General features: G+C 27.4%; 56 protein-coding genes, 1 pseudogene and 1 riboswitch (1 of these 58 running past the window's edge). Of the genes and pseudogenes, 54 read left to right on the top strand and 3 right to left on the bottom strand.

The window, feature by feature from the left end:
* The 19 genes from rnr to SPM_RS04060 all read left to right on the top strand — a co-directional run.
* Window positions 1-96, top strand: the 3' end of a protein-coding gene (rnr, locus tag SPM_RS04150) for a ribonuclease R (RefSeq protein WP_004028343.1). 2,022 nt of this gene lie to the left of the window's left edge; 96 of the gene's 2,118 nt are visible here — the last part of the coding sequence; its start codon lies off the left edge, out of view; its stop codon occupies window positions 94-96.
* Between the two features lie 13 nt (window positions 97-109).
* Window positions 110-541 (top strand): SsrA-binding protein SmpB, encoded by a 432-nt coding sequence (gene smpB, locus SPM_RS04145; RefSeq protein WP_004028342.1) that lies wholly within the window; start codon window positions 110-112, stop codon window positions 539-541.
* A 117-nt stretch (window positions 542-658) separates the two neighbouring features.
* The gene (locus tag SPM_RS04140) at window positions 659-1,417 is read left to right on the top strand and encodes a hypothetical protein (protein WP_004028341.1); all 759 of its coding nucleotides are present in this window, start codon (window positions 659-661) and stop codon (window positions 1,415-1,417) included.
* 101 nt (window positions 1,418-1,518) lie between these two features.
* Window positions 1,519-2,520: an alcohol dehydrogenase catalytic domain-containing protein gene (locus tag SPM_RS04135; protein WP_004028340.1), complete on the top strand. Its 1,002-nt coding sequence runs from the start codon at window positions 1,519-1,521 to the stop codon at window positions 2,518-2,520.
* 29 nt (window positions 2,521-2,549) lie between these two features.
* Complete coding sequence (gene ftsY, locus SPM_RS04130) at window positions 2,550-3,536, top strand: signal recognition particle-docking protein FtsY (protein WP_004028339.1); 987 nt, start codon at window positions 2,550-2,552, stop codon at window positions 3,534-3,536.
* A complete protein-coding gene (gene ylxM, locus SPM_RS04125; protein ID WP_004028338.1) occupies window positions 3,536-3,856 on the top strand; it encodes a YlxM family DNA-binding protein in 321 nt (106 codons plus the stop codon). The genes ftsY and ylxM overlap by 1 nt, the downstream gene beginning before the upstream one ends.
* Before the next feature lie 12 nt (window positions 3,857-3,868).
* Window positions 3,869-4,669 carry a TIGR00282 family metallophosphoesterase gene (locus tag SPM_RS04120; protein ID WP_004028337.1) on the top strand — a complete coding sequence of 267 codons (801 nt, stop codon included), beginning with the start codon at window positions 3,869-3,871 and terminating at the stop codon, window positions 4,667-4,669.
* Between the two features lie 150 nt (window positions 4,670-4,819).
* Entirely contained in the window at window positions 4,820-5,344 is a 525-nt protein-coding gene (locus tag SPM_RS04115; RefSeq protein ID WP_004028336.1) for a hypothetical protein, read from the top strand.
* Window positions 5,345-5,362: 18 nt separating this feature from the next.
* Window positions 5,363-5,626: a hypothetical protein gene (locus SPM_RS04110; RefSeq protein ID WP_004028335.1), complete on the top strand. Its 264-nt coding sequence runs from the start codon at window positions 5,363-5,365 to the stop codon at window positions 5,624-5,626.
* 51 nt (window positions 5,627-5,677) lie between these two features.
* Window positions 5,678-5,783: riboswitch (SAM riboswitch) on the top strand.
* A 107-nt stretch (window positions 5,784-5,890) separates the two neighbouring features.
* On the top strand, window positions 5,891-7,042 hold the full coding sequence (gene metK, locus SPM_RS04105; RefSeq protein ID WP_004028334.1) for a methionine adenosyltransferase: 1,152 nt from the start codon (window positions 5,891-5,893) through the stop codon (window positions 7,040-7,042).
* A 43-nt stretch (window positions 7,043-7,085) separates the two neighbouring features.
* Entirely contained in the window at window positions 7,086-7,907 is an 822-nt protein-coding gene (locus SPM_RS04100; protein WP_004028333.1) for a Cof-type HAD-IIB family hydrolase, read from the top strand.
* Between the two features lie 115 nt (window positions 7,908-8,022).
* Window positions 8,023-8,556, top strand: a complete 534-nt coding sequence (locus SPM_RS04095) for a helix-turn-helix domain-containing protein (protein WP_004028332.1) — start codon at window positions 8,023-8,025, stop codon at window positions 8,554-8,556.
* Between the two features lie 24 nt (window positions 8,557-8,580).
* Window positions 8,581-9,633 (top strand): spermidine/putrescine ABC transporter ATP-binding protein, encoded by a 1,053-nt coding sequence (gene potA, locus SPM_RS04090; protein ID WP_004028331.1) that lies wholly within the window; start codon window positions 8,581-8,583, stop codon window positions 9,631-9,633.
* Between the two features lie 12 nt (window positions 9,634-9,645).
* On the top strand, window positions 9,646-10,614 hold the full coding sequence (gene potB / locus SPM_RS04085) for a spermidine/putrescine ABC transporter permease (protein ID WP_004028330.1): 969 nt from the start codon (window positions 9,646-9,648) through the stop codon (window positions 10,612-10,614).
* Complete coding sequence (locus SPM_RS04080) at window positions 10,598-13,213, top strand: ABC transporter permease subunit (RefSeq protein WP_004028329.1); 2,616 nt, start codon at window positions 10,598-10,600, stop codon at window positions 13,211-13,213. Before potB ends, SPM_RS04080 begins: the two co-directional genes overlap by 17 nt.
* A 150-nt stretch (window positions 13,214-13,363) precedes the next feature.
* The gene (locus SPM_RS04075) at window positions 13,364-13,897 is read left to right on the top strand and encodes a hypothetical protein (RefSeq protein WP_004028328.1); all 534 of its coding nucleotides are present in this window, start codon (window positions 13,364-13,366) and stop codon (window positions 13,895-13,897) included.
* Entirely contained in the window at window positions 13,887-15,959 is a 2,073-nt protein-coding gene (locus SPM_RS04070) for a ComEC/Rec2 family competence protein (protein WP_004028327.1), read from the top strand. Before SPM_RS04075 ends, SPM_RS04070 begins: the two co-directional genes overlap by 11 nt.
* 78 nt (window positions 15,960-16,037) lie before the next feature.
* Complete coding sequence (gene holA / locus SPM_RS04065) at window positions 16,038-17,003, top strand: DNA polymerase III subunit delta (RefSeq protein ID WP_004028326.1); 966 nt, start codon at window positions 16,038-16,040, stop codon at window positions 17,001-17,003.
* 35 nt (window positions 17,004-17,038) lie between these two features.
* A complete protein-coding gene (locus SPM_RS04060) occupies window positions 17,039-18,529 on the top strand; it encodes a hypothetical protein (protein ID WP_004028325.1) in 1,491 nt (496 codons plus the stop codon).
* A 71-nt stretch (window positions 18,530-18,600) separates the two neighbouring features.
* Here the strand turns inward: SPM_RS04060 and rpsT are convergent, their stop codons facing one another.
* Window positions 18,601-18,852 (bottom strand): 30S ribosomal protein S20, encoded by a 252-nt coding sequence (gene rpsT / locus SPM_RS04055; RefSeq protein WP_004028323.1) that lies wholly within the window; start codon window positions 18,850-18,852, stop codon window positions 18,601-18,603.
* Window positions 18,853-18,996: 144 nt separating this feature from the next.
* Between rpsT and SPM_RS04050 the strand changes: the two genes are divergently transcribed.
* From SPM_RS04050 to SPM_RS04040, 3 genes are all read left to right on the top strand, one after another.
* Complete coding sequence (locus tag SPM_RS04050) at window positions 18,997-19,284, top strand: hypothetical protein (RefSeq protein ID WP_004028322.1); 288 nt, start codon at window positions 18,997-18,999, stop codon at window positions 19,282-19,284.
* A 66-nt stretch (window positions 19,285-19,350) separates the two neighbouring features.
* The gene (gene rpiB, locus SPM_RS04045; protein ID WP_004028321.1) at window positions 19,351-19,782 is read left to right on the top strand and encodes a ribose 5-phosphate isomerase B; all 432 of its coding nucleotides are present in this window, start codon (window positions 19,351-19,353) and stop codon (window positions 19,780-19,782) included.
* A 9-nt stretch (window positions 19,783-19,791) separates the two neighbouring features.
* Window positions 19,792-21,285, top strand: coding sequence for a hypothetical protein (locus tag SPM_RS04040; protein ID WP_004028320.1), 1,494 nt, complete (start codon window positions 19,792-19,794; stop codon window positions 21,283-21,285).
* On the opposite strand, the gene SPM_RS04035 is transcribed toward SPM_RS04040, so the two are convergent.
* Window positions 21,278-21,505, bottom strand: coding sequence for a NifU family protein (locus SPM_RS04035; protein ID WP_004028319.1), 228 nt, complete (start codon window positions 21,503-21,505; stop codon window positions 21,278-21,280). The genes SPM_RS04040 and SPM_RS04035 overlap by 8 nt on opposite strands.
* A 135-nt stretch (window positions 21,506-21,640) precedes the next feature.
* Between SPM_RS04035 and SPM_RS04030 the strand changes: the two genes are divergently transcribed.
* The 12 genes from SPM_RS04030 to SPM_RS03975 all read left to right on the top strand — a co-directional run bounded on the left by SPM_RS04030 (window position 21,641) and on the right by SPM_RS03975 (window position 41,372).
* Window positions 21,641-22,663, top strand: coding sequence for a ribose-phosphate diphosphokinase (locus tag SPM_RS04030; protein ID WP_004028318.1), 1,023 nt, complete (start codon window positions 21,641-21,643; stop codon window positions 22,661-22,663).
* A gap of 406 nt (window positions 22,664-23,069) precedes the next feature.
* Window positions 23,070-26,168: a hypothetical protein gene (locus SPM_RS04025; RefSeq protein WP_004028317.1), complete on the top strand. Its 3,099-nt coding sequence runs from the start codon at window positions 23,070-23,072 to the stop codon at window positions 26,166-26,168.
* An 11-nt stretch (window positions 26,169-26,179) separates the two neighbouring features.
* Complete coding sequence (locus tag SPM_RS04020) at window positions 26,180-28,357, top strand: ABC transporter (RefSeq protein WP_004028316.1); 2,178 nt, start codon at window positions 26,180-26,182, stop codon at window positions 28,355-28,357.
* A gap of 13 nt (window positions 28,358-28,370) precedes the next feature.
* Window positions 28,371-29,879, top strand: a complete 1,509-nt coding sequence (locus SPM_RS04015; RefSeq protein ID WP_004028315.1) for a hypothetical protein — start codon at window positions 28,371-28,373, stop codon at window positions 29,877-29,879.
* 100 nt (window positions 29,880-29,979) lie between these two features.
* Complete coding sequence (uvrB, locus tag SPM_RS04010) at window positions 29,980-31,944, top strand: excinuclease ABC subunit UvrB (protein ID WP_004028313.1); 1,965 nt, start codon at window positions 29,980-29,982, stop codon at window positions 31,942-31,944.
* Window positions 31,945-31,983: 39 nt separating this feature from the next.
* Window positions 31,984-32,907, top strand: coding sequence for an HPr(Ser) kinase/phosphatase (gene hprK / locus SPM_RS04005; RefSeq protein ID WP_004028312.1), 924 nt, complete (start codon window positions 31,984-31,986; stop codon window positions 32,905-32,907).
* A 21-nt stretch (window positions 32,908-32,928) separates the two neighbouring features.
* Window positions 32,929-34,134, top strand: a complete 1,206-nt coding sequence (locus SPM_RS04000) for a prolipoprotein diacylglyceryl transferase (RefSeq protein WP_004028311.1) — start codon at window positions 32,929-32,931, stop codon at window positions 34,132-34,134.
* A complete protein-coding gene (gene trxB, locus SPM_RS03995) occupies window positions 34,118-35,059 on the top strand; it encodes a thioredoxin-disulfide reductase (RefSeq protein WP_004028310.1) in 942 nt (313 codons plus the stop codon). Before SPM_RS04000 ends, trxB begins: the two co-directional genes overlap by 17 nt.
* Before the next feature lie 62 nt (window positions 35,060-35,121).
* Window positions 35,122-36,360, top strand: a complete 1,239-nt coding sequence (locus tag SPM_RS03990; RefSeq protein ID WP_004028309.1) for a phosphoglycerate kinase — start codon at window positions 35,122-35,124, stop codon at window positions 36,358-36,360.
* 132 nt (window positions 36,361-36,492) lie between these two features.
* Window positions 36,493-38,883 (top strand): preprotein translocase subunit SecA, encoded by a 2,391-nt coding sequence (gene secA / locus SPM_RS03985; protein WP_004028308.1) that lies wholly within the window; start codon window positions 36,493-36,495, stop codon window positions 38,881-38,883.
* 67 nt (window positions 38,884-38,950) lie between these two features.
* On the top strand, window positions 38,951-39,886 hold the full coding sequence (gene whiA, locus SPM_RS03980) for a DNA-binding protein WhiA (protein WP_004028307.1): 936 nt from the start codon (window positions 38,951-38,953) through the stop codon (window positions 39,884-39,886).
* Window positions 39,887-39,953: 67 nt separating this feature from the next.
* Window positions 39,954-41,372, top strand: coding sequence for an APC family permease (locus tag SPM_RS03975; protein WP_004028306.1), 1,419 nt, complete (start codon window positions 39,954-39,956; stop codon window positions 41,370-41,372).
* Here the strand turns inward: SPM_RS03975 and SPM_RS03970 are convergent.
* Window positions 41,362-41,718 carry a rhodanese-like domain-containing protein gene (locus SPM_RS03970; protein ID WP_004028305.1) on the bottom strand — a complete coding sequence of 119 codons (357 nt, stop codon included), beginning with the start codon at window positions 41,716-41,718 and terminating at the stop codon, window positions 41,362-41,364. The two genes, SPM_RS03975 and SPM_RS03970, sit on opposite strands and share 11 nt — an antisense overlap.
* Before the next feature lie 110 nt (window positions 41,719-41,828).
* On the opposite strand from SPM_RS03970, the gene tpiA reads away from it, so the two are divergent.
* The 20 genes and pseudogenes from tpiA to SPM_RS03880 all read left to right on the top strand — a co-directional run.
* Window positions 41,829-42,566, top strand: coding sequence for a triose-phosphate isomerase (tpiA, locus tag SPM_RS03965; RefSeq protein ID WP_004028304.1), 738 nt, complete (start codon window positions 41,829-41,831; stop codon window positions 42,564-42,566).
* A gap of 145 nt (window positions 42,567-42,711) precedes the next feature.
* Entirely contained in the window at window positions 42,712-43,068 is a 357-nt protein-coding gene (locus SPM_RS03960; protein WP_004028303.1) for a hypothetical protein, read from the top strand.
* A 261-nt stretch (window positions 43,069-43,329) separates the two neighbouring features.
* Window positions 43,330-44,862 carry an ABC-F family ATP-binding cassette domain-containing protein gene (locus SPM_RS03955; RefSeq protein WP_004028302.1) on the top strand — a complete coding sequence of 511 codons (1,533 nt, stop codon included), beginning with the start codon at window positions 43,330-43,332 and terminating at the stop codon, window positions 44,860-44,862.
* 6 nt (window positions 44,863-44,868) lie between these two features.
* On the top strand, window positions 44,869-45,168 hold the full coding sequence (locus tag SPM_RS03950; RefSeq protein ID WP_004028301.1) for a GIY-YIG nuclease family protein: 300 nt from the start codon (window positions 44,869-44,871) through the stop codon (window positions 45,166-45,168).
* 23 nt (window positions 45,169-45,191) lie between these two features.
* Window positions 45,192-45,833, top strand: coding sequence for a hypothetical protein (locus SPM_RS03945; protein WP_004028300.1), 642 nt, complete (start codon window positions 45,192-45,194; stop codon window positions 45,831-45,833).
* Between the two features lie 55 nt (window positions 45,834-45,888).
* The gene (locus SPM_RS03940; protein WP_004028299.1) at window positions 45,889-46,212 is read left to right on the top strand and encodes a hypothetical protein; all 324 of its coding nucleotides are present in this window, start codon (window positions 45,889-45,891) and stop codon (window positions 46,210-46,212) included.
* A gap of 144 nt (window positions 46,213-46,356) precedes the next feature.
* Window positions 46,357-49,194: an excinuclease ABC subunit UvrA gene (gene uvrA / locus SPM_RS03935; protein WP_004028298.1), complete on the top strand. Its 2,838-nt coding sequence runs from the start codon at window positions 46,357-46,359 to the stop codon at window positions 49,192-49,194.
* Between the two features lie 9 nt (window positions 49,195-49,203).
* Window positions 49,204-50,328 (top strand): bifunctional folylpolyglutamate synthase/dihydrofolate synthase, encoded by a 1,125-nt coding sequence (locus SPM_RS03930; RefSeq protein WP_004028297.1) that lies wholly within the window; start codon window positions 49,204-49,206, stop codon window positions 50,326-50,328.
* A 3-nt stretch (window positions 50,329-50,331) separates the two neighbouring features.
* Window positions 50,332-51,036: a folate family ECF transporter S component gene (locus SPM_RS03925; protein WP_004028296.1), complete on the top strand. Its 705-nt coding sequence runs from the start codon at window positions 50,332-50,334 to the stop codon at window positions 51,034-51,036.
* 165 nt (window positions 51,037-51,201) lie between these two features.
* Window positions 51,202-52,449 (top strand): DnaD domain protein, encoded by a 1,248-nt coding sequence (locus SPM_RS03920; protein ID WP_004028295.1) that lies wholly within the window; start codon window positions 51,202-51,204, stop codon window positions 52,447-52,449.
* Between the two features lie 28 nt (window positions 52,450-52,477).
* Window positions 52,478-53,389 carry an ATP-binding protein gene (locus SPM_RS03915; protein WP_004028294.1) on the top strand — a complete coding sequence of 304 codons (912 nt, stop codon included), beginning with the start codon at window positions 52,478-52,480 and terminating at the stop codon, window positions 53,387-53,389.
* A gap of 119 nt (window positions 53,390-53,508) precedes the next feature.
* Window positions 53,509-53,844 carry a DNA-directed RNA polymerase subunit alpha C-terminal domain-containing protein gene (locus SPM_RS03910; RefSeq protein WP_004028293.1) on the top strand — a complete coding sequence of 112 codons (336 nt, stop codon included), beginning with the start codon at window positions 53,509-53,511 and terminating at the stop codon, window positions 53,842-53,844.
* 382 nt (window positions 53,845-54,226) lie between these two features.
* Complete coding sequence (gene gap / locus SPM_RS03905) at window positions 54,227-55,225, top strand: type I glyceraldehyde-3-phosphate dehydrogenase (RefSeq protein ID WP_004028292.1); 999 nt, start codon at window positions 54,227-54,229, stop codon at window positions 55,223-55,225.
* A 191-nt stretch (window positions 55,226-55,416) separates the two neighbouring features.
* Entirely contained in the window at window positions 55,417-55,680 is a 264-nt protein-coding gene (locus SPM_RS03900) for a hypothetical protein (protein WP_004028291.1), read from the top strand.
* Between the two features lie 16 nt (window positions 55,681-55,696).
* Window positions 55,697-55,846, top strand: a complete 150-nt coding sequence (locus tag SPM_RS06565; RefSeq protein ID WP_155999916.1) for a hypothetical protein — start codon at window positions 55,697-55,699, stop codon at window positions 55,844-55,846.
* Window positions 55,847-55,953: 107 nt separating this feature from the next.
* Window positions 55,954-56,103, top strand: coding sequence for a hypothetical protein (locus SPM_RS06435; protein ID WP_004027793.1), 150 nt, complete (start codon window positions 55,954-55,956; stop codon window positions 56,101-56,103).
* Complete coding sequence (locus SPM_RS03895) at window positions 56,103-56,351, top strand: hypothetical protein (protein WP_004027610.1); 249 nt, start codon at window positions 56,103-56,105, stop codon at window positions 56,349-56,351. The genes SPM_RS06435 and SPM_RS03895 overlap by 1 nt, the downstream gene beginning before the upstream one ends.
* Before the next feature lie 176 nt (window positions 56,352-56,527).
* Window positions 56,528-56,968: a DUF3627 domain-containing protein gene (locus tag SPM_RS03890; RefSeq protein ID WP_004028290.1), complete on the top strand. Its 441-nt coding sequence runs from the start codon at window positions 56,528-56,530 to the stop codon at window positions 56,966-56,968.
* A gap of 153 nt (window positions 56,969-57,121) precedes the next feature.
* Window positions 57,122-57,325 carry a DUF2649 domain-containing protein gene (locus SPM_RS03885; RefSeq protein ID WP_004028288.1) on the top strand — a complete coding sequence of 68 codons (204 nt, stop codon included), beginning with the start codon at window positions 57,122-57,124 and terminating at the stop codon, window positions 57,323-57,325.
* Window positions 57,325-57,671 (top strand): annotated as a pseudogene (locus SPM_RS03880) (hypothetical protein); the annotation flags it as partial. The gene SPM_RS03885 and the pseudogene SPM_RS03880, both read left to right, overlap by 1 nt.

Here is a 57,671-nt window from a genome sequence, read left to right as displayed (position 1 = left end):
AAACGGAAAGAATATTTTTTAGGAAAAAAAGTACGAATTAGAGTAAAGAAAGCAAGTAAAAAACTACGACAAATTGATTTTGAACTAGTTGATTAAGGAGTTGATATTAATGTTGACAATTACAGTTAATAAAAAAGCACGGTATAATTATGAAATTATTGAAACCTATGAAGCTGGCATTGTTTTGACAGGCAGTGAGATTAAGTCAATTCGGAATAATGATGTATCAATTAATGAGGCGTTTGTTATTATTCGTAAAAATGAGGCGTTTGTTATTAATATGATAATTGCTCAATATAAATTTTCAACAGCATACGTGCCAGATGCTGACCGTACTAGAAAATTGCTTTTACATAAAAAAGAAATTAAGAAAATTTTGCAACGAATTAAATTAGAACGTTTAACGTTAGTACCGTTAAAGTTATATCTTAAAAATAATTATGCTAAATTAGAAATTGCTTTAGTTCGTGGGAAAAAGAATTATGATAAACGTGAAACAATTAAACAACGGGATAATGAGCGTTTACGCCGGAAGTATTAATTCTTAAAATATGATATAAATTTTAAATTAATAAGGTTCAACATCATAATCGCCTTTATTTTAAGGCTTTTTATGATATAATTAACTTAATTAATTGATAATAAGGGGTAAACAAATATGAAGTGAGAACCGCAACAAACGATTGAAATATTAAAAGAATATGTTTATAGTAAAAATAGACTTGATGAATATCGTAATCGTGTGGCGTTATCAAATTTACAATTACCACCTTTTTATTTAAAAGAAGATAAAAATCAATCTGTTTCTTCCGTTGTTGTTCGTTTTATTAATGAAAAAGAAATTAAAAAAGCATATGATAAGAATACTTATCAATGAATTATAAATAGTTTAGAAGAAACTATTTTAAGTTCGTTAAAAATGGGTGAAAATGTTATTGGAATTCATCGCCATGAAAATATTTATTTAGCATTATATGAAGATGATGGGGATTTAAATTATTTAATTGAAATTGCTAATTATATTAATACAACTGTTAAAATTATTAATTATACATTATATGAAAAATACCAAGTTGTTCGTGAAGTTAGAATTGGAATTGGAATTGCTAATGATCCATCAATTGAAAAAATTAATGATTTAGAGGATAGTTTTATTGTTCCATTTGATGAAGAAATTAAAGATAGTGTGCAATTAGCAGAAACATATGCGGCAGAAGTTATTATGTTTAATAATTTACCAGTTTGTACTGATGCCTGGGTTTTTATGAATTTAACTGATGAAAATCAAGAACTAATTCGAAAAAATTCACGTCAATATTTTAATTTAAGAACACCTCGTCAACGTTTATTTACAGATTTAGTTGAACCTAATGTTGCGGTGGAACTTGAACGAGGTACATTGCAAGTTGAAGAATAGGATAAAAATAATTAGTTTAAAGTTATTTGGTCTTGTTCTTTTTTTGTTTAACATCATTATTATTTCGGTATAATCATAAGTAGAAAGTGAAGTGGAAGAAAATGCAAGCATTAATTTTTCAAGGAAAAAAGAAGATTGAATGAACCGAAACTAACGAGCCAATTATTAAAAAAGCAACAGATATTATTGTAAAAATTGAGGGGTTTACTTTTTCACATGCGGATTATCGCCCATATTTAGGGTATGATAATAGTGTTGTTCCTAACACAATTATGGGACACGAAGGAGTTGGAATTGTGACAGCAATTGGAGATGATGTTACAAAACTTAAAATCGGCGACCGTGTTGCGATTGGATGTGTTACTCACTGTAATATTTGCCAATGATGTGAACAAAAAGCATTTGCTAATTGTACAAATGGTGGTTTTATTTTGGGAACTAAAATCAATGGAACGCATGCTGAATATGTTCGTGTCCCTTATGGGGAGAATAGTGTTATTAAAATTCCAAAAACAATGAATTTAACTGATGCATTAATGTTAAGCGATGTGTTACCAACAGGATATGAAAATGTTATTAAAAAAATTGATTTAAAACAAATTAATAATGTTGCAATTATTGGTGATGGGCCAATTGGTTTAGGCATTTTATTGTTGTTAAATAAATATAATAAAAAAATTGATATTTATGGTCATCATAATCAAAAATTAAATTATTTTAAAAAAATGGGGGCACATAAAATTTATGATAGTACTTTAACTACTTTTGATATTAAATATGATTTAGTAATTGAATGTGTAGGTAATGACCGAGGTACTTTTGAGCAGGCACAACAAATGATTAATTTTAATGGTACAATTATTACAATTGGTGTTTTCAAAAAACCAGTTGTATTTAACTTACAACAATTATGAAATCAAAATATTACTATTCATACCGGAATTTTAAATTGTTATACTTTAAAAGAACTTGTATTAAAAATTGAAAATAAAGAAATTATTCCAAAGTATTTAGTATCAAAAACTTTTAATAAAAATGAAGTGTTAAAAGCATATGAAACTTTTATGGAAACAGATATTTTTAAAGTTGTTGTCAAATTATAACAAGGAATAGAATAGGGTGAAGGAAAGAAATGGGTTTTTTTCAAAAATTAAAAGCAAAACGTGAAGAAAAGAAACAAATTAAATTAGAAAAGGCGCTACGCAAAACGCGCTTAACTTTTTCTAATGATATTAAAAAATTAGCACATAAGTATAAAGAATATGATGATCAATACTTAGAAGAATTAGAAGAAATTTTAATTGCAAGTGATATGGGAATGAATATGGTTTTACAAATTACTAATCAAATTCGAAAAAAAGTGCGAAAAGGTTGAAGTATTGAAGATACAAATGATTATTTAGTTGAAGTAATTATGGATTTATATAATGATCCAAAAAGTAAACAAAATAAATTAAATATCAAAGACCAACGATTAAATGTTATTTTAATGGTTGGTGTTAACGGTGCAGGTAAGACAACAACTATTGCTAAATTAGCAAAACAATTTCTTGACCAAAAGAAAAGTGTCCTATTAGTTGCTGGTGATACTTTTCGGGCAGGGGCTGTTGAACAGTTAAACCAATGAGCAGAACGTTTGCATGTCAATATTGTTAAACCATTAAAAGAAGGCCAAGATCCAGCTAGTGTTATTTATGATGGATTAGTTAAAGGAAAAAAAGAACAAGTTGATATTATTATCATTGATACAGCTGGGCGTTTACAAAATAAAGTTAATTTAATGAATGAATTAAATAAAATTAATCGTATTATTAAGCGAGAAATTCCTGATGCTCCACATGAAACATTATTAGTAATTGACGGGGTTACTGGTCAAAATGGTATTTCACAAGCAAAGAACTTTTCAGAGGTAACCGATGTTAGCGGTATTGTTTTAACAAAAATGGATGGTACGGCTAAAGGGGGCGTTGTTTTAGCAATTAAAGACCAATTAAATATTCCTGTTAAATTAATTGGTTTAGGTGAGCAACCAGCTGATTTACAAGAATTTGATATTGAACAATATATTTATAATTTGATGAAAGATTTATTTAACAAGAATGAAGTGGAAACAGAATAATGAAAGATTTGGAAAAATCAAATGAGTTAATTCTTTTATATGAATTATATCGGGAATTATTAACAACAAAGCAAAAAGAATATTTTGAGTTATATTTTTTTGATGATTATTCCTTAAGTGAAATTGCTGGTTTAAAAAATGTTTCTCGTAATGCTGTATATGATTCATTGATAAAAATTACAAATGCTTTGCATAAATTTGAAAATAACTTACAATTAGGATATAAGCAGCATCAGCGAGATATTCTTTATCAAGAATTTGAAAATATTAAGGAATGTGCTGGATTAATAAAAAAATTAAAAAAAATTGATAGTGATTAAGGAGAAACTAAAATGAATATTGTAATGATTGGTGATATTTATGCACAAGCCGGACGAATAGCTATTAATAAATATTTGCCACAAATAATAAAAAAATATAAGATTGATTTAATTATTGCAAATGGTGAAAATACTACCCATGGGAAATCGTTATCCAAGCATCATTATAATGAATTAAAAGAATTGGGGATTAATATTATTACTTCCGGGAATCATATTTTTCGTAATCCAGAAGTTTTAAATTATATTGAAGAAGTAAATGATTTATTAAAACCAGCAAATATGAACTCGTTTACGCCAGGAAAAGGAACAGTTGTTGTTAAGATTAATAATAAAAAAATTCGTGTTACTAATTTAATGGGGCGTAGTTTTATGGACCCAGTTGATAATCCTTATACAATTTTTGAAGAGATTATTAATAATGATAATAGTGATCTTCATTTTGTTGATTTTCATGCGGAAGCTAGTGCAGAAAAATTAGCTTTTGCTTGGAACTATGATGGTATTATTACTGGTTTTTTTGGAACACACACCCATGTTCAAACGGCAGATAATCGAATATTGCCAAAAGGAACAGCATATATCACTGATGTTGGGATGTGTGGTAGTTATAATTCAATTATTGGAGCAAATCCAGAGGAAATTATTATTAAAGAAAAAACTGGTTTACCAGTGCGTTTTGAACCAGCAACTGAAAATGATAAATTAATTTTTTCAGCAGTATGATTACAAGTAGATGATAAAACCAATCAAGCAGTGAAAATTGAACGAATTTTAATTCGTCCAGAAAATGAAACTGATTTTTTAGCATAGATAAAGGAGCAACTTAAATGACTAGTTTAATTAAAACGAATGTAATCATTATTGTTATTTGTATTATTCTAGGAATTTTTTTGTGTTGTTATTTTTTTTCTACGTTGTTATCGTCTTTTAAATAAGAAAACAAAACGAGGAGAAATTCAATTGCCCGAATATATTGAAAATAGACACTTTATTACTTCTGATCAATATGAATTATCAACATTAGGAACAATTGATAAAACTGGTCAGGATATTATTTTAGCAGTTCATGATTTATATGGTAGTAAGGAAAATTTTGCTGGTTTAATTAATAATGCGATATGAGCTAAGCATAAAGTTTCAGTAATTGCTTTTAATCAACGAAATATTGGGGATAATGTACCAACTAGGATTAAAAATGTTGGAATTTTAGTTAATGATATTATTGATGTAATTACAGCTTTAAAAAATAAATATGAACAACAAAGAATTGTTTTATTATTAGAAGGATTTTCATGTGGTTTAATTAATTTATTATTAGAACAAAAACCATTAATTGAAAAGGTTATTTTTGTTAATCCAATTACAAATTCAAATGGAATAAGATTTTCAATACTTAGTAAAATTGGGATTGGATTTGGATTTTTATTTAATTTAAACAAAATTCTTAAAATTCATATTGATTATCAACTTTTAAGTCAAAATTAAGCCTATAGTACTTTAAAGATGGAAAAAGAACAAACTTATTTTTTAAATCAAATTTTACAATTCAATTATCTTAATAAAAAGATAGTAAAACAAATTAATAATCTCAAAGTAAAGACTTTAATATTGCAAGCAGAGGCTGACAAATTTTATAATGCAAAACAAGTAGTTTTAATTACTAATCCACTGGTTAAAATAAAAAAAATTGAGACAGCAAAACATTATTTATTTACTAATCAAACTATTAGTGCTGAAATTTTTACTGAAATAATTAATTTAAATTAAAATTAACTAATTTTTAAGTTATAATATATTTGTTGTCAAGTAACAACATAAAACTTATTCAGAAGTGGTTAGTACGCTAAACAATGATCCACTAGCAACCCTATATTTAACTAGAAGGTGCTTTTAGCAGGGCAAAATGATATGCTACCAATAAGATTTATTAGTTATTGAATAGAACTTAACTATTAATTTATATGTAAACATATTGTTATTAATGCCACATTATTCTGATGTGGTTTTATTTATGATTAAGGAGAAGAAAAGATGGGAAAAGAACGAATTTTATTTACATCAGAATCAGTATCAGAAGGACATCCGGATAAGATTTGTGATCAAATTTCAGATGCTGTTTTAGATGCATGTTTAAAAGAAGACCCCTTATCACGAGTGGCATGTGAATGTTTTATTACAACTAATCGGGTTATTATTGGTGGTGAAATTACGACAAAAGCAAAGGTTGATTATGCCAATGTAGCACGGAAAGTGTTAAAAGAAATTGGGTATAATAATGCAGAATGAGGAATTGATTGACAAAATTGTGAAGTTGAAATACTAGTTAAAACACAATCACCAGATATTTCTATTGGTGTTGATAAAGCCGGAGCTGGTGATCAAGGAATTATGTTTGGTTATGCAACAAATGAATCAGATAATTATATGCCGTTAGCAATTTCAATTGCTCATGCCTTAGTAAAGAGAGCAAGTATGCTACGCAAAAAAGGAATGTTTATTGGGGCACGACCAGATATGAAATCACAAGTAACATTAGATTTAACTAATGTTAAACATATTTATATTGATACAATCTTAATGTCAATTCAACATGATGAAGATATTGATGAAGCTAAATTTAAGCATTTTGTTATTACAGAAATTATGGAACCAGTTGTGCAAGAATTTAAAATGAATTTAGATTTTAAAGTTTTAATTAATCCAACTGGTCGATTTGTAATTGGTGGGCCAAAAGGTGATGCTGGATTAACAGGACGAAAAATTATTGTTGATACATATGGTGGATATGCTCGTCATGGTGGTGGTGCTTTTTCGGGGAAAGATGGAACAAAAGTTGATCGTTCAGCAGCATATATGGCGCGTTATGTCGCAAAAAATATTGTTGCAGCAGGACTAACTGAACGATGTGAGATTCAATTATCTTATGCAATTGGTGTGGCTGAACCAATTTCAATTTTTGTTGAAACATTTGGAACTAATTTTGTAACAAATGATATTATTTTGCAGGCAATTAAAGAAAATTTTGATTTTCGTCCCCAAGCAATGATTGAAACATTAGATTTACAAAAACCAATTTATCAACAAACTGCAACTTATGGACATTTTGGTCGTTACCATACTGAACTACCATGAGAAAAATTAGATAAAGTTCAAAGTTTAATAAAATATTTACCAGTTGTTTAATTTTTAGATATAATTAACATAAAGAATAAGAGGAGAAAAACTAATGAAGTATAAGTTAATTGCTCTTGATTTGGATGGTACAACAGCAAGGAGAAATCGAATTTCAAAGCAAAATGTTACAGCCATTAAGTGAGCATTGGCAAATGGAATTAAAGTAATTATTGCAACTGGCCGTAGTATTGGTGCCATTAGAAAAGTAGCAAAAAAATTAGGCATTATTGAAAATAAAATGCCAGTAATTGCTTTTAATGGTGGAGTAATTTATGATTTTGCGAAAGAAAAGATTATTCAACAAAATGTTTTTTCTAATGATGAATTAATTAATGTTTTTTATCTTGCTAATGAATGTAAAATTCAATTATGAGCATATTCAGTTAAAAATGAGCATTTAGCTTATGTTAATACTAAGCATAGTTTGATGATTAAATGAATGAGTTTTCACACAAAACGAAAAAGAATATTAGTGGGTGAACCTACTGCTTTGTATGATCAAGCTTACAAGTTTGTTGTTAGTGGTAAAAAAGAGAATGTGTTAAAATTTAAAGCAAAACTTTTAGTAAAATATGAATTTAATATTTTTGATTGGTCATATTTACCAAACCAAAGTTTAAATTTAGAAATTAGTCCAAAAGGTAGTGACAAAAAAGATGCTTTAGAATATCTTGCTAAAATATATAATATTCAACCAGCAGAAATTATTGCAATGGGGGATGGTTCAAATGATTATGAAATGTTAAAATGAGCTGGTGTTGGAATTGCAATGGGGAATGCCAAAGCGGATATTAAAACTATTTCTGATGATACAACTGCCCATTATCGTCGCTCAGGAGTAGCAAAAGCAATTAATAAATATTTTAAAAAATAAAAAATATCATCAAAACTATTGATATTTTTTTTGTTTTTTTTATAATTAATGTGGTCGTAATTTAAAAACAAAAAGTTTAGTATAACTAAACAAAATTACTAAAGGAGGGGTGTCTATGCTACTAGGAGAAAAAATTAAACTATTACGTCAAAAAAATAATTTAACAATTGAAGAATTAGCAAATCGTTGTGAATTAACGAAAGGATTTATTAGTCAACTTGAACGCGATATTTCTTCTCCGAGTATTGAAACACTAGAAAGTATTTTAGAAGTTTTAGGCACCAACTTAGCAGATTTTTTTAAACAAGAAAAAAATAGAAAATTCGTTTATGCAGCAGAAGAACATTATAAAGTTGAACAAAATAATTATCGGATTGAATGATTAGTTCCTAATGCACAAGTAAATGAATTAGAACCAATTTTAATTCAAATTAAACCACAAGGAGAATCAGAACGCATATTACCATTTGAGGGTCAGATTTTTGGTTATGTTTTAAAAGGGACAGTGTTAGTTTATTCTGGACAAAAAGTACAAAAAGCACATACTCGTGATAGTTTTTATTTATATGGTAATAATCAACACTATTTAAAAAACGAAACAAATGAAATTGTTGAAGTATTATGAATATCAACACCACCAATATTTTAAAAGATTAGAAAAGGAGCAGGAGCATTGGAAACAAATATTTTAGAGTTACGAAACATTTCAAAACAATATGATGGGAAAGTGGTTTTGAAAGGAATTAACTTAAACATTAAAGAAGGAGAATTTGTCACATTACTAGGACCATCAGGATGTGGGAAAACAACAACATTAAGAATTATTGCTGGATTTGAACAACCTAATAGTGGGGAATTATTATTTTTAGGGAAAGACTATTTAAAAACACCCGTTCATAAACGAGAAGTTAATACTGTTTTTCAAAATTATGCCTTATTTCCGCATTTAACTGTTTTTGATAATATTGCTTATGGATTAAAAGTTAAGCGCAATAAATATGATGTTATTGAAACTGAAGTAAAGAAATTTTTACAATTAGTAGGATTAGAAGGCTTTGAAGATAAATCAGTTGAACAATTATCGGGAGGGCAACGCCAACGTGTTGCATTAGCACGAGCATTAATTAATAAGCCAAAGGTTTTATTATTAGATGAACCAATGGCTGCATTAGATGTTAAATTACGAAAAAAAATGCAAGCAGAATTAAAAGCTTTGCAAGGAGAAATTGGAATTACTTTTATTTTAGTAACACATGACCAAGAAGAAGCATTAACATTGTCTGATCGTATTATTGTAATGAATGATGGAGCAATTCAACAAGTTGGTACACCAGCGGAAATTTATAATGAACCAGAAAATTTATGAACAGCACAATTTATTGGTGACTCAAATATTATTTCAAATGCAATTTTTATTAAAGATAATTTAGTAACAATTGATGGCAAAAAAATTGTTTGTGTTGACCGTGGATTTGGTGAAAATGAAAATCAAATTGATATTATTATTCGCCCTGAAGATATTGATATTGTTCCAGTGGGAAAAGGATTCTTTACAGGAACAGTTAAAAGAGTTAATTTTAAAGGAGTTCATTGGGAAATTATTGTTAAATGTAAAGAACGAAAATATTTAATTCATTCAACAGATAGAGTTGAAGAAGGTGACCAAGTTGATATTTCGTGAAATGTTGAAGATATTCATGTTATGTGGAAAGAGATTGATGATTAAGGAGCAAGAATGATGGAAAACAAAAGTAAACCACCAAAAAAGGGTAAAGGATGATTTAAAAAACAAGGTAGTAAGGTTAAATCAATTAGTCAACATTTTGCTGCTTGATGTCGAACAAAATATTTAAACATTTCTTATCATGCGAAACAAAACAAATGGTTTAAAAGAGGATTTAATCCAATTTTATGGCCATATCTTATCATTATGATTTTGTTAATTGTTGTACCATTATTAATTATTTTATTATATTCATTTATTCAACCAACGGGAAATAGTTTAGTTTTTGAAATTAATTTTAAAAATTTTGTAACTTTTTTTTCAGAGCAAAAATTTGTGATTGCACTTTTCTTAGCTTTAGGATATTCATTAATTGCGGCCTTAATTGCAATTGTGATTGCGTATCCAGTTGCTTATGTGATGGCGTTTTGTAAATCAAAACTATTGTCAAAAAATATTTGAATTTTAGTAACCTTACCAATTTGAATTAATATGTTACTAAAAATTATTGGATTACAAACACTGTTTAATATTATTGCTCCAAGTTTACTTGGAACACCAATTTCGGTTGTTATCGGAATGGTTTATGCATTTTTACCATTTGTAATTTTACCAATTTATAATAGTTTAGATAAAATTGATACATCATTAATTGAAGCTTCAAAAGATTTGGGAGCAAACGGTTTTAAAACATTTTGAAAAGTTATTTTTCGTCAATCAATCCCAGGAATTATTGCAGGTGGAACATTATTATTAGTTCAAGCAGCAACTTCTTTAATTATTGTTAAATTTATGGGGAATGGTCGAATTAATTTAATTGTTGATGTGATTGAAGCATATTTCTTTAAAGGAGAAAACTTTGGAATTGGCGCAGCAATATCAGTTGTCTTAGCCCTTATTGTTTTTTTAATTATTGTGTTATCAAATGCATTATCAAAATATTTTGAAACAAGAAAGGGGCGTCGCAATGAAAAAGTTTTTTAAATCATCTTATATGGCATTAATTATGTTATTCATTTATATTCCGATTATGATTTTAATTTTATTTTCATTTAATAGTGGTGAAAGTATGAGCATTTTTAATGGTTTTTCCGATCGTTGGTATAAACAACTTGCTAATGAACAACCTTTTTTACAAAGTATTATTGTTTCAGTCTTTACAGCGATAATTGCAACTGTTGTTTCAGTTATTATTGGAACTTTAGCTGCAATTGGATTAAGTCGAGCACGCCGAGTTACACAAAAAATGACATTATCAATTACTAATATTCCGTTAATTAATGCTGATATTATTACGGCTGTTTCGTTAATGATGTTATTTATTGCCTTAGGAGCAAACTTTGGAATGTTAACATTAGTTTTAGCACATATTTCATTTGATGTACCATATGTAATTATTACAGTATTACCACGCTTACGGAAAGTTGATCCAAAATTAATTGAGGCTTCATTAGATTTAGGTGCAAAACCATCTCAAACTTTACGAAAAATTATTTTACCAATTTTAAAACCAGCAATTATTGCAGCTGCAGCAATTGCCTTTGCAATGAGTTTTGATGACTTTATTATTTCCTATTTTACTGGTGGTGATGATGTCAATGTTGCAACTTTTATTTATACAATGAAACGAATTAAGCCTTTTATTAATGCTTTTGGAACAATTTGTATTGCAATTATTGGAGTTGTTATTATTGGATGAAATGGGTGAAATGTTTATAAAATTAATTATAATAAATTTCGTCGAGAAATGCTAAAAGGAACTTATAAAGATAAAGATATTATGCGTTATGAAAAAAAATTAGCTTTACTTTATCATCAATTAAATAATAAAAAAATTAATAATGAAAAACAAAAAGAACAATTACGTTGAAAAATTGTTAGACTAGAAAAAAAATACGATAAAAGTGTTTTATGAATTAAGAATAAAAAACAAACTTTTATTGAGCGGCAAGAAACTAAAGAAAATATTAACAAAATATCACGGAAAAAATTCCGTTGATTGGCAAAAAGTTGAAAGCCATTGTCACTAGCAACAATTTCAGTTGGTTCAATTGTGTTACTAACAGCAGTTTATATTAAAAATAATATTTATGATTTAGCAGTGGCAAATTGAGGTGAATATATTACTTCCGATTTAATCCGTGATTTTGAAAAAAAATATAATGTAAAAATTAAATATAGTGTTTATGATAGTAATGAAACATTATATAACAAATTATATACGACACATTATGATGTAATGGTTCCAAGTGATTATATGGTGAATAAGTTAGCACAAGAAGGCCGCTTAGAAGAAATTGATTATCAAAAATTAAATGATGTTGATAAGAATTTTAACATTATTAAACCTAACCCAAATTATCATGGACAAGATGTTACAGAACGAACAATGGGAAATGAATATTTTAATGATTTAAATGTTGATATAGCAACAGTACAAAAAACAAATCCAGAATTTTATCAAAATTGTATTGTTCCTTCTACTTTGGATCCAACAACATCAAAATGTTTTGATAAAAATTATGCGGCATCATTAGTTAATGGATTATTAAATGTTTTAAATAAAAATAAATTGAAAAAAGTTATTCTTCAAAGTGGAGAGAGTGAAGTTACTCAAAAAACAATTGTCAATTATAGTTTACCTTATTTTTGAGGGGAAGTATCACTGGTGATTAATCCAACAGAAAGTAACTTAAATTTTTTAAATGATATCTTTGCTAAAGCAAATCAAAATTTACCAACAACAGCTCAAGGTAAATTTGGTTATCAACGTGAAAAGTGAGCATCTAGTGCAAATCGTGACCAAATTAAACTTAATGATGTTAAAAATAATAATGTTATATCAAACGGAATTTCATGAGATATTTTATGACAAGCAGCAGCAGCAAATAAACGAGTTTTAATTAATAATGATCCACGAAATTTATTTATGTTAACTAGTGAAAAGAATTATTTCAAACCAGTGCCAACAACGCAAATGGAGGTTGATCATGGTTACAACGAATTAGCAACATTATTAAAACATAATAATGTTGCCTTAATGAATGATGAGTTAATAAACGCCGTTGGTGATGGACATTTTGATTTTGCTTTTATGTATAATGGCGATGCAATTTATGCTGATACATTATTTGCTAAAAGTCATCAAAAAGCTAGTGGAACAAAATTAATTATTACCCGCCCACGAGCAACAAAGGCGTGAACACCAGAAACAATTGAAGGAACTAACATTTGAAGTGATAACATGGTTTTATCAAAAAATGCTAGAAATCGAGACTTAGCTTATAAATTTATGAATTTTATTATTCAAAATTCATCCGCATTAACAGAAGAAGCAAATTATACTTCACCGTATCAACAAGTAATGGACTATGAAAATAATTATAATTATTATAGTAATGGTCATGATCCAGAATCTGGTGCAATGGTTAATTATCAGCGTGATTATGTTCCTGTGGCAAAACTTAATAAGAAGGGAATGTATGTTGCTCAACCAGAAATGGCAGATGGTCCATTTGAGATAACTGATTTAGATAGTTATGTATTAAATAAATATAATATTTTAATTGCTGGAAAAAACTAATAATTATTTTGAAAATAAAAAATAGGAGGCATTAACTTCTATTTTTTTATTTTTAACATTAAATTTTAATTAACAAAAGGAAAATAAAAATAATATGATTATATAGTAATTTGAAAGTAGGGGAGAACAATTAAAAAGCAGGGGTATTTTATGTTTACAATTTTATTTGGAGTATTAGTTACTTTAATTTATTTCTTATTTTCTTTTCGTGATAATAATTATCAAAAAAATAAAACTACAACAGATTTTCATAATAATATTTATCAAATTGTTTTTACTAATAAATATAATTTGCCATTACTTAACAAAAATATTATTCCAACTCCACTTCAAATAACTGAACAAATGCTTGGCATTTCAATTGAAGAAATTTTATTAAAATTTAATTTTAAGTTCCAAAACTATATGCCAATTAATAAAAATACGTTACAAAAAAAATATCGACAAATGACAAGTATTGGCTTAATTCCAAACCCAAAATATATTAAATGATATCAGCGCCATTTAATTAACAAACAACTTTTAAATCAGGTTTTAATTCCGCAATTTTTACAGTCTCAAATCATAAATATTTTACAATTAAAAATTGCTGATGCAAAAATAATAGTAAATAAATTACAACAATATTTAACAGGAATTTATGTGAAATATTTTAATATTATAAGGTTATTTTGTGTTTTTTAATTTAAAATCTAAATTAAAATTTTTAAAACAAGAACAATTTTTATTGGTGGGTGGTATTATTGGATTTAATTATTTATTATTAATTAATAGTTATTGGTCAATTTTAGTTATTTTAGGTTTAGGTTTTATTTTGATTTGACAACAACAAAAAATTTATTTAGGATTATTAATTTTTGTAATCATTATTTCAGCGTTATGTCATTATTATTTGCAACAACCAAGTTTGCAAGAGAACAACATTGTTTATGGTAGAATTCAAAAGCACGGGAATGGTTATTATTATTTGAGTGTTGGTTGAAAACAATATTTTTTAAAAACAACTATTAATTTTAATTTACATGATCAAATTTGTTTACAAGGTTATTATTCTAACATTAAATCAGCATCTAATGTGTATGAATTAAATATGCAATCGTTTTTAAATGCTAATAACATTTTTTATCAATTTAATATAACGAAAGTAATTGCTGTTAAACCTGGAAATACGGTTCTTGCTAAAATAACAAAGTTTTTTAATAGTTATGATGACCTAACAAAAGATACGCTTGCTTTATTTTTGTTTGGTCAAAAAGCAAATACAACGCTTGTTTTATATGATTATTTTATTCAATTGGGTGTTATTCATTTATTAATTGTTTCAGGCTATCATCTTAATATTTTGTTTTATATTTTAAGCAAAATTTTTAAACGAATAATGCGAAGAAAAGGTTATTATTATATAATTTACTTATTCTTATTTTTTTATTTATATTTGTTAAATTTTTCTTTTGCTAGTGTGAAAGCAATTATCTTGTTATCGTTATCACTATTTAATGCTCATTTTTGAAATTATAAATTAACAGCAAAATCAAAATGAAATTTAAGTATTTTATTAATATTATTATTTTTTCCATACAGTTTTTTAGGAAGTGGGTTTTGATATAGTTTCACAATAACATGACTATTTTTAAACTTAAATTCAAAAACAAAACATTATTATTTTTGACAGAAATTACTATACTATAATTTAATGGCGTTTATTTTTTTACTTGGATGAATGTTATATTTTAGTTATCAATTAAATTTTTCTAGTATTTTATTTAATTTGCTATTGCTTCCAATTTTATCATTAATTTATTTGTTTTCTTTAATAATTGTTTTTATTCCACCGTGCTATTTTATTTATCAATATTTTTATTTATTTTTAATCAATTATATGGTGATTTTAAATAAAATTAATTTAATTTGGAATGTTGGTTATGTCCCTGTATGATATCTTTTGTTATATTATATTCTTTTATGAGGAATAATGAATAAGAGTGAATTTGTAAATAAGATATTTAGAATATTTTGCATTCTGTCAATAATTTGCTATGGTTTACAACCATATTTTACTAGTATTCATTATTCAATGACAATGTTAAATGTTGGTAATGGTCAAACAATTGTTTTTCACGACAAGCGAGCTTGAAAAACAGTTTTATATGATGTTGGTGTGGGATATGGTCGTTCAAAACAATTAGTTAGTAATTATTTAAAATGAGCAGGTATTAATTGAATTAATGCTATTTTTATTTCTCATCACCATGATGATCATAATAATAATTTACCAATTGTAAAAAAATATTTTAATGTTAAACAAGTGATTCAAAATAATACAAAGTTTAGAACATTTCAATTTGGAGGATTAAAATTTACTGTTTTGCATAAAACAATTAATGATGAGGATGAAAACAATAATAGTTTAGTGCTTTTGGTTAAAATAAATCAATACCAAATTTTATTAACAGGTGATATTAGTAAAAAAATTGAGATAAATTTATTAAAAGAACAATTATATCCAATCACTTTGTTACAAGTGCCACATCATGGTTCAGAGACTAGTTCAAGTTTAGTATTTTTGCAGAAAATAATGCCAAAAGTTTGTTTTATTTCTGGTGAAAAGACAAAACGCCAAAATTATCCAGCACCAATAGTTATTGAAAATTTAAAAACTATTAGATGCCAAATTTATTTTACAAATGGTAAACAGAATCTTCAATTTAATATTATGTCAGCCTCAGCAGCAATTAAATTATTTTAAATCACCAATTTATTTTTTACTTTTATGATAATATTACTTTATCATAGGTTTTAGAACATTTTAAAGGAGTTTTAAAAGATGTTTTTAATATATGGAGAAGATGCTTTTTTAATTAAAATGCAAAAAAATAAAATTTTAAAAAAAATTAATCCTGATAATGAGTATGATTTACAAGAATATAATTATTTAGAAGACTCACTACCATCTATTTTGAATGATGCTAACACGATACCAATGTTTTCAGAAAAACGAGTAATAATAGTTAATGATAGTTACTTTCTTACAGAAGAAAAAATTAAGGCAAAAATAGATAATAAAAACCATTTAACAAGTTTAATGGAATATTTAGCAGCCCCAAATCCGAGTACTTTTATTATTTTTATTTGTCCAGTAAATAAGCTTAGTAATCGTTTAAAAATAACTAAGCAAATGCTAGCATTAACTAGTGTTTTAAAGGCAACAAATTTATCATATAATGAATTAATCAAGTTTATTGATGATTATATTACAAAGAATAATGGAACTATTAACCAAAATTTAATTCCTAAGATTGTTGAATATTTGCCAAATAATTTATATATTATTAAAAATGAATTAGAAAAATTGTTATTGATAAATTCAAAAATTACGATGGATTTAATTGAAAATAATATGACAAAATATTTAGATACGGATATTTTTAAATTAGTTGATGATTTACTAAAAAATGATTTAAATAGTTTTTTAATAAATTATCATTATTTACAAGAACGAGGTTTAAATAGTATTGCTTTATTAGCATTAATTACCAATAGTGTTATTTTTACAAGAGACATTATTGTTTTATCTGCTTTAAAGAAAACACCTTCACAAATTGCGGAAATTTTACAAATTCATCCTTTTCGAGTAAAAAAGATTTCAGAACATATGCATAATTTTAGTATTAATAAAGCAAATAATATTATTCAAGAATTATTTTGAATTGATTATAATATAAAAAAAGGTATAATAAGAAGAGAAATTAGTAGTGATTTGTATTTAATTAAATTATTTGATATAAATTAAATTATCACAAAAAGAGAGATGAGGGACATAAATAAATGAAAGAAAATAAATTATATGCCCATATAGTTTATACATTATATAATATCTTTAACGATGATAATATTAAGGCACAAGTAATAGTTAACCCAGATTTTAAAAAATTAGTAATTCAACAAATTTGTAATTTATTAACATTAGAAAAAGAATTTAATGCAAATTTAAATGATAATAAATTTACTCTTTCATTTGCTCAAGTTTTGGCTGATATTACTAATGAATCAGAAACTATTGAAAAGGTTGATGGTGCTACTTTTAATATGTTAGATGAAGAATATGTTGCTTTTGTGCAATATATTGTTTCAAATTTTGCTGTTGAGAAAAATTATATTACAAGAGAAAACATTATCACTAGTGAGTTAATTGATGCCACAGCAGATTTTACTGATGAAAAAGCAATTGATAATGCTCGTGAAAAGTTAAATAAAGTTAATGAAGATGAGGCAGTTGAATCTCAGCCTGAAGTAGGACCGGCAACAGGAATCGGAGGTATAGGGGCTCCAATGGGCGGTATCGGGCCAGGAGACTTTAGTAATCCAAACAAATTTGATATGTCACAAATGATGCAACAAATGGCAAATATGCCAATTCATCCACGCTTAGACCCACGGTTTTATTTCTATACTTCAAAACCAAAGTATATGCCAATTTTAAAGAAAATTGTTGCTGGTTTTGTTATTTTAGCTTCTGCTTTGTTAGTTTTATTGTGATTTTTAAATTCCTATCTAAATATCCATTTAGAAACAAAAGTAATTATTTATACAATTCCGGGAACTGGTTTACCTGTGATTATAGGTGGTGGGGCTGATAGTGCTTTACATAATACTAACAATAATTTTAGTGAAGTATTTAGCTTTGGTTCAAGATATAAGTTTTTATTAATGCAATCCGCTGGGTTACAAACCTTCTCAGGAATTTTATCGATCTTACCGGGAATTTTCTTGGGTTATGAATTGTTAGGGAAAAAACGTTTTAAACGTGATAATTATGTCGTTAGGTTTTGACCAGTTGTATTATCAATTGTTATTCTTCTTTATTCTTCATTGTCATTAATTCAAGTATTATTACCAAATGCTGTTGAAAAATATTTTAATAGTAGATCGGTACCTAATGGTGGATTTTTAATTCAAAACGATCCACAATTAGCAATCACAGGGTACTTATTATTACCAGATTCAGATTTAGCTATGACAATTAATAGTTTAGTAAGTGAAGTTTATAATAGTACAACTTACCAAGTATTACGTATTTTTACAATTATTTCAATGATTGCTGGTATTATTGCTGGTATTATGGTGATTATTTTAGCAGTTTTAGCTCCTAAAACAGACCGTAATAAATTGATTCGTGCCAATACAGAATATCAAAAAGCCGTTACTGCAATGATGAATGGCCAAAAATATGAAATGGATCCAACATTATTTGATGATGAATTTAAGGATGATAATGTTTTTGAAAAAGATGATTCTAATAAATCAAAAGATAAATAAAAAAATCATAACTAGTTATGATTTTTTTATTCTTTTAATATTTACTGTCTTTGTTGAAAAGGATTTTAAAATTAATGTGCTTTAAGCATTAATCTGCTTTTAACACGAGCAGCTTTATTAGCATGATAAATTCCTTTAGTAACTGCTTTGTCAACTAAACTAATTGCAGTATTAACTAATTCTGATGCGTTTGCTTCTTGTGCGTTAATAGCGATTTCTGCTTTTTTGATTGCTGTTTTTACTGATGATTTAAAAGATTTATTTGCTAAGTTAGCTTTTGAATTTGTTTTAACTCTTTTAATTTGTGATTTAATATTAGCCATTTTTGCTCTCCTTTCGACTTTTAAGACACAAAGGAATTATAGCAAATAGATAAAAAAGTGTAAAGAAAAGTAGTACTTTTTTTAACATTTTATCATTATTTTTTAATATATATATGTATAATAATATAAAGTAGGTGGATAGGAATGGGATATTATTATCAACACCGTTTAGGGTTTTCTTTTCATTGTTTGCAACGAATTCGGGAACGAATTCCTGCTTTTACAAATGAAAATGATTGAATTATTAAAGAAAAAATTATTAAAATGATTGATAATTCTTCTGATCGCATTGAAACAACAAAAAATTTATATATTAAATTAGATAATTTAAAAGGGAACTTATATGTTGTGGTTGCAAAACACACAAGATTAATTGTAACAGTAACGCCAATGAGACCTGAAAAATTATTGGATATTATTACAAGGAATTAATTTTTATTTTTTATTTAAAAAAGCAATATGTTATAGTTAAATTGTAGGCAAAGGAGAATAACAAGGATGAAAATTGTGATTGGGAATGATCATACAGGGATTGATATGAAAAAAGCAATTGTTAAGCATTTAATTGAACAAAAACATGAAATTATTAATTTAGGCACAGATAGTATTGAAGCGGTTGATTATCCTGATATTGGCCAAGCTGTTGGTGAAAGGGTAATTAAAGAAAAAAATAGTGTTGGGATTATAATTTGTGGAACAGGAATTGGAATTTCAATTGCGGCAAATAAAGTAAAAGGAATTCGAGCAGCATTGTGTAATGAAACAGTGCTAGCAAAATTAGCACGCGAACATAATAATGCTAATGTTTTAGCATTGGGCGCTAGAGTTATTGCAAATCAAAATGCAATTTGAATTGTTGATATGTTTTTAAATACTACTTTTGATTCTGGACGTCATACTCTTCGTGTTGAAAAACTTAATAACCTTTAGGGATGAATTATGAATAATTGAGACAGTTTATTTTTGTATCCTTTTTTAACAATTTTATTTATGTTAGGTTATATAATTAATTTGGTTAAAAAAGGAATAAAATCTTTTTATCAATGAGTTTTTATTGTTCAGCATTTTTGTTTTTGGTTAGCATTATCATGTTCACTAACTTTAAATTATAATTTTATTATTTTTGATTTTGCCAAAAATATTAATTCAATTGCTATTTTATTAGCAGTTAGTACTTCTTTGTATGCAGCAATTTTTTTTATTCCAGCTTCATGAATTACAGGATTATTTCGAAGTCGTAAATTATGGTTTTGAATTTCTTATGGTTTAATGTTTTTAGGAATTTTATTAGTTTTTATTTTACCGCAAAATTGAAGTGCTATGATTTTTTGTACGATTGTTTTTGGATTTGGTGTTTCAACAAATTCATTATGATATTTAAGTTTTAATGAGATTTATTTATATCGAACTAATCCTTTTGCAACAGTAACTTTAAATTTACCAATTGTCATAATAGCAAATATGGTTGGTGCTAATGTATTGATGTTTGTTAAAAATTTTAATAAGGGTGAATTAACTTCACATTATATTATTTTTGGAATAATTACTATTGTACTAATATTTTCGTTTGTTTTTTGCTTTTTTATGCCGGAAATTAAAACTAATATTGGTGCTTTTGCTCCGAAAATTTTAAAGCATTTTAGTTTATTTTCATGATGAAAAATTATTGTTATTCTTAGTTTATTATTTTTTATTGCTATTTTAAGAGAATTAAGTCAAGGTGATTTTTTGAACATTATTTTAGCACAAGAAACTTGAGTACGTTATCACAATAAAATAATGGTGGAATACTATTTACATTTAGTTCAAGAAATTTGGTGGTTTGCTCAAATTATTGGAGCAATGTTTATTTATTTTTTTATTAGAAAAATTGGAATTAAGAATTCATTAATTTTAGCATTAATAATTTGATCTTTATATTTTGTTTTTGTTACTATAATTTCAATTCCGGAAGTTTTATTAATTTGTCAATTATTAAATGGCTTTGCAATGATATCTTTATTTGGAATTTTATTTTCAATGACAATGATGTGGAATTATCGGATTCAAAATCGACCTGTCACGGGTTGCTTTTCAGCATTAAATGCTTTAGTAACATTTCTTGCACAGTTTTTAATTCGTGTTTTTGCGCACTATCAAGTTGGTATTTTTAGTAATTTAAATTTAGATTGAAATTTACCATTTGTTAAAAATGATTTATTTTTAGATTCATTAAAACAAGTTATTTTATATTTATATTTAGGTTGTGCTATTAGTTGTCTTATTTTAATTGCTGTTGTTTTCTTTAGTGCTAAATTTATTAGTGGTGAATATTATAATCCAAACCAAGTTGAAAGTAAGATTACCGAATTAGTCGGAATGGTTGTTGACCAACAGCTTGACCAAAAAAATGTTTTAAAGAAATATTTACAAAACAAAAAAGAAGTTACATAATAACTTCTACTGCGATAATATCCGGCATTTCTTGTTTAACAATTTGTTCAACACCATCTTTAATTGTTGAATCAATTAATCCACAACCAACGCATGCTCCTGCTAAACGAACATAAACAATATTATTTTTAACTTCAACAAATTCAATATCTCCGCCATCTTGGTTGATATAAGGTCGTAGATTATCAATAATATCTTTTGCTTGATTTGTTTGTGTCATTTTAATCACCTTCACCATTTAATTATAGCATTTTTATAACAAAGTTAGTTTAATTAATTATGGATATGTATATAATAATAAGTAGAAATTCAATTTAGAATTTTTATTGGAGCTTAAATGTTTAAAGGAGGACTAATGGAAGAAAAAAGTTTTAGTATATATGGCCTGTCTGCTGGAATAAAATTAGCAGATGAAATTTGTAAAATTTTAGGTGTAACAAGACAAGAAATGGAAACTGTTCGTTTTGCTGATGGTGAAATTTTGGTGCGCGCAATGAATTCAGTACGGGGAAAAGATGTTTATATTATTCAGTCAACATCTTGACCAGTTAATGAAAATTTAATGGAATTATTAATTGCGATTGATGCTCTAAAACGTGGTAGTGCACAAAGCATTAATGTGATCATTCCTTATTTTGGATATGCTCGTCAAGACCGAAAAGCACGCGGTCGTCAACCAATTACATGTAAATTAGTGGCAAATATGTTAACAACAGCGGGGGCAACAAGAGTAATGACTGTTGATTTACATTCACCACAATCAATGGGATTTTTTGATGTTCCAGTTGATGATTTACGTTCAACACAAGAATTAGTAAGAACAATTGTTCGAAAAATTGAAGAAGATCATCTTAAAGAAGAAGTAACAATTGTTTCTCCAGATCATGGTGGATTAGTACGGGCACGAGATGTGGCTAATCGTTTAGGGAATTTGGCTGGGAATATTGCAGTAATTGATAAGCGCCGGCCAAAACCAAATGTTAGTGAAGTTCAATTTATTTTAGGAGATGTTAAAGACCGTATTTGTTTTATTGTTGATGATATGATTGATACGGCTGGAACAATTTGTAATGCAGCAAAAGCGTTAAAACAGCATGGGGCAAAAGCAGTTTATTTATTAGCATGTCATGGGGTATTTTCACCCCCAGCAAAAGAACGTTTAACAGAACTTATTAATGATGGGACAGTTAAAAAAGTTATTGTTACAAATACAATTGATATTAATCAAGACCGATTATTTGATGGGTTAGAAATCATTTCAATTGCTGATTTAATTTCACAAATGATTAAAGCAATGATTGAAAAACGTAGTTTATCGGATGTTTATTCAAAATGTAATGAACAAATAAAAAAAATAATTGAGAAAATAAAAAAGTAAAATAGTTGGTAAAGTTTGCACTCTTTAACTGGAAGGAATGCAAACTTTTTTATAACATTTAACTTTAAAAAATAAAAAGTAAATAAGTTTTATTATTTTCCTATTAATTATTAAGCCTACTGCCAATAATTCGTATCTTCTTGAATAAATGAAAACATAAGCAAACTTTCAAATTAAAATTATATTGTCTGAACATAAAATATAAAAAATAGTTTTTAAAATAACATTAAATTTGATTGTCATAAAAATTCATTCATAATTATAAATTTTAAAATTAATTATTTATTTTCTTGTATTTTATATTTATATCGTGTATCATTTTACCTAATTTATTTTATTGATTAATAACTTTTTTTGTGATATCATTTATAAGTCAGTGTATTTTTTATAAAGGGGTTATTTGAATATGAACAACAACGAAAAAGAAATTAGTGAAAATATGAATGGCGATGATGCAAACCAAAACAAAGTTGTTGAGTCTGAAACTGAGAAAAATATCAATAACATTAAATATGATCGTGCAACATTTGGAAGTATTTTTAAAACAGAATTGTATAATTCAATTGCCCGTGATAAAAAACATTTATTAAGATTTTTACTAATCTGTTTTATGTCATTTTTATATGGAATTATTTGTATTACTGGAGTTTGAGATCCAGTTGCTAATATTTCAAAAGTACCTATGGCAATTGTCAATCGTGATAATGCCACTTGTGTAGCCTATGTTAATACAAAAGGTGGAACAGAGTTTATTGATAATGCGGTTAAAGTTGGTTATTTACAAGCAAAAAATTCAGAAGAATGTAATGGCCAAGCTAGTAAATGATATCAAAGTGAAGCATTTGACCCTAATAAATATGAACTTAATTATCGTTATGCTTCATTAATTGATAGTGTTATTACTAATAATAATAAATATGACGAAAATTCAAGAGCATTAACAACATCAATTGGTGATATTACCCCAACAATTAAATATTTAAAAGAAGATGAAACTAACTTTACACCAAATAGTAAATATTGAGTGCAGTTAAAAATCCCAACTAATTATACTTTAAATACATATAAATTAATGCGGGGATTAGCACAAATTGGTGAGCCTAATTTTACTGATGATGATGAAAATGATTTCTTTAAAACAATGGATTATTTTAGTAGTAATAAAATGGAATTTTGAGCAACTTATGAACATAGTTTTATGATTGGAAATATGATGAGTATGTTACAAGTTGGTTTTGGAAGTTTAGCAACTAGTATTTTAACAACATTAGCACCAGAAACAATGTTCTGATTATCATCACGGCAAGACCATGGTGAGAGTTCAAATGGTGGTGGTAGTTCTCGTTTTGGTGAATATTATATTATTCCAAAAAATATTTATAATTTTATTATGGAAGTTGTAAAAAATATTAAAAATTACGATTGTGATGGAACAAAGGCTGATTGTCCTGGAGTTAAACCAGGACAACCATCAAATTTATATAAAGCATTACAACATTTAAAAGAAAAAAATCCGGTTTTATATGAATCTGTAAATAAAATGTTTAATCATATTAAAAATGATGTGCTTGTTTCAATTAATATTGGAATAACAATTAATCTTAAGATGGAACAAATTTTACCATTTGCATTTCAAATTATGTTTCCAGATTTAGGAAATCCAAATGATGATCCAAGATGAGAACAACGTGTTTATTTTTCTGAGTATAAAACAAAATTATTATCAGTAACACAATACTTTTTAAATAATATGTCACGTTCAACAAGTGTTGATAGACATATTCAAGGATATGAATTTGGAACATATGGATATGGATTAGGATTATATTTCATTTCAATTTCATTATGAATTGGAGCAATTACCCAAACTTTTATTTATCGTAAAAAAAGTTATACACCTAATGCAAAATGATATCAACATTATTTTTCAAAATGATTTACAATGCTAATTACTTCTTATGCTCAAACATTGTTATTATTTTTAGGATTATTGGCTGTTGGTTATGGCAAATTGGGTTCACCAATTGTTTATATGTTAATGTGAATGATAGTCACCGCAACCGTCTTAACAACAATAACCCAGGCTTTATGATATTCAATGCCAGATGATAATGTTGGACGGTTCTTATGTATTATTTATACGGTCTTTAATCTAACTGCCGGAGGTGGAAGTTTCCCAGTTATTTTACAAAATGGTTTTTTCCAAGCAATTAGTTACATTGTGCCATTTAAATACACAATTTTTGGAATGAGCAATATTGTCTATGGAATTGCTTCTAATGAGGGAATCATTAGTATGTACAATACCGAAATTTTAGGATGTTTTGGTGCGTTAATGATTTTCTTAGTAGTTTTCTTAGGAATTGGTTTAGGCACAGCATATATTTATCGCCGGATTGAAATGTTTGGTACATTTAGTTTAAAAGAAATTTATGAAACAATGGATAGTATTGATGCAACAAAAGATTTTGTTAGAAGTCGTCGTGTTATTAACAACTTAAGTGTTGAATATTCACTATTAATTAAACAATATATTGATGAAAAACATCGTGAACAAAAAATAAAAAATTTAGAAGATAAAATTAATTCTTTATATAAAGACCCATCCATAGTTAGAATCAAAAAATTAGAAGCAATAAGTGATGTTTATCGCAATCGTTTTGAAGTAATTAAACAAAAATATGTTGTTTTAGTTCAAAAAGCAGAAATTACTAATGATGCTAAGGATATTCGTAAATCACAAAAATTAAAAACAAAATTAGAAGCATTAGGAGAAAAAATTACAGTAGCACGGAAAGAGATTGAAATGTTAAAAAGAAATCCAAATTATGTCCGGATTGCTGCTTTAAATGAGCGATATGAGGAATTAAAAGACCAATATATGTTTATATCAAGAACAGTTAATGAACATAGTTCAAAGCTAAAATTAAAAAAAGTTTATACATTACGACAAGAACTAACATATTTACAAAAGAAAATTGACGAATTAAATAGCAATACAATGCGAACTGTTTTTGATAATCCACATGATAAAAAAATTAATAAATTAATTGTGCAATATAACTTAGAAAAAGAACAATTAAATCATTTAAAAGAAACAAAACCAGAAGCTAAATTAATTCCAATTTATCAAGAAAAATTATTATTCCTAGCTAATAATATTAAAGAATTAGAAGCAAATAAAACTCAAGTTAATCGTCATATAGAAGAACGCATTATGAAATTAAAACGACAATTGGAAGAATTGAATGCAGAAAAAAATAAAAACTATAAATTATCAAAAATTACAAAAGATGAATCATATAATATTAAAATTCGTAAAATAAATAATAAAATTATGGATATTAATCATGAAATAGGCAATTTAGAAAACGAATTACGTGTAATCGTTGAACAACAAAAAGACAAAATTACAAATAAATTTAAATTTGCAAAATATAATGCGGAATTAATAAAACTAAAAACAAATTATATTTATGACGATAATCGAGAAGGAATCGATTAGGAGGCTTTTAAATGAAAAATGATGAATACAAGGTAAATAAGAAAAATAATGTTGAAATTAAACCAAAATTTAGTCAAATTTTAAGAACTGAATTACGTGCATTTTTTGTTGAAAAACCATTTAATAAAGTAATTGCCATTGTTGGCTGCTTTATGACCTTTATTTATGGGTTTTTCTATATTTGAGCTTTCTTTAATCCATATCAAAATTTGCAAAGAATCCCAATGGCAATTGTTAATCAAGATGCTAATGTTTGTATGATTTATAAAGATGATAAAAATTTACCACCATCAACAGATGGAACTGATTCATTATTAAATGCAGAAGCAATTTCATTTGATTATACTGTTCATAATCAAACCGACTGTACTACTCAAGCAAAAATGGTTGGGAAGATTGGCTACTATACTAGTATTACTGATGAAGCAGTTACTAAATTAAATTTTTATAATCCAAATACTAATCGTTTTACTTATGATTTAAAAGTTGGAAAAGTTGAAGGTGATTATGTTCGTTATACTGGGCAAAATGTTAGCGAATTAGATAGTAAGTACTGAGTGCAAGTTCGGATTCCACAAGGATTCACACAACATTTAGCAGCATTAATTGTCAATATGAATAAAGCTAGTTATGTTTGTTTTGATGGTTTTGATAGCAATAATATTTGTAAAGATGGTGATCCAACTCATACTTTGCCAGCAACAGAATTGAATGGTCAAATTATTAAAGAATTACGTTGATTTATAAATAATCGAATTACATTTTGAGGAACATTCCGGCAAAATTTTGCTAGTGGAATGATTAGTAACTTTTACGCAAATTTAACAACGGCCTTAAGTGCTCAAATTTTACCACAATTAATGGCAACAACATTATTTACAATGTTTAGTTATTATCCTCCAACATCAACTACACCAAATGATCGAACAATTCAAGAAGCAGATATTAATCGTTTTCTTTTTGAATTTCTTGATCCATCATTAATTCCAGGAATGATGGGAATTAATTTAGTTGATATTATTCCAGTACAAAAAAGAGCAATTGCTTTAAAAAATATTTTAGATGTTGCTATTTCAGGAAATTATATTGATGCTAAAATTGCTGATGAAATTTATCGTTTTTTAACTGGAATTTTACCAATCTCTTTAATGCCAATTGTTAATGATTTATTTCATATTGGTATTGCAAGCCCACCCCCAGCATTTCAAATTGATAAAAATACAAAACAAGTTTCTTTTGCACGAAAAGAAATGAATTATCCTGAATTTTCTTCAGCAGCAAAAAGCTTTACTGAAACAGGTTCACATCTACTTGATATTTTTAAAATGCCATATACTTTAGTTGGAAAACAATATAGCCAGTATGGAATTGGGTTGGGAGAAGCATTTATTTTGATTGCTACTTTTATTGGAATTTTTGCATCAACAATTATTTATAATCGACGATCGCGAACACCTAACACCAGATTTTATCAACATTATTTATGCAAAATGTTAATTTTGCAAGTTAATATGTTTATTCAAGTTTCAATTTTATTACTAATGTTATTACCAATTGGGTTCTGACAATTAGGATCAGCATTCTGACTATTATATTTATTTGCTATATATGTTGGCTTTATCTTCACCTTTATTGTTGGGGGGATTTGGTTAGCAATTCCAGATGAAGTATCATCGCGGGTATTAAATATGGTTGTTCTAATGTTTAACTTTGCTTGTGGATGAATTTTATTTCCAGCCTTTATGTCAAACCCATTCTATAACGCATTATCAAACATTATGCCGTTTACTTATGCGATGCATAATATGGGAAATATTATTTATGGAATTGCTTCTGGAGCAGGACAATTATGATATTATCAAGCAGATATTATTAAAAACTGTTTAGTTTTACTAGCAATGGCAATTGTCATGGTTGTAATGACATTAATAACTTTGCATATTCGTTTCTTGCGAGCTCATTATGGCACTCGGCGAATGAGTGTAATTTATAAAGCAATGGCTCAAGTTAGTTCTACATCAGAATATGCACATAAAAGAAGTGTTTTATTAATTTTAACAAAAGATCAAAAAAAGGATATTAAAGAAAAAGTTCAAGAAATCTTATTTACTAACATTAGTGAAAAATATTCTTATACAAAACTAAGTAAAAGACAAATTAAAAAAATGGAACGGAATTCAATTGATTAAGGAGGTTTGGAAAATGAAAAAATTATTATCATTATTAACAACATTTTCTTTATCATCAGCAATTGGAATTAATGTTATTGGATGCCAAACTAATCCATTTGATGATTTTCCTGGTAATAATCAAGTCGCTAAAACAGCTGCCCCAGCCGTAATTAATGCAGTTAACAACTTTCTAATGTATAACGTTTTATATATGAAAGGTGATTCAGCAGCAGAAAATAAATTTTATTATAATTATCAAAACATTTCCCAAAATCAATGAATGCGTTATCCATCGTTAGAATTATGAAATCCATGAACAAATTATGACCAAGGGACAGCTGCGGTTAATTCTTTAGCAGTTGCAGTTTATAGTGTTACTTTATTGGGAAATGAAAAGGACAAGCCAACAGGTATTAATGGAGCAGTCGCGCGTATAATGCCTGCTGCTGATGGAACATTGTTTCAAACATCTCAAAATTTATTACCATCAGCAGAATTTATTGATACCGCAATGGTCAATAAAGCAAAAGCTAGTGCAGAAGCAAAAAGAACATTAAAGGGTTATTATCAAATTAATGGTAAAGCAAAGATTCATCAATATGGTTATTCAGTTTTGCCAGATTTAAGTACAGTTGATTTTGGGCCATTAAAAAAGGATTATTTTACAACGAATGAAAGTGAATCTAATATTAAAGATGTTATTGTTGCTGAGTTAGATAAAGAAAGTAATATTAAAGTAAATCCTGATGAAATTGAATTAGTTATCAAATCAAAACCAACTGGTAGTACTTCGGGTGAAAAATTAGTGGTTGGAAATTATGAACTTACCTTAACAGCAAAAGCTAATGCAAAAACAGTGCAAGGAACAGGGAACTTTAGTATTAATGTTGTTGACCAAAGTAAATTTAAATTTGATTTAACAACTATTTCAGCAAAAGGGTTTAATAGTAATTTAACGGTTAATAATACTGTCGGTGATTTGAAAAAAGCTGTTCAACAATATATTGAAGGAAAAGTAGCACCAGCAGTTAAAAAAGATGAGATTGAATATCAAGTTGAAAAAGAAACTGATGATACAAAAAAACTATTAGAACAAGCATATAATGTTACTGTTGCAGCACCAAATACAGCAACAAGTGTTACTAAAAAAATTCAAATTACAGTTAAGGTTGTTGGTGAGCCAATGATTAATTTAGATTTAACAAAGTTTACAAATAAAATTCCTGCCCCTTCATTTTTAAATAATAATTTCAAAGAAGAAGACTTAGAAAAAAGTGTTAAAGCAGCTGTTATGGAATGATTACCAAAAGAATATCGTGCTGGAATTTCTTTAAATACGGTAATTAAGCAAAAACCAACTGGAGCACCTGGTGCTGAGTTAGTAAAAGGAGAATATATTGTGACAGTTACACCTAGCGGGGGAAAAGTAACAGGTAGTTATGAAATGAAAGTTAATGTAATGCAATTCACAACCAATGAAACAATTGATCTTTATTGAGCTGGCGTTGACATTCCTGTTGCTAATATTACTAATGGATAAAAAAGTAAAAGGGATTTTACTTTTTTATTTTTAAAATAATTATAAGGAAGATTGATATAATTATTAAAGAAAAACAAAACTATAAAGGAGTAGTGAAATAATGTTTAAATTAACATCTAATTATTTACCAGCTGGTGATCAACCACGGGCAATTGAAAAATTAACTACCAATTTATTCGCAAACAAAAAGCATCAAGTTTTGTTAGGAGCAACCGGAACTGGAAAAACATTTACAATGGCAAATGTTATTGAAAATTATCAGAAGCCAACATTGGTGATGGCTCATAATAAAACATTAGCAATGCAACTATATGTTGAGTTAAAAGAAATGTTTCCAGAAAATCGTGTTGAGTATTTTGTTTCAAACTTTGATTTTTATCAACCAGAAGCTTATTTACCAGGAAAAGATTTATATATTAATAAAGATGCTCGCCAAAATATGGAATTAGACATGATGCGGTTAAGTGCTTTTAATGCTTTAACAACTCGAAAAGATGTTATTGTCGTAGCTTCTGTTGCCGCCATTTATGGGGCACAAGATCCAAATGAATATAAAAAATCTTTTTTACAAATTAATCGTAATCAAAAAATTAGTAAAAAAGATTTAGCCAATTTTTTAGTATCATCAGGATATGTTCGTAATGATATTGAATTAATTCCAGGTAGTTTTAGTGCTAAAGGTGATGTGATTAAAATTGTTCCAGGCTGAAATGTTAAAACATTTATTCGAATTGATTTGTTTGGTGATGAAATTGATGATTTAGTTTATATTGATGGAATCACTGGTGATGTTACACAGCGGTTATCAACATTAACAATTTTTCCAGCGCAAGATTATATTACTTCTCCAGAACGATTAGTTGAAGCAATTAAACGCATTGAAGCAGAGTTAAAGGTTCGCTTAGTTGAATTAGAAGTGGCTGGAAAAATTGTTGAGTTACAACGTTTAAAACAACGTACGGAATATGATTTAGATTTACTCCGTGAAAGTGGGATATGTTCTGGAATTGAAAATTATTCACGACATTTAGATTTACGAGAAGAAGGTGAGGCTCCTTATACTTTGATTGATTTTTTTGGCGAAGATTTTTTAACTATTATTGATGAATCACATATGTCATTACCGCAAATTCGAGCAATGTATAACACAGATCGAAGTCGAAAAGAAACATTAGTAAATTATGGTTTTCGTTTAAAAAGTGCATTAGATAATCGCCCCCTAAATTTTGATGAATTTAATCAAAAATTAAAAAATGTTATTTATGTTTCAGCAACGCCGGGGGATTATGAATTAGGTTTAGTGAATAACCAAGTGGTTGAACAAATTATTCGTCCAACAGGGTTATTAGATCCGACAGTAGAAGTAAAATCAACAGTAGGACAAATTGATGATATTATTGAGCAAGTAAAAATACGCCGCAAAAAAAATGAACGTGTTTTTATTACTACTTTAACAATTCGTATGTCAGAAGATTTAACAAGTTATTTACAAGAACAAAATGTTAAAGTTGCATATTTGCATAGTGAATTAAAAACTTTAGAACGTAGTCAAATCTTATTGGATTTACGAAAAGGAGTATATGATTGCATTGTTGGTGTTAATTTAATTCGTGAAGGGATTGATATTCCAGAAGTATCATTAATTTGTATTCTTGATGCTGATAAGCAAGGATTTTTACGAAATGAACGAAGTTTAATTCAAACAATTGGACGTGCTGCAAGGAATGCTGCTGGACATGTTATTTTATATGCTGATACTGTTTCTGAATCAATGGAAAAAGCAATGCAAGAAACTGCTCGTCGACGTCAAATTCAAGCGGCATATAATTTGAAATATCATATTACTCCAACGACAATTATTAAGAATATTCGTGATTATACTAATATTAAACGGCAAGATGATAAATTACATAAAATTAAAAATAAAAAATCAAAAGAATATAAAACAGCTAAAGAAGGATTACTACAAGATTTACGAAAAGAAATGTATGAAGCAAGTAAAAAACTTGATTTTGAACGAGCTGCAGAATTACGCGATATTATTATTGAAATTGAAGCAGAATAATGATTTGTGATAGTATTAATTTACAGGGAGGGACTGGAAATGACAAAATTTATTGTAAAAGATATTGTTGATAAATTTGGCTATGAGGTTTTAGCTGGAGCCGATGGTCTTAATCGACCTATTAAAATTTATGGTCTTAATCGACCAGGGTTAGAATTAGCTGGTTTTGATTTTGAAAAAAATAATAGTAATCGTCGGGTAGTTTTGTTATCAAATAAAGAGCAGTTATTTGTGAATACCTTAAGTGAAACAGTAAAAAGAGAACGCTATGAGTATATTTTAAATGAAAACATTCCGATGATTATTTTAACGGAAAAATTTACTGATAAATTATTATTAGAAATTGCGGAAAAACATAGTTGTCCAGTTGTTCGTGCAAGCAATATTACAACAAGTCGTTTATATCAAATGGTATTAGAATTTTTTGATGAGCATTTTGCACCAGTAACAGAAGAACATGCATCATTAATTAATGTTTTTGGAAAAGGAATTTTATTAAAAGGAAAATCGGGAATTGGGAAGTCAGAAATGACACTAGAATTAATTAAAAAAAATCATTTGTTTGTTGGTGATGATCGTATTATTGTTCAGCAACGAAATAATAGGTTATATGGCCAATCCCATGAAATGTTAAAAAATTTAATTGAGGTTCGCGGTTTAGGAATTTTAGATTTAAGTAAAATTTATGGTTTACAAGTGCTATTAGATGAATCAAAAATTGATTTAGTAATTGAATTAATTCATTTAGATGATGAACAATATAAATCAATTGACCGATTAGGAAGTAAATATAAGAATATTAAAATTTTAGATACAAAAGTACCAATTGTAACAATTCCAGTTACATATGGGCGTAATGTTAGTGAATTAGTTGAGACAGCAGTTTCAAAATTAAAATTAGATGAAGCGGGAATTTCTTCAATGCAAATTTTACAAGATCGTTTTAAAGAATATTCAAAATAGAATTGAGAAGGAGTTTATAGTGTGAATTTAGCAACATGAATTGCCCATGATACTTATGGAAATTGATTTCGTCCTTATTGATTTTTAATTTTTTGTGGTTTTGCAATTACCATTATTTTATCGTGGGTTAATTTTCGTAAGCGTGATATTCCGACGCAAGGATTTTACTGAGGAATTTTTGTAATTACTCCAATTGCGTTATTGGGAGCCAGTTTTTTTGGCAAATATGATGTTAAAAATCCAATTTTCTTTTTTACATTATTTGCCTTCTGAGAACCGGGAATGAGCATTCATGGGGGGCTAATTTTTGGTTTAATTACAGGTTGAATTTGATTTGGTTTTGAATCACGAAAGCATAATATTTCATTATGAGTATATGCAGATTTAATTGTTCCAAATATTTTATTAGCACAGGCAATTGGACGATGAGGTAATTTTTTTAATCATGAGTTGTTAGGAGCACCAATTGCTCGAGAACAATTAATGTGATTACCAAGTTTTATTCGTGATAATTTATTTAAATGATATGTTCCAACTCCGGTACCAAATAATTTTCATCCAACAGAGGCAATTGGTATTAATGGAAATCCCGTTAATCCAACTGATTTTAATAATGTGCAATATTTTCAACCAATTTTTCTATATGAATCATTGGCTAATATTTTATTATGATTTTTAATTGTGATTGCATTACCATTAATATTTCGTTATAGTTATTATTGACGGTTTAAAAAAGAAGAACCCGATTTTATGCAGTTATCGTGAAAAGGTGTTTGAGCAAAATGATACTATGATATCAAACCTGATCCAATGCTTGTCAATAATTTATCACAACAAGTAAATTTGAAAAAAGTTTATTTTAAAAATAAACATAAGATGACAAAAAAACAAGTGATAAAAGCACATTGGAAATATTATGGTGCACGATTAAAACAAATTTTTACAGCTGATGTCCGAGAATTAGAAAAAATAGAAAACCCTCATCGTTTAAAAATTTTACGTTGTGGAATTAAAACTGGGATGTATATTGCTGGTTATAATTTAATTCGGATTATTTTAGAAACACAACGAGATGATCATGATTTATTTTTAAAAAATATGCGAACATTGGATTATGTTATTCTTAGTTTAATGATTGTAATTGGTATTATTTTAATATTATTTGCCCAATGGATAGCTGTTATAAAATGAAGAAAAGGCGGATGATTATATGAAAAACAATACTAATGAAATATATGATATTTTAATTATTGGGGCTGGTCCTGGTGGCATGACGGCAGCAATTTATGCTGCACGAGCAATGGCAAATATTGCAATGATTGAAAAAGGAGCACCCGGGGGAAAAGTAACAAAGACAAGTGAAATTGAAAATTATCCTGGTTTTGATAGCATTCAAGGTTATGAATTAGCAATGAAAATGTTTGACCAAACGCAAAAATTAAAAATTCCATATATTGCCGATCGTGTAACAACCATTACAAAACAAGATAATTTATTTAAATTAGAGTTATTTTCAAAAAAATTTTTATTAGCAAAAGCTGTTATTGTTGCAACTGGTACAGTTGAACGAAAATTAGGAGTGCCTGGCGAATTAGAATTAGAAGGACATGGAGTTTCATACTGTGCGGTTTGTGATGGGGCATTATATAAAGGAAAAGATGTAGTTGTTGTTGGGGGAGGCTACGCTGCTCTGGAAGAAGCCCTTTATTTAGCTCGTTTTGTCAATAAAGTTTATTTAATTCATCGTCGTGCTGAATTTCGTGCTGATCATAATATTGTTAATAAAGTAAAAGCACATCCTAAAATTAATTTTATTATTGATACAATAGTAACTGAAATTAAGGATGTGACCGAAAAACGAGTGACAACAGTTGTTATTAAAAATGTGAAAACAAGCAAAATTGATAATTTAGCAGTTAGTGCTATTTTCACATATATTGGGGCGATTCCAATTAGTGATTTTGCAAAAAACTTAGGGGTTTTAGATGAAGAAGGTTATTTTGTTGTTAATAATAAATGTTTAACAGTATTGCCTGGATTATATGCCGCTGGTGATGTAACAAATACAACATTACGACAAATTGCAACTGCAATTAGTGATGGGGCAAAAGCAGCTCAATTTGCGCTAGAATATCTTGATAGTTGTCATTAAAAAGTTATTTTTGCGGTAAGATATATATTGGATAAGTATGAAAAAGAAAGTGAGAAGGATTTATGACAAACAAAAAAGAATTAAAAGATGTTCAAGTTAAAGGAAAAAAAGTTTTAGTCCGTGTTGATTTTAATGTGCCAATGAAGGATGGTCAAGTTACTGATGATAATCGTATTATTGCAGCTTTACCAACAATTAAATATTTGATAGCACAAGAAGCAAAAGTAATTTTATTTTCTCATTTAGGGAAAGTTAAAACAGCTGATGATTTAGAAAAACGTGATATGGCTCCAGTAGCAAAGGTATTAGAACAAAAATTAGGACAACCAGTTAAATTTATTAATGCCTTTGAAGGAAAACAATTGGAAGAAGCTATTAACGAAATGCACAATAAAGAGGTCATTTTATTTCAAAATACACGCTTTGCTGACATTATTAATAGTAATGGTCAAATTAGTGTTGATAGTGAGGGCAAAGCAGCGGCAAAACGAGAAAGTAAAAATGATTCTGCTTTAGGGAAATATTGAGCAAGTTTAGGAGATGTTTTTGTTAATGATGCATTTGGAACTGCACATCGTGCTCATGCTTCAAATGTTGGTATTGCAGAAAATATTGCTGAATCATGTTTAGGCTTTTTAGTGGAAAAAGAAGTAAAAATGTTATCACAAGGCGTAGACAATCCAGTTAAACCATTTGTTGCTATTATTGGTGGTGCAAAAGTTTCAGATAAAATTGGGGTAATTGAACATTTATTAACAAAAGCAGATAAGATTCTAATTGGTGGTGGAATGGCATATACTTTTTTTGTTGCACAAGGTCACAAAATTGGAAACTCATTATTAGAAGTTGATAAAGTTGAAATTGCTAAAACCTTTTTAGCAAAAGGACAAGGGAAAATTATTTTACCAATTGATGCGTTAGAAGCACCAGAATTTGCTGATGTTCCAGCAAAAGTTACAACAGGTTTTGATATTGATGATGGTTATATGGGATTAGATATTGGTCCCAAAACAATTGAATTGTTTAAAAAAGAATTAGCAGATGCAAAAACAGTTGCTTGAAATGGACCAATGGGAGTTTTTGAATTTAAAAATTATAGTATTGGAACAAAAGCTGTTTGTGAAGCAATTGCTGAACTAAAAGGAGCCTTTACTTTAATTGGAGGAGGAGATTCAGCGGCAGCAGCAATTCAATTAGGGTATAAAGATAAGTTTACGCATATATCAACTGGTGGTGGTGCTAGTTTAGAATATATGGAAGGTAAGCCGCTACCTGGAATTGAAGCTGTTCAAAGTAAATAACATAATAAAACGACAAAAATGTCGTTTTTTTTGTGGCAACATAACATAATGGAATAACTATACCAACTATTATTTTTTATGATAGAATAAATATGAATGTTTATAATTATATAGAATAGAGGAGATAATTAAATGGCAGTTAGCGATCGTAAAATTGTAAAAAAACATGGCAAAATAGCAGATAAAATTATGGCGTTAGATGAAACAATGCAAGCATTATCTGATGATGCATTAAAAGCAAAAACAAATGAATTTAAGGCTAAATTAGCAGAAGGTGTATCATTAAATGATATTTTAATTGAAGCATTTGCTGTTGCCCGTGAAGCAGCTCGTCGAATTTTAGGATTACATGCTTATCGTGTCCAACTAATTGGGGGTATTGTTCTTCATGAAGGAGATGTAGCTGAAATGAAAACAGGAGAAGGAAAAACCTTAACTGCTTTAATGCCAACATATTTGAATGCTTTAACTGGGAAGGGCGTTCATGTTGTTACTGTTAATGAATATTTATCGAGACGGGATTCAGAAATTAATGGTCAAGTTTTTAGCTTTTTAGGTTTAACAGTTGGGTTAAATTCTCGTGATATTACTAAAGATGCAAAAAGAGAAGCCTATAGTTGTGATATTACTTATACTACCAATGCTGAATTAGGATTTGATTATTTACGAGATAACATGGTAAAAGTTTACAGTGAGAAAGTCCAACGAGGATTAAATTATGCCATTATTGATGAGGCTGATTCAATTTTAATTGATGAGTCAAGAACGCCATTAATTATTTCAGGAGGACGACAAAACCGAACACCACAATACCAAGCAGTTGATCATTTTGCAAAATCATTATCTCGTGATAATGATCTTGAAATTGATTTAGAAACTAAACAAGTTTATTTAACTCCAGAAGGAATTACTAAAGCAGAAAAGATTTTTTCAATTAATTCTTTATTTGATATTAAAAATACTGAATTATACCACTTAATCTTAAATGCCTTAAAAGCTAATTTTGTTTTTAAAAATGGTGTTGAATATGTTGTTCAAAATAATGAAATTATTTTAATTGATCAGTTTACTGGTCGTTTAATGCCAGGACGTGCTTATAGTGATGGTTTGCAACAATCATTGCAAGCAAAAGAACGTGTTGAAATTGAAGAAGAAACAGTGACAATGGCAACAATTACTTACCAAAACTTTTTCCGATTGTATAATAAATTAAGTGGGATGACTGGTACTGCAAAAACAGAGGAAGAAGAATTTATTAAAATTTATAATATGCGTGTAATTCAAGTTCCAACTAATCGACCATTAATTCGCCGTGATGAAGCTGATTATATGTTTGCAAATCGTGATGCAAAAATGCAAGCAATGATGAAAGAAATTATTACCTTGCATGAAAAGGGACAACCAATTTTAATTGGAACAACTTCAGTTGATTCTTCAGAAATTGTGTCACATTATTTGCGAAATGCTAAATTGAAATTTGAAATGTTAAATGCAAAAAATCATGAACGTGAAGCAGACATTATTGCAAAAGCTGGTGAAAAAGGAGCTATTACATTAGCAACAAATATGGCTGGTCGGGGAACAGATATTAAATTAGGTGAAGGTGTTAAAGAAATTGGTGGACTAGCTGTTTTTGGTGTTGAACGAAACGAAGCACGTCGAATTGATAACCAGTTACGAGGACGAGCAGGACGACAAGGAGATCCTGGTTTTTCACGTTTTTATGTTGCAATGGATGATGAATTAATGATGCGTTTTGGTGGTGAACGTTTGCGTCGAATTTTTGCACGGTTAGGTTCAGATTTTATTCAATCACGAATGTTAACAAGAGCAATTTCTAATGCGCAAAAAAAAGTTGAGGGGATGAATTTTGATCAACGAAAACATATTTTAGATTATGATAATGTTTTAGCACAACATCGTGAAGCTATGTATGCGCGGCGTGATCAAATTTTAACAGCAACTGATTTAAAACCAATTATTAAAAAAATGCAATATTCTGCAGCTTATGATTTAACAAAAATATTTGGTAATGAATCGCATGGGGAATGATTCATTCATTATGATGACTTAATTAAAGGAGTTAATAATAAAATTGTTGCAGCTAATGTCTTAGATAAAGCAGCTATGGAAAAAATGACTCGTGAAGAAGTTGCTAAATATGTTGCAACAAAAATGTATGAATTTTATTTAGCACGAACAGAAGATGTTCCTGCTGATGTTATGAATCAAATTGAACGGAATGCAATTATTACTTCGTTTGATGATTATTGAACAAAACATATTGACCAAGCAAGTAAATTACGAAGTGGAATTTACTTACGAAGTTATGCTCAAACAAATCCATTGCACGCTTATGTTGAAGAAGCTGCAAAATTATTTGAGCATATGCAATTGTCAATTGCACATGAAGTTGTAATTAAATTAGCAAATGTTGTTATTCGCAAAGTCGATGGTGACATTGAAGCTGACCCATTTTATGATTCAGAGCAAGAAGTTCGAGAATTCAAACAAAAAGGTTAATTAATGAGCCACTATGCTAAAGTAGTGGTTTTTCTGTATTATTAAATTATTAGAATGGAGGATAAAGATGAGTTTTGCATTGGAAGTAAAAGAGGAAATTGTTAGAAAAGAATTTGACCAAATGTGCCAGAAAGCTTTTTTAAGTGGTTTTGTTAAATATAATATGACATTAAATATTAGTAATCATTTTTTTAACTTTGAAGTAACCTCAATTAGTAATTTAATTATTCGAACAATTTATACGTTTTTAAAAAATTTATATCAAGTTAAAATTGACATTATTATTATTCAAGGTACAAAATTAAAAAATAACAAAACTTTTAGTTTACGAATTAAAGAACGAGCTACTGAAATATTAAAAGATCTACAAATTTTTGATGCAAAAACTAATCAAAAAATTATTACCATCCCATCAGAATGAAATGAACGACAACAACGGGCTTATATTGCGGGAATTTTTGTTGCATGTGGTAGTGTTAATTCACCAGAAACAAGTAATTATCATTTAGAAGTTCAGTTTAATGATGAAGTTTCAGCACAATATTTTCAAAAATTATTGCATAAATTTCATTTTCCTTTCAAGATAATTGTGCGTCATGATCGCTATGTTTGTTATTTAAAAAAATCAATTTTAGTTTCAGATTTCTTGAAATTAATTGATGCAATTAATAGTGTATTAGCTTTTGAAAATACTCGTATTTCAAGGGATATGGTTAATAGTATTAATCGTTTAAATAATATTGAAATTTCAAATCAACAAAAAGCAATTAAAGCTGGAGAAGAACAAGTTACAATGATTAATTATTTACTTGAACATGATTTGTTTGATGAACTAAATGAAAATACCAAAAAAGTAGCTTTATTACGGATTGCTTATCCTGATGCATCGTTACAAGATTTGTCAGCATTATTAGAAAATGAAAGTAATATTGAGATTTCAAAATCTGGAGTAAACCACTTATTCCGTGAAATTAAGAAAAAATATTATGAAAATATAAAATAATTTATGTTATAATTCATTTATTATTTTTTATTAAAAAATAGGTCATTAAAAAATGGAGGAAAAACTAATGGGAAAGCCTAAAAAGCACCTTAAATTTTTTGAATTTTTAACTGTTTTTTCAACAGCAATTGGAATTACAATTGGAATTGGAATTTATTTAAAAAATGATACTTCAGAAGGACATCTTTTATATTTTACTCAAAATCCTTATTTATCAATTGGGTTATGAATTTTAGTTGGGATTTTAGGAATGGCAATGATTATGGTCTTTATTGAAGTTACATCAGTAAAAACTAAAAGTGGACATGGTACATTACCATCTTGGGCTAATGTTTTAATTGGTCGGCAAGTTGGTAGTTTAGTAGCATTATTTTATATCTTTTTTTATTTCCCAATTTTATTGGGTCTTTTCCCAATTTTTAGTATTAATGCAATGTTTGATGCACTAGAAGTGCAAAGCATTAGTAAGGGAACACAACATATAATTGCGATTATTGTTGGTCTTGTTATTTTAATTTTATTTTACTTAATAAATATTTTTTTACGAAATGTTGGGAAATGAGTTCAAACAATTGGAACATTTATTAAATTTATCCCGTTAATAGTTAGCTTAGTTATAGGTTTTGTTGCTCCAATTGAAAATAATGTTTTTAATAAGTATAAGGAATTAAAGTTTGGTAATTTCTTTATGGGGATTTTACCAGTACTATTTTCATTTGATGGTTTTATTTATGCTGCAGGATTGCAAAAAGAAGTTTCTAACAAAAATGTTGTTCCGAAGGCATTATTTGCTGCAATGTTATTCATTACTATTTTTTATATTTTAGAGGTTATTTCGTTATTTTTAGGAACAAATGATGGTAGCGTTTTTACCTTATTTAAAAATCTACTTGGTGGTCCAGTTGCAAAAATCTTAATGTGATTTATTATGTTAACAGCATTAATGAGCATTAATGGTCTAACCTTTGTTGCCCCTTCATTTGGACATACAGTGCAAGAAGAAAATCTTGTTTATATTGGAAAGAAAGAATTAAGTTATCAACAAATTGGTTTAATTCAAATGACAATTACTGTTTGTTTCAATTTAGTATTAATGGGACTTAGTCTTGGCGTTGTAGGCGATCCAATGTATTTATTAGATCTTTCTTCCAATGCAGTTAGTTTTACCGCTTTTCTGTGCTATATCAGTTTAATTATTGCTGTTTGTGTTAATCGTTATACAAAACGAGTCGAAGTAACAAAAGTAAAAGGAATGTATTATTATGCTGGTTTTTCTCTTTTCTTACTAATAGGATCAATTGGTTATATTATGTATAATTTCTTTGCTTATAGTAGTAATCATAAAACTTTATATAGTTTGTTAATTATTATTGGAGGAACATTAATAATATGAGGTATTAATGAATTGTTATTATGAAATAAAGCAACACCAGCTGCTGGTGAAATAAAAATAAAAACCCCATTGATTAATAATGTTAATCAATAGGATTATAAGTAAGAATTTTATCAAGTTCATCAGTTTGATGAACTTTTTTTCATCCGCCAAGAAGAATATAAACTTTAAAATTATGCTTTTTTAATAAACGGTATAAATCTAAATGAGAATGACCAGCACTTGAAACAAAAAGAATCTTTTTATTTTTAGTTACTTTTTTTGAATAAATTAAACGGAAAAGATGATGAGGAATATTAATACTATTAATAATATGACTTTCAATTCATTCTTCTTTTGGTCGAATATCAATAATTAATCATTTTTCTGAATTATTAATTTTTGGTAGTTTCTTAATTGATTTAGTATTGTATTTCATTTGGAATGCTGATAAAAACATCTTTACACCTCTTTGAAAACATTATAACATTAAGAAAGTTAATATTTTATTAAGAAATCGTTAAAATTTAAGTATATAATTAAAATGTTATATAGAAACGAGGGAGAAGAATGCGAAAACCAATTATTATTGGAAATTGAAAAATGCATAAAACAACAAATGAAACAATTGATTTTTTAAAACAAGTTGATCATGTCTGTCATGATTTAAAACTTGATGCTGGTATTGCGGTACCGTTTGTTAATTTAGCAGTGGCAAAACAACATGCACATAATTTAATTATTGCGGCGCAAAATTGTCATTATGAAGATTTTGGTGCTTTTACTGGTGAAATTTCAGTTGAAATGCTAGAAGATTTAAAGATTACTCATGTTATTATTGGCCACTCAGAACGTCGTGAAATGTTTAATGAAACTAATGAAACAGTAAACTTAAAAGCAAAAAAAATCTTAGCAAAAGGGATGGTACCAATTATTTGTTGTGGTGAAACATTGCAACAATATGAAAATAATGAAACACAGCAAATTGTTGAAACACAAATTGAAAAAGCATTACAAGGAATTGATTTTGAAGATGCAAAAACAATTGTTATTGCTTATGAACCAATTTGAGCAATTGGAACAGGGAAAACAGCAACAGCTGAAATTGCCCAAAATGTTTGTGCAATAATTAGAGCAAAAATTGCTAGTCTTTATGATGAAGTGGTAGCAAATGTGATACGAATCCAATATGGAGGTAGTGTTAAACCGGAAAATATTCAAGAATTATTAGCTCAACCAGATATTGATGGAGCCTTAGTTGGCGGGGCTAGTTTAGAACCAAAAACTTTTTTAGGTTTAGTAAAATAACTAATCAAAAAATAATGAAAACTAATTCTTAATTACTGATGAAATTATTTAGCAATTTTTATTGCTTTTTTTTTATAATGATTTCATAAAAGAAAATATAAAATCTTTTATTATGTCAAAATACATTGGAAAGGAAACATATAGAATGAAAAAATTGTTAATGCTATTAACAACAGTAGGATTAGTAACATCACCAACCTTAATGGTTAGTTGTCAAATTAAAAAATCAATAGAAGATACAAACTTAAAAACATTGTTAGAAGACTTTACCCTTGAAAAATTAGAAGAGACAGATAAAACTAATGAAGTGAAGATTAAAGATGAAATTAAAAAACAAATTGAAGGCGAATATCCTAATTTAAAAGATAAAATTGTGATTTCAATTGATGGTACAACAGCAACAATCACACCTAAAGACGACAATCAAACACACGAAGGTAAAAAACTTGTCGGAGAATTTAAAGTTACATTTAAATTATTAGTAAAAGAAGATACAAACTAGTAACATTATAAAGTAAATAATATTAAAAAATAAAATTGAAATTAAAATATAAAACAATAAAGTAACTATTCCACTTAAAGATGATGCTATCAAAAAAGGTTTTAAACTAAATTCTTAGTTATTTAAAACTACTCAGAACTAGCTTTCATCTTTTTATTTTTTTAACCAAAGAAGAGAAGATGAGGTTAAAAGCGATAAGCTATTTTAATTTTCAATAAAATAAGATATAATTATATCTTGGAATAAAGGATTGAGGTTAAAATGAGTTTAATTAATATTGAAAATTTAAGTCATGCTAACGGGGGAAAAGTTCTCTATAAAAATTCAGCAATTCGAATTAATAAAGGTGAACATTTAGCTTTAATTGGAGCAAATGGAACAGGAAAAACAACATTATTAAGTATTATTTATGGGAAACTTACTCCTGATGAAGCAAACATTGAAGTGCATCCAAGAGTAAAAATTGGCTATTTAGACCAACACCAAGAGTTAGATGGAACATTAACAGTCGAGCAATTTTTAAAATTAACATATCAACATTTATTTGAAATTGAGGAAAAAATTCATGCAATTTATGAAAAAATGAGTCTTAATTATGATGAAGATGAACTTGTTAAAGCACTGAAATTACAAGAGCACTTAGATCAAAATGGTTTTGAAACAATTGATAAGGAAATTCGTAGTTTAGTTGATGGTTTAGGAATTGACCCAGAAAAATTGAATGTTAAATTATCAGAATTATCGGGTGGTCAACGAGGAAAAGTTATTCTAGCAAAGTTATTATTATCGGAAAATGATTTTTTGTTATTAGATGAACCAACTAACTTTTTAGATTTAGAACAAGTTGAATGATTAGCTAAATTTTTGCAAAATTATGAAAAAGCTTTTCTAGTTGTTTCACATGATATTGACTTTATTAACAAAGTAGCGAAAATAATATATGCTATTGAAAATTTAAGCATTAACCGCTATGTTGGTAATTATCAACAATATTTAGCATTAAGTGAATTAAAAAATGAACAATATGATAAAGTGCAAAAAGGACAAGAACGCTTAATTAAAAAATTAGAAACTTATGTTGCAAAAAATAAGGCTCGTGCTTCAACAGCAAAAAGTGCTCAATCACGGCAAAAACAAATTGATAAAATCGAAGTAATGGATAAACGACATGAATTAACAAAACCAAAATTTATTTTTAAATATAAGAGGCCCGCTAGTACAATTATTGTTAGTGCTGAGCAATTAGCAATAGGGTATCAATTTCCTTTAATTAAACCATTAACATTTGACATTCGGGATGGTGAAAAATGTATTGTGCGAGGATATAATGGAATTGGAAAAACAACCTTTCTAAATACTTTAGCGGGGAATCTTCCTAAGTTAGGCGGAACATTAAAAATTGGTAATGGAGTATTCATTGCTTATTTTCATCAAATTGAACAATTAATGGATATTACGCCAATTGAATATTTAAAAAACTTATACCCAGACTTGGAAGAAGGCCGAATTCGAAGTATTTTAGCCAACTTTGGAGTTAAAAGTACTTTAATGCAAAATCAGATGACAAAATTATCGGGTGGTGAACAAACTAAGGTTCGGTTATCAGCATTATCTTTACAACCATGTAGTTTACTAATTTTAGATGAGCCAACAAACCATCTTGATGTTTTAGCCAAAGAAGCATTGTTAGAAGCAATTCAAGCCTTTGATGGAACAGTTCTAATTACAACTCATGATATTAATTTTAATGTTAATTGAGCTGACAAAGTTCTTGATTTTGAAATGATGGTTTAAGATATTATGCCAAAACATTATTTTTATGTCTTATTCTGTGCTGATGAGACTCTCTATGCTGGTTATACAGTTAATTTAAATCGGCGTGAACAAGAACATAATATGGGGACTGGAGCAAAATATACATCTTTAGCAAAACGACGACCGGTTAAAATAATTTATAGTGAAGAATATGCAACCCGTTCTGCAGCAATGCAACGCGAGGCGGCTTTTAAACAATTATCTCGGTTAGAAAAAATTATGTTTTTACAAGACCATAATATTAATTTACCATTTGTAATTTTGTCAGATATGGTAAAATCATAATAGGAGCATAAAGCGGGGGTAGGATGGATAGTAATATTAAAGTTTTAGTTGATGAATTAACTAAACTATATCATTGTTATCAAATAGAATCACTGCGGAATGATATTATGACTTGTTTAGATATTTTAAAATATTATGATTTTAATGATAAAAATAATCAAATTTTTATTGGCTATGTCTTACGAGTTTTGTTTATTGTAACAGTAAAGGTTGATGAAAATATTGATTTAACAACAGATTTATCAAATTTAGTTGCTAAAGGATATACAACCGGTAATCATCGTAATATTTTCCGTCGAAAAAAGTCAAAAAATACTAATGACTTTGAAAAAGAAGTTGAGTTTTATATTAAACGAAACTATTTTGATGATGAATATGATCGCTTACAACGATTGCTTTTAAAAAGTACGACCAAACTAATTGGCCCCGTAAATGATTCTTTAGCAGGCTTTAATTATGAAAAAATATTAACTAATGCTATTCAATTATTGGATAATCAAGAATTAGTATTAAGATTACAGAATGTTGTAATTCTAATTTTAAAACCATTTGAAATTGAAGAAAGTGAATTTTTAACGAAAAAAACATTAATTAGTAAGCAATTGCTTACAATTAATAAACATCGTGAGCAATATTTAAAACAATATAACAAATTATTTATCTAAACAAATAATTAATTTATATAGTACAATATAAGTAGTTTAAACAAGGGAGGAAGTTATGAAACCAGAATTAAAGGAATTATTATTAGAAATTAAAACTAAAATTAATGATGATAAACTTTTTCGTGATTTTGTTGGTGAAATTCTAAATGAAGCTAATTACAATAATTATTATGAACAATCAGTTGCTGATGAAGAAATTGCAGAGCAATTAGTTGAAATCTATTTTATTGAAAATTATAGTAGTGATGAAGAAGTTTCAGACCTAAAAGAAAAAATCATGAAAATTTTATTCTTCTTAGAAGGACAAGAAGAATTAATTAAAGAATATGCTTATTTTGTTGAAACCAAAGTAAGTCAAATTGTGACAGAACTTAACTAATTTTATTAATCTGACAGTTAATGTTAGATTTTTTAAACTTAGATTTAGTCATTTTTACATGTTAAAAATTTATAATTTTCTTTTTTAAAAATAAGATTATTTTATGATGCTAATTTATAAAAAACTAATTAAGAGGGTGAGAAAATGGGAAAAGATTGAATCGTTGTTAAAGGTGCTCGAGAAAATAATTTAAAGAATATTGATGTTAAAGTACCTAAAGAGAAATTAGTTGTTTTTACTGGTTTATCAGGAAGCGGAAAATCATCATTAGCTTTTAATACCATTTATGCGGAAGGACGACGTCGTTATATTGAAAGTCTATCAAGTTATGCTCGCCAATTTTTAGGTGGAAATGAAAAACCTGATGTTGATGCAATTGAAGGATTATCACCAGCGATTTCTATTGACCAAAAAACAACTAGTCATAATCCCCGTAGTACTGTTGGAACAGTTACAGAAATTTATGATTATCTCCGCTTATTGTATGCACGAGTTGGTACGCCATATTGTATTAATGGTCATGGGGTTATTAAATCGGTAACAGTTAAAGAAATCATAAATAATTTAAAACAACTTTTAACAGAAGGTGAAAAATTTATGATTTTATCACCAGTAGTTCGTGATAAAAAAGGTAGTTTTAAAGATTTATTTGCACGTTTGAAGCAGGAAAGTTTTATTCGGGTAAAAGTTAATGATGAAATCAAAACTTTGGATGAAGAAATTGAATTAGATAAAAATAAACGGCAAAATATTGATATTATTATTGACCGTTTGGTTTATAAAGAATCAGCAGATTTATTAAGTCGAATTCATGATGCAATTGAAGTAGCGTTAAAATATGGTAATGCATTAGTAAAAATTGATTTTGTTGATCAAAAAAAAGAAATGCTTTTTTCAACTAATTATTCATGTAGTATTTGTGGTTTTGTTATCCCAGAATTAGAACCACGGTTGTTTTCATTTAATTCACCATCAGGGGCTTGTAGTGAATGTAAAGGCTTAGGAGTAAAATTAGAAGTTGATGAAGATTTATTGATACCTAATCGATCATTATCAATTTTACAAGGGGCAATAATTTATTTAAAAAATATTGTTAATACAACAAATATTGAATGACAAAAGTTTAAAATTTTAGCTAATCATTATCATATTGTGTTAGAGCAACCAGTTAGTGATTTAACAAAAGAGCAACTAGAATATTTGATTCGTGGTAGTGATGAACCAATTGAATATAATTTAAAAACAGCTAGTGGAAACATTATGCGGGGATATGATTATATTGAGGGAATAGGGCAGTTAATTGAACGTCGTTATACGGAAACATCAAGTGAATCAGCACGTGAATATTATAAACAATTTATGACGGATAAAAAGTGTGGAACTTGTTTAGGAAAGCGGTTAAATGAAATTCCTTTGTCAGTTAAAATTAATAATATTAGTATTTCTGAATTTACTGATTTATCTGTTGAGGATGAATTAAAAGAAGTTTTAAATTTAAAATTAACAGAATCACAACAAGAAATTGCGCGGTTAATTATTAATGAATTAGTTAATCGTTTGGATTTCTTAAGTCGAGTTGGCTTAGGTTATTTAACGTTATCACGTAATGCTTCAACATTATCAGGTGGAGAAGCCCAGCGGATTCGATTAGCAACACAAATTGGCAGTCAGTTAACAGGGGTTTTGTATGTGCTAGATGAACCTTCAATCGGATTACATCAACGAGATAATGATAAATTAATTGAAACATTAAAAAGTTTACGTGATTTAGGAAATACTTTAATTGTGGTTGAACACGATGAAGATACGATTCGTGCTAGTGATTATATTGTTGATATTGGTCCACGTGCAGGGATTAATGGTGGTGAAGTTGTCGCTGCAGGAAGCATTGATGATATTAAACAAAATCCAAATTCAATTACTGGTAAATATTTAACTGGTGAATTAGCAATTAATGTGCCAAAAAAACGGCGTGGTGGTAATGGTTTAGTATTAGAAATTAAAGGAGCACGAGAAAATAATTTAAAAAATATTAATGTTACAATTCCTTTAAATAAATTTGTTTGTTTGACAGGCGTTTCAGGAAGTGGTAAATCAACTTTGATGAATGAAATTTTATGAAAGGGTATTAAGAAAAATTTAGGTTTAGCAACTGAACGTCCAGGTGCACATGATAAAATTGTTGGGATTGATAATATTGATAAAGTAATTAATATTTCCCAAGATCCAATTGGGAAAACACCACGTAGTAATCCTGCGACTTATACATCAGTTTTTGATGATATTCGTGATTTATTTGCGAATACGAATGAGGCTAAAGCACGAGGGTACTTAAAAGGTCGTTTTTCTTTTAATGTTCCAGGCGGACGTTGTGAACACTGTCAGGGTGATGGAATTATTAAGATTTCAATGCACTTTCTGCCAACAGTTTATGTTTCTTGTGAAGTTTGTGAAGGAAAACGCTATAATGATGAAACATTATTAGTTAAATTCAAAGATAAAAATATTTATGATGTTTTAGAAATGACAGTTGACCAAGCTTGTGATTTTTTTGCGGCGCAACCAAAAATTAACCAGAAGTTAGCAACAATGCAAGAGGTTGGTTTAGGTTATATTAAATTAGGACAATCAGCAACAGAATTATCTGGTGGAGAAGCGCAGCGGGTTAAGTTATCAACCTTTTTGTTAAAACGGACAACTGGTAAAACTTTATTTTTATTAGATGAACCAACAACGGGGTTGCATGTTGATGATGTTAAAAGATTGTTGGTGGTTTTGAATAAAATTGTTGATAATGGTGATACTGTTATTACAATTGAACATAACTTAGATGTTATTAAAATGGCTGATTATATTATTGATTTAGGACCCGAAGGTGGGATTGGTGGTGGGACGATTGTTGCAACAGGAACACCAGAACAACTTGTTTTAAAAAGTGATACTAGTTATACTGCACAATATCTAAAACCATTATTAAAGTAAGAGGTTACAATGGATGTTAAAAAACAACTTTTTAAGGCAACATTTTTTCAAAAAAAATATAATTTGGCAAAATTATTAACAGAAAAATATGCTGATGCACAAAATAAAATTAAAGTAATTAATGTTGTTGGCACAAATGGAAAAGGATCAGTTTCAAATTACTTACACCGTCAATTGATGTTAAATTATAAACGGGTAGGTCTTTTTACTTCACCAGCATTTTTAAAACATAATGAACGAATTAAAATTAATAATAAGATGATTAATGATAATGATTTAAAACGAATTATCAAAGAAATTAAAGGAGAAATTAAAACTTATCAGTTAACTTTTTTTGAAATTTGAGTTTTAATTTGTATTAAATATTTTTTAGAACAAAAAATTGATATTGCTATTATTGAAGCTGGGATTGGTGGTTGTTTAGATGCAACTAATGTTTTTAACAATCAATTAGCTGTTTTATTAACTTCAATTGATTATGAACATACTGAAGTGTTAGGCAATAGTTTGGATAGTATTATTCAAAATAAAGTTGGAATTGCAAAAAGCAATTGTAAACTTTTTATTAGTGCTAGTTGTAAAAAATATTTTAATTTGATTGCAAAATATCATGATTTGGATAATATTATTACAAGCGAAATTTGCCCACAAGCAATTAATTATTATCAAGAATTTAATGTTGGTTTAGTTATTAAGTTTTTAAAAGTTTTTAAGTTTAAAATTAATTATGAGCTTTTTAAAGTAAATCCAATCTTAGGGCGTTTTACCCAATTAAGTAAAAATCCATATTTTATTATTGATGGAGCACATAATCCAGAAGGAATTCGTGCCTGTATTCATACTTTTGAAATGTTACATAATTTGAATCGAAATGAAGTATTAGTATTGTATGCTTCTTCCCAAAAAAAAGATTATATGCAAAATTTAACTTTATTGAAGGAACATTTTGGTAACGATTTATATATTACGGAATTTCAACATCCAATGTCATGGGACATTAATAATATTAAGATGCAGAATAAGATTAAAAATTGGAAAAAATTATTATTGCAAAATAAAACAAAAAATATTTTAGTTTGTGGGTCGCTATACTTTATTCCATTAGTTTATCAGTTTTATTTAGAAAGGATGTAAAATATGATATATGTATTAACAAACATTGGTGCTTGGTTAGGGATTGCTATTTTATTTTATATTGGAGTATTATTAGATTATAAAAATTGAAAAAAAATTAGTATTTTAACAATTACAATTACAAGTTTATTAATTGCATTATCTGTCATTTTAACAAATGTCATTAGTTATACTATTCCATTTCCATTTATGGGAGGAGGAGTAATTAAATTAGCATTAGGTAACTTTTTAATTTTTGTGATTGGAATGTTATTTGGACCATTTTTTGGTGTATTAAGTGGTCTGGCTACTGACGCTTTAGGGGCTTTGGTAAATATTGCTGGAACATATCATAGTGGTTTTGCTTTTAATCTTGCTTTGTATGGTTTTTTAGGAAGTATGGTTTTTTTATTTAAAAGTGATAAATTTTGAATATTAAAAACAATTATCTTATATACAATTAGTTTTGCTTTAATTTCATTTGCATTTAATGTTTTATGATTATATGCGACGGGTCTGAAACAAGTACTGTTCCCAATGGCTTTTGTTGTTAGAGCAATTAAGTTTCCAATTCAATTGGCAATTTATTTGCCAATGGTTATTTCCAGCTTTACTATTTTATATAAATTAATTATTTCACGTCATAATATTGCTTTATGATGTACACAGAAAGGATTATTAGTTTTAACACCAATTAAATTTAAAAAACAGAAAACATGTAATGGTTAAAAATTGTTTATATGTGGAAAAGTTTTAAAAACTTAATAGTTATAACTATTTTTATTAAAAGAGATTGTGGATAAGTCAGCTAATAGCATTATTTTAACAAATTATATTTACTTATTAATTGTTCGTTGTAATATTATTAATGATTAAACAAAGAGGAACGGGAAAATGATGGAAAAGGAAACTACTTATTTAATTAAACAAGAGTATCAATTGTCAGATGATGAACGTATGTTACTTTTATGTTTATATCGTCCAATTATTGGCGATAAAGCACATATGTTATATATTGCTTTGACAGCACAAGATTTCATCTTAGAATTAAATACTAAATATCATTTAAATAGTCTTTTAACATTATTACAAATATCATATGACGAATTTTTAGTAGCAAAAAGTAAATTAGAAACAATTGGCTTATTAAAAATTTTAAAACGAGAAAAAGGAAAGCATTATATTTTAAAACCACAATTACCAATTTCCGCAATTGATTTTTTTGAAAATCAAATTTTAAGTAATTATTTATTAAATATTGTAGGAGAAAAATCTTTTGCAATTATTAAAGCTAAATTTATTGTTAATAATCAAGAAGACAAACAAAATCTTAATGATTTATCTGACCAATTAAGTAATAAAGTAATGACATTTGATTTTGTCTATATTGATAAATACTTAGCATCAAAAAATGCAAATCATAAATTATACTTACCATATCGTGAAAAAATTATCCAATTAGCAAATTATTATAATGTTTTAACAAATAATCTTGCTATTTTTATTTACAAAAGTATTGAGTTAACTGCCAAAGAACGAATTTTTAATTATGAGACATTTCAACATTTGCTATCTGATTTTCATCAAAAAACAGTATTAAAAAAACAACTTAATGGGGAACAATTAAATTTAATTGTTAGTGATGAAAATATTATTAAGCCAACTAACATGTTAGAAGCAAAAATTAATGAAATGGTTTCAATTGATCCAATTCAATATTTAACTTTACTACGAGAAAATAAGAAACCAACACCAATTGAGATTGAATTAATTCGTGATTTAATTATTAATTATTCATTAACACCGGGAGTAGTTAATTGTTTAATTGAATATGTTTGATTTAAAAATACTCATCGAATTGAAAGAAAGTATTGTGAAAAAATTGCAAATACTTTTCATCAACTACAAATTAATACTGTTGATAAAGCGATGGAGCATTTACGTAGTGCTTATGCAAAAACACAAAAAAGTAAAGTTACAAAGGATGCTATTAAAGCAAAAACATATCAATGGAAAGAAAAAACAGTTAAGCATAATATGGCTGAATTAGAATATAATAAAATTTATGAACAAAAACGTCAAGAACAAGGAATTAAGAAAGTTAATCTTCCACAATTATTAGATGATTTAAAAAATTTATAATAGTAAAAATGAAAGAGAGATGGAGGCAATGCCAAAACTAAATTTGTTAAAACAACTTCAAAATAACGCAGAATTAATGCTTAATTTACAAGAAATTGAGTTTAATATTAATAATTATCAACAGTTTGAGTCACTCTTTCAAGAATATTTAAATAATTATCATCAATGTGAAAAATCATTATCTTTATCTTTATGCCAACAACCATTTAAAGGTTATAAATATTATATTAAAAAAGAAAATGATAATTTGTTTTTAACACGAATTGAATGTGAGCATACAATAGCTATCAAAGAAAAAAATAAAGTTAAAAATAACTATCTTTATTATGACTTTAGTGATGAATTATTAAAATTACGATTAAATGATATTAAAAAAGATGAAAATTTTAATAATATGCATCTCATTATTGGGGAAATGGTCAAATTTGTTAAAGGCCAACGAAAAAAAGGCTTATATATTTATGGCCAACCAGGAGTTGGCAAAACTTATTTATTAATTCGCTTAGCTAATGTTTTAGCAAATAATAATCGTAAAGTTGCTTTTATTTCAATAATTAATTTAATTAATCGAGTAAAAGAATCATTTAATCTTTTTAATAGTGAATCATCCTTAGTTGAAATTCTATTAGGAGCTGATGTCTTATTTTTAGATGATATTGGGGGAGAAACTGTTTCTCCATGAGTTCGTGATGATTTATTATTTCGTATTTTAAATGACCGTATTAGTCGTCAGTTACCAACTTTTTTTTCATCAAATTTTACAACAACAGCTTTAACAACAATTTATGCAAATGTCAAAGCTGAAATTAATGATAAAGAAATTAACAAAGTAAAAGCATTAAGAATTGTTGATCGAACCCGAGGATTAGCAACAGAATTAGAATTGTTAGGAAATAGTAGAAGAACTGATGAGGACTATGTGGAAAAATTAACAATCTAAGGAGATTTTCTCTTAGCCACATTTGTTAAAAGCAGTATGATTATATGTATTGTGGTTTCTAAAAATAAGGATGTTTTAATTATTTAGAAGTAATTAAAGAATTGAAAGGGAAACAAGATATGAAAAGAATTTTTAATTTATTATTTACTACAACGACATTTTTTGGAACTATTCCAAATTTACTGGGTAATAATTCAAATGAAATTCAAGAACAAATAACTATTTGGTTAGAAATGGATGAAACGGAGCGAAATCAATTATTGAATCATAGTATTGATGATTTAGAAATTACGCAACGTACACAAATTTGTTTAGAAAAAGCAAAAATTTATAGATTATCTGATTTAGTTTCAAAAACAGAAAATGAAATTAAAAATATTAAAAATTTAGGAGAAAAATCATTAACAGAAATTAAAGAAAAAATGCATGAGTTAGGTTTACACTTTCGACATTAAATTGGGAGATAGAAAAAACGAAATATTATAAATTATAAATACAAGTGTAATATTTTTATAATTATAATGTAAGTCATAAAATTACGGATGTAAAAGTTATTAATGAAGATTAATAACTTTAGACAGTATTTGTTAGTTTAATAATAAAATATTACGTAGGATATACAAATAGTTTTAATTAGTATTGTAAGCAATTAACAAGTTCAAGTTTTTCCTTAATAAAGTATTTGAAATGAGGCGTCCTATCAATAAGATAACCTTTATTTGGATATTTTCTAATTTTCTTGCAAATTAGGCCTATAGGTTGTAAAATATATAGTAAGTATGCAATGTTTTTATTGCAGACTAAGAGTATTAAATATATGTAGAGGAGAAAAAGTAGATGACAAAAATTGCAATTAACGGATTTGGACGTATTGGCCGTTTAGCTTTTAGAAGATTATTTGACGAAAAAAATGTTGAAATTGTCGCAATTAACGATTTAACAGAGGCAAAAACTTTAGCAACATTATTAGAACTTGATTCAGCCCAAGGAGGGTGAAAACGAGGAAAAATTTCTTCAGAAGAAGGAGTTATTATTGTTGATGGGAAAAAAATAAATGTTTATGCCAAAAAAGATCCTACTGAGTTACCATGAGGTAAATTAGGAATTGATGTTGTTGTTGAATCAACAGGATTCTTTGCTGATCGTGCTGGTGCTTCAAAACATCTTACAGCCGGAGCAAAAAAAGTTTTAATCTCAGCTCCAGCAAAAGGAACAGATGTTAAAACAATTGTTTATAATGTAAACCACAAGGAAATTAAAAAGGAAGATACTATTATTTCAGGAGCAAGCTGTACAACTAACTGTTTAGCACCAATGGCAAAAGTATTAGATGAAAAATTTGGAATTGAAAAAGGATACATGACAACTGTTCACGCGGTAACAAATGATCAAAGATTGTTGGACTTAGCACATGATGATTTAAGAAGAGCACGTGCTGCTTTTTCAAATATTGTTCCAACTAAAACAGGAGCAGCAGCAGCCGTTGCGTTAGTATTACCACAATTAGAAGGTAGATTTGATGGAATGGCATTACGTGTTCCAACTATTACTGGTTCAATCGTTGACTTAGCAGTTGAATTGAAAAAAACAACAACAGTTGAAGAAATTAATAATGCAATGAAAGCAGCAGCTTCAGAAACTTTTGGTTATAATACACAACCAATTGTTTCATCAGATATTATTGGTGAAACACATGGATCAATTTTTGATGCAACATTAACAAAAATTATTGAACGTGATGGTAAACAATTAGTTAAAGTATATGCATGATATGATAATGAAATGTCATATGTATCACAAATGGTACGTACATTATTATACTTTGCTACAGTTTAATTTAAAATATACAAAACACTAAAAAATATTTTAGTGTTTTTTTATTTTTCTAAAAAAGATATTTCTTATGCTATGATATTTATATAAGAATTAATCTTATAAAAATAATCTAGAAAACTATCGTTACTATCCGCTGGTTTATTTACTATTGATAATGGAGACAATTAAAGCAATTAAGGAGAGCAAAAAAAATGAAAAATCCTATTTTAGAAAAGCATTTTAGTAATATTCGTGATCAACTAAAGTTAGTTTTAAATACAGAAAAAATTCATGATTCAACAAATCCAATTCAATTATTATATGATAATGTTCTTTTAATTCGGAATAATGGCCGTGTTATTACTGATGAAGATTTTACATATCGTTTAGAATTAGTCTTGGCTGATACTTATAAAACACTGTCATTACGAATTGATTCATTATTACAAAATGCTAAAACATTGGCTTTTAGTTAGGCATCGTGTAAGTGAAGTGCAACAAATCAACTCAGAAAGGGGTTGATTTTTTATTGAAAAGAAACATTATTTTATTTTGCGGTCCTTAGTAATTAAGTATGGAAAAGATAATGTTATTAATACGGTAAATAATATTGTAATTAATAATGAAAAAGAAGATGAATAAATTATCCGTGTAATTTATTAGCGGTAATTTATTCAATATAGTTTATTTTGAGCGTAGCGAACACGCGAAGCGTGCCGCGAAAATTAGATTTTTAGGAGGAATAAGTTATGCCAGTTTGATTAACGACAATATTTAGTGTTGTTATTATATTAGGTATTTTTGCTTGAATTGGTTTGTCAATTTATCAAAAAATTCGCCAAATTCGAGGTAAGAAAAAAGATAAAAAAGAAATTGAAAACAAGGAGGATAAAAAATAATGTTAGGGATGTATTTAACAACAGCGATTAATTTTTTAGCAGTAGATACACCTACTATTTCAGATGGGATGGGTTCGATTTGAAGTGGTTTAGGACAAGCAATGATGAAAGTTAAAGAAGCAATTTATGCTGTATTACCACAATTAATGACCTTTTTAGGTGATGCGTGAATTATTTTAATTCCATTTGGTATTTTTGTTATTGTTAAGATATTAAACTTTTTCCGTGTTATGGTTAAAGGATTTTAATAGAATATAACATTATATTCTAAGTTATTTTAAACAAAACTAAGGCACACTAGTTTATTTATTTTTTATTAATTTATTTTATATAACTATTACTTTAAAACTTAATAGTATTTTTCAGTGTGCCAATTTTTTAATATTTTATATATTTAACAATGTTTATTAAGGAGTTGATAAAATTGAGTAATTTTGTTAAGAAAAATCAAAATGTAGAAAATTATTTTATTCGTAAAGAGTTGATAGTTTTTGAAACAAATAAAGCAAGTTTTATAAATTTACCTAATCATAATCGCTATATTGGTTTTTGATTGAGTAATAAGTTTATTTATCTTAGTAAAAAACATTCTGATCAAGTAGCTATTGGTTTAATTTATGATAATTCTTATCCTATTGTAAAATATGATGAAAATTTAAAACGCCATATTTGAAAATATTTAACTGGAACAGAATTAATTAATTTGTATAATCAATATAAACAAAATTATTTTAAAAGTATGCACAAAGCATTATTTTCAAATGAGCCTAAAAAAGTAAAAACAACTAATAACAATAGTAATTTAATAAATTGAAATGATGAAAAAGTACAACAATTAATTAATGACTTAGAAAGTTTAAATTAAATGAGTTTATACGATTATTGAGTTCAATTTGTAAGTTATATTATTGGTTCAAATGCCCCTGAATTTTTATATGTGATATCGTTTGTATTATTTATCGTTTTATTTTTTGGAATTTTTTTTTAAACTTATTCAAAAAATGTGGAGTTTTTAAAGATGCAAAATGATTGAGAAAAATTAAAAGAGTTTTTTATTCATGTCTTTTTGTTTATAAATAAAACAAATGTTGAAAGTATTACAACTTGGAATTTAACGCAAAATGAATATTTAACTCTGATGGTCGGTGTTTGGATTGTTATTTTATTTTTAACTTGGTTTTTATTATGAATGGTTTTTAAAATAGTTGGGTATTTTAAGTAATGAAAAAGTTTATATTTTTGTTAAAAAATTATTGTTATATTAGTGGTTCAATGATTTTGTTTAGTTTAATTGATTTATTATTTTGGATAATTTCATTAAATTATACTGGTTTAGTATTCTGATTATTGTTTGCTTTGCAATGTGTTTATTTTGTATGATGAGTTTGAAAAAACATATTTTATCAGTTAAATGCGTTTAGGTTAGTAAATTTTGTTTGAGATAATCCATTATCAGTTATTATTGGTAAATTAGGAACTGGAAAAACTTTACTTTTAACTTATTTATCACAAACTATGAAATTATTAACAGATAAAATTTATAGTAATTATCCGTTAGAAGATGAAAA

Source organism: Spiroplasma melliferum KC3 (assembly GCF_000236085.2).
In the GTDB taxonomy this organism is placed as follows: Bacteria; Bacillota_I; Bacilli_A; order Mycoplasmatales; family Mycoplasmataceae; genus Spiroplasma; species Spiroplasma melliferum.
Note: the sequence above shows the minus strand (reverse complement) of the source record. Positions and strands in the feature narration are given on the sequence as shown.